Consider the following 57,671-nt stretch of genomic DNA (forward strand, 5'->3'; position numbering starts at 1 on the left):
GTTTCGCCCGGGTCACGCCTTCCTCGTTGGTTCCGCGGGGAGCCCTGGGTAGGCTTGGGGGGTGACATCAGACTCCCCCGCGCTCCTGACGGACCACTACGAACTCACGATGCTGCAGGCCGCGATTCGCGCCGGCGTGCACGAACGACGGTGCGTCTTCGAGACGTTCACCCGTCGCCTGCCCGCCGGCCGACGGTACGGCGTGCTCGCAGGCACCGGACGTTTCCTCGAGGCACTGGAAAATTTCGTCTTCGACGACGCCCAGCTGAGCTTCCTCCAGGAGCAACGGGTGGTGGACGGTCCGACCCTCGAGTACCTGGCCGACTTCCGTTTCTCCGGTTCGATCCGCGGTTACGCGGAGGGCGAGGCCTTCTTCCCCCATTCCCCGGTTCTCCAGGTCGAGGCTCCGTTCGCGGAGGCCTGCGTTCTGGAGACCTTGTTGCTGTCCATCCTGAACTACGACTCCGCCGTCGCCTCGGCTGCATCGCGCATGACCGGAGCCGCCGACGGCAGGCCATGCCTGGAAATGGGGTCACGACGGGCACACGAACGGGCCGCGGTCGCTGCTGCGCGAGCTGCCGTGGTCGCAGGATTCTTGGGAACCTCCAATCTGGAAGCGGGCCGTCGCTACGCCATCGACACGATCGGCACGTCGGCACACGCGTTCACGCTCCTCTTCGACGACGAGGAGTCCGCGTTCCGCGCGCAGCTGGATTCCCTGGGCCGGGGCACGACCCTGCTGGTCGACACGTACGACGTCGAGCAGGCCGTCCGTCGCGCCGTCGATCTCGCCGGTCCCGAGCTGGGCGCCGTTCGCCTCGATTCGGGAGACCTGGCCGCCCAGGCCGTCGCCGTGCGGCAGCTCCTCGACGACCTCGGCAACCGGGACACGAAGATCACCGTGACATCCGATCTGGACGAGTACGCGATCGCCGGACTGGCCGCGGCGCCGGTGGACTCCTATGGAGTGGGCACCCGCCTCGTGACCGGCTCGGGAGCCCCCACATCGTCTATGGTGTACAAGATGGTTGCTCGCGAGGACTCAGACGGCAGTCTGGTTTCCGTGGCCAAGCGGTCCCTGGGCAAGGGCTCGATGGGCGGCCGCAAACACGCTGGTCGACGACTAGACCGCGACGGCACCGCCATCGCGGAATCGGTCGCTCTGTCACCGGACCTGGTGAGCGGCCCCGACTTCCGGCAGCTGATGCATCCGCTCGTGACCGACGGCGACATTCTCCCGGGGTCCACAGGACCCGAAGGATTGCGTTCGGCGGTTGCACGGCACCACGAGTCGACTCGGGAACTCCCGCGGGCGATCCGGCGGCTTTCCGAAGGGGAACCCGCGGTTCCGACCGAATTCCTCGACCACTGAATCAATTCTTCTGACCGACCACTGATCCTGAATCCTTCAGAAAGGTCCAGCATGACCCGAGCGTTGCTCATCGTCGACGTCCAGAACGACTTCTGCGAAGACGGCCCCCTCGCGACTGAGCGGGGCTCCGAGGTCGCTTCCCTGATCTCCGGCTACCTGCAGACCCACCAGGCGGCGTACGAAGTGATCGTCACGGCCCAGGACTGGCACGTGGACCCGGGCGAACATTTCAGTGAGACCCCCGATTTCGAGAATTCGTGGCCCGAGCACTGCGTGGCAGACACCCAGGGTGCCGCCCTGCATCCGGATCTTGAAACGGATTACGTCTCCGCATATTTCCGGAAGGGCGAGCACGAGGCCGCATATTCGGGTTTCGAAGGCCTTCTCGCGCCTGAGGAGTCCGTGATGCCGGGAGAACACGAGCCAGGCGAAACGGCCGAGGGGACCCTCAAGGTTTCGCTCGACGACTGGTTGCAGGAGCAGGAGGTTACCGACGTCGACGTCGTGGGCATTGCGACCGATTACTGCGTGCGCGCGAGCGCCCTCGACGCCGTCGATGCCGGCTACGAGACCTGCGTCCTCCTCGACCTGACTGCCAGCATTCACGAGGACTCCGCGGAGGAGGCAGTCGAAGAAATGGAGGACGCCGGAGTCGAGATCATCGAGTCCTCTAGCGTCGGCCGATGAACCAGTTCTGCAGTTTGTCGATGCGGGCCTGAATTTGTTCGGCGGTCGCCTGGGCCACCGGGGGGCCGCCGCACTCGCGCCGGAGAGCATTGTGTACGGATCCGTGCGGCTCCCCCGTGCGGGCTGCCCACGCCGAGACATTCTTGGCGAGTTTCTGGCGCAGGTCCTTCAGCTGGCGATGATCGGGAACGGATGCCGCCGCAGGCTCAGGGGCTTTCCCCCGTGACTGCTCGTGACGCTGTTTGAGCAGCGTTCCCACCTGATCGGCGTCGAGCAGGCCGGGGATCCCGAGAAAGTCTTGGTCGTCCGAACCGACCTCGTACCCGTGGTAGTCCTCCCCGTCGTAGAGCACCCCGTGGAAAGACGCCTGGGAACCGATGGCCTCGAACTTGCCCGAGGCCAACCGCGAACTGGCGTTCTCCTCCTGATTGGCCTCATCGATGAGGTGGTCGTCGAGCCCCTCGTCGGCCGCGACGATCTCTTCCTCGTCCGGACTGTCTTTCAGGTCCAGGGCGTGGTCCCGCTCGGCCTCCATCTCCTGCGCCAAGTACATGAGGATCGGAACCGAGGGCAGAAATACCGAAGCGGTTTCGCCACGTTTCCGGGCACGGACGAAACGCCCAATGGCCTGGGCGAAGAACAATGGGGTGGACGTCGAGGTCGCGTAGACGCCCACGGCGAGCCGGGGAACATCGACCCCCTCGGAAACCATGCGGACGGCGACCATCCATCGGTCTTCGGAGGCGGAGAACTGGTCGATCCGATCCGAAGCGGTCTTGTCGTCGGAGAGAACCAGCGTCGGTTGAGAGCCCGTGATTTTGGCCAACCGTTCGGCATACGCCCGGGCGTCGTCGTGATTCGAGGCGATGACCAGACCGCCGGCGTCCGGGACCGTGCGCCGAACTTCCGTCAGCCTACGGTCGGCCGCGGCCAGCACCGACGGAATCCATTCGCCCCGAGGATCGAGCGCTGTTCTCCATGCCTGGGCCGTGATGTCCTTGGTGAACCCCTCCCCGAGGTCGGCCGCCATCTCATCGCCGTCGCTCGTGCGCCAGTGCATCTTGCCGGAATACGCCATGAAGATCACCGGTCGGACCACGTGATCCTCCAGAGCGGGACCATAGCCGTAGGAATAATCCGACTGCGAGCGCAGCAAACCTTCCTGGTCGCGTTCGTAGCTCACGAACGGGATTCTGGAGGAGTCGGATCGGAAGGGCGTGCCCGTCAGAGCGAGCCGGCGGTGCGCCGGTTCGAACGCTTCTTGGAGGCCGTCGCCCCAGGTCAGCGAGTCACCGGCGTGGTGTATCTCGTCGAGGATCACCAGCGTTCTTGCGTTCTCGGTCCGCGCCCGGTGCAACAGGGGCTTGTTCGCGACCTGGGCGTACGTCAGGGCGACCCCGAGGTATCCCTGCGCGTGGTGCCCGTCGGAGTTCTTGAAGTTGGGGTCGATCGCGATGCCCACGCGGGCCGCCGCATCGGCCCACTGGGACTTCAGGTGATCGGTCGGTGCCACGACGGTCACGCGAGAAACCGTCCCCCGGTCCAGCAATTGTTTGGCCACGCGCAGTGCGAAGGTCGTCTTTCCCGCCCCGGGCGTTGCCACGGTCATGAAGTCTCGGGGCTCGGCGGCGAAGTACTTCTCCAGCGCTTCGGCCTGCCAGGCACGCAGTTTCGGAGCCGTGCCCCACGCCGCTCGATCTGGATAGGCCGGAGGAAGGTCGGCGGCTGATCCGCCGAAGAGCGATGGCTGGGAGAGGTCGTCGGGCACTGGTGTCTGATCACTCCTGATCGTCACGGGTTCTGGGCAGAATGGACGCACTGTATCCGGTGACGACGTCGCCCGATCGCGACGTCGTCACTCCTCCACCCGCCGGAGCACGTCAAGGGGATGACGCGCCGTCGGGCAATCACGATCGAGAGCGGTTACTCGTCGTTGTCGTTGTTGTCGTCGCCGCCACGCATGGATTCGTAGATTTCCTTGCACTCGGGGCACACCGGGAATCTCTCGGGGTCCCGGCCCGGCGTCCAGACCTTGCCGCAGAGTGCGATCACGGCATCGCCGGAGAGCGCCGACTCCATGATTTTTTCCTTGCGCACATAGTGCGCGAACCGTTCGTGGTCTCCGGGCTCGGCGAATTGGCGTGTCTCTTCGCGTTCGATGGTCGCGGTGCCACCGCCGGGGGTCGTCCCGTAACCGGTATCGTCCAGCGGCTCGGACGTGTCAAGGACTTCGAGGGCTCGGTCAAACATCATGCGACCATTCTACGCCCGTGCCCCGGACGCGCTGAACCGAAATTCTCGTCGCTCGTCCGGGGCACAGAACGGCTCGATGAGCCTCTACCGGAGTCTGGCCAGGTCCTGATAGAGCTCAGGTGCCCTCTTGTCGTACCAGACTCCACCGAGGCGAACACCGACCCAGAGCATGGCGCCCCCGTACAGACAACCGACCACGAGCGCGATCCAGCCGAACACGGGATTCCCCGTGAAAGCCCCCACGCCCAGAAGGACCCAGACCGGGAGGGCCAGACCCACAATGAGCAAGCTCGTGAGGAACTGGATGAGGACGTTGGCCATGCCGGAATTGTTCTTCCGCGATTTCCAGGGGCTCTCCCCCGGGGCGGCGACCGGCAGCGCGTAGCGAACCGAGATGCAGGCGCCCACCCCCAAACCGGCCAGGAGCATACACAATGAGGCGCCGAGGTTGGTGGGAATACCGCCCGGGGTCCCCTGAAGAAGCATCGCCGCGGCGGATACCACGACGACGAGCGGCACGAAGACCACGACCATGCCGAGGGTGCGCCCCCAACGATCCTGGACCCCCGTGACCGGCGCCGTCATGTGCAGTGCAAAAGCGGTGTTGTCATAGGAGACGGAGTAAGAGCTCTGCCAGGCAAGCATCCACCCGACCAGCGGCCCCACCATGATCAGCGATGCTCCGCCGTTCGCGGTCCCCATGAACCAGAACACCACCAGGAAGCCCGGGGCGACCAGCAGGTTCAAGTTCAGACGAGGATCCTTGAGGTAGTAGGTCGCGGTTCGTGCCGCCACGGCGCCCACCGGTGAAGCGGGGAATCTCGAAAACAGTCCGAGCGAGGTACCAGACTTGCTCCTGCCCGGAGACGATGCCCCGCCCGCGCCCACATGGCTGATCTGGTGGGCGATGACCGTCCGCCACAGGAGAAGGCCGCCGACCAGGCACACCGCCGTCACGACCAGCCGCAGCGCCAGGACGAGCCACTGGCCCTGCGCGACGTCGCCGGGAAGCGCCCAAGCGACACCCAGCGGGGTCCACCCCAGCACCGAAGCGACGGCATGGACCCACGAGGGCGAGAACAGACTCTCCGTCAACGACTCGGCGAGGGGTCCGGCGCACAGCAGGGCCAGGAAGAATACGGCTCCAATACCTTCCGCCAAGAAGCGCTTCTGGCGTATGGCCATGCCGAGCGCGCTCATCAAGCGGGAGCAGATCATGAGAATCAGGAATCCGAGGATCCCGGAGAACACGGACACCACTGCCGGTAAGGGGGATGCCCACCCCATCACGGGGAAGAACGAACCGATCAGCGTCATCATCCCGAAGATGCTGATGACGGACCCCGCCAGCTGACCCCCGAGGATCTCTCCCGGTTTGAGAGGAAACGGTGCCAGAATGTCCGGATCCAGGGTCGAGTCCTGGCCGGAAATGACGACGGGGACGATGCACCACAGAGCCGACACCAGCGCCGCGAGGATCACCGCGAGGCCCTGCACGGTCTCGGGATCGCCGCCGCGCTGGGCCATAAAGACCGCGAAGACGGCGAACAGGCCGAACAATGCGTAGACCGCTCCGATGATCGTTCCGGCCAGCGCCCAGCCACTGCGTTTGAGCGACGCCACGAAGTGCGCCCACTTCAGGCTCAGGAGGTTCCCAACCATGAAATCCCTTCCGACTCGACGCGACCGCCCACCAGGTCCACGAACACGTCCTCGAGGCTCGATTCGCCCCGGACCTCGTCGACCGTTCCGGCGGCGAGAATCGATCCCTGGTTCATGATGGCCACGTGGTCGCACATGCGCTGAACCAGGTCCATGACGTGGCTCGAGACGACGACGGTTCCACCGTTCCGCACGAATCCGGCCAAGATGTCCCGAATATTCGAGGCCGACACCGGGTCCACGGATTCGAAGGGCTCGTCCAGAACGAGAACCTTGGGAGCATGGACCATCGCGGAGGCCAACGCGATCTTCTTGCGCATTCCGGCCGAGTAATCGGTCACGGTCGTGTTCGCGGCGTCCGTCAGGTCCATCGCTTTCAGCAGGTCCTCGGACCGTTCTGCGACCGTTTCCTTGTCGAGGCCGTGCAGCAAGCCGGCGTACGTAATGAGTTGCCTGCCGGTTAGTCGATCGAACAGATGCACTCCGTCCGGGAGGACGCCTACCAGGCTCTTGGCCTCGCGAGGCCTCTGCCACACATCGACTCCGCGGATGCTTACGGTCCCGCTGGTGGGCCGTAGCAGACCTGTTGCCATGGACAGGGTCGTCGTTTTGCCCGCCCCGTTGCGGCCGACCAGGCCGTACATCGATCCGGACGGGATCGTCAGATCGATGCCGTGGACGACTTCACGGTCGCCGAAAACCCGCGACAGGCCGTCGATGCGGATCGCGTCTCGTACCGATGGAGCCGAAGCGGCATGGGTCCCCTGCCGATCTGGTGACGTTGCGTGAAAGGGAGGCGGGCCACCGGAGTCGGAGGCCGGTTGTTGCCCCGTGGTGCTGAGGTGATTCGTATCTCTGTCCATGGAAATATCACATCATGTCAGCACCCCGGCGTCATCATCCCACGGGCTGAATCCGCGAGTTTCACAGACCCCATCGACACGGTGCGAGGCGGCAGTCCCGTGCAGAATTGACGACTCATCCTGCACCATCCTGCCGCCTCGCGCAGAGGAATCCGGTGGCTGTGCACCCTCAACTGATCAGAACAGAGCCCGCATCAGGGCTCCCCGCGCCTTGACCACTCGCTCGTCCTCGGCACCGACGACCTCGAACAGTTCCAGCAATCGCTCGCGCACCGTGTCCTTGGTCTGCGCATCGGACCGCTGGATCAGGCGAATCAACCGGTTGAAAGCGTCCTCGACGTGGCCCCCGGAGACGTCGAGGTCTGCGACGGCCAACTGGGCCTCGACGTCGTCCGGACGGGAAGCCGCTGTTTCACGGGCCTGGTCCAGGTCCTGGTCCTGTACGCGCTGCAGGAGACCGACGCGTGCCAGGCCGATCTTGGCTTCCCTATCGGCGGGCTTGTCCCGCAGGGCCTCTTTGTAAGCATCGGCCGCGGCCTCGTAATCGCCTTGCTCCATAGCAGCCTGGGCCTTCTGGTGTTCGGGCGGCAAGGGGGCCGGCTCGGTTGCTCCCCCGGCGGCGACGGGTTCGAAGGTTCCCGTGAGCTGAGACTGCTGGGCCAGTTGCAGGACCTGTCCCAAAAGCTCCTGGATCTGCTCGGCAGGCACCGGGGAGTTGTACATCGGCGCAGGGCGGCCGCCCAACATAGCGACCACCCCAAGGGTTCCCTGGATCTGGAAGGCCTGCGCTATTTCGGGGGCCTGGTCGATGTCCACGGCCGCCAGCAGGATACGGCCGCCGGCCTGATTGACGATGTGCTCGAGCTGAGCGACCGAGTCGACGGCCTGCTGGTCCTTGCCGCTGTACAGAGCGAAAACAACGGGGCCCTGACCGGACAGCTGCGCGGCTTCCTGGAACTCTTCGGTCGTGGTGACCGCGCGACGGTACGTCTTCCCTCCGCCCGGCTGGCTCGGTGCTCCCTCTGGCTGGCCCGAACCGCCCATTCGCGACAGGTCGGGAGCCGAACGCACCGAATCCGGAATGTTCTCTTCCGGCTGCGGCTGCGCGTCGGTCGAGCCGAACGGTCCTGAAGTCATGTCATCAATCCTTTCGCCGTGGGAAATCCCTGCGGGACTCACGATATTGGCACAATCATCTCAAACACGCGGAAGCGGTCCCAACCTCGTACGCCGTCCGGGTAATCTCGATCCTGGAGGACCGTCGTCGGAGAGAGGAGCTGCATGCCAGGCAGCAAACGGCCGGACAAGGCCCAGGGCCGAGGCACAGTGAGCCGGTTGCGTTCTCTGCTGGGAAGGAAGGGCGGCACTCCCTCCTTCCCCGGGGCCAAGCCACGCCCGCGATTCGGTCTGCCCGATGTCGAGGTACCGCAGGATGAAACGAGTGGCCGGAGGGCAAGCAACGATATGCCCCCGGGTGGCCCGTCCGAGACGGAGAATTGCGGGTCCGAGGAGCTCGACGACGCCTCGAGGACCGGGACGGACCAGGCAGAGCCAGGGCAGGCGACGGCTGCCTCCACACCAATGGATGCGACCATGCCGGTCCGCAATCCCGTCCAATTCGGTTTCCTGGTCACCGTAGGCGTCGGTCTGGCGCTGCTGGTCTACTACCTCGCGGCCAACGTCGGTGCCCTCGGCGGATGGATCACGGGCGCGATGTTCATCGCCCTCGGTCTGGACCCGATCGTCCGGTGGTTCGAATCCAGGGGCCTGCCACGCATCGGCGGCGTCGCGATCGTGCTCCTGGGGTTCGCCGGCATCGTGGTGCTCATGGCGACGGTCGTGATTCCGAGCATCGCCCGGCAGGCTCTGGGATTCATCAATGGCTTTCCCCAGACCTTCGACGATTTCCTGTCCTCGAAGTTCATGGGCGAGTTGGACGACCAATTCGGTATCCGGGACAAGGTAGAGAACGAGGCCGGCAACTTCTTCGACACGGCATTCAGCGATTCGAGCCTGATCGGGAACTTTCTCAATAACCTGATCAACGCGGGGTCAGCGGTCGCCCAGGTCATCACGGGGACCCTCATCGTCATGTTCCTGGCCCTGTACTTCGTGACCTCGTTGCCGACGATCAAGGCCTGGGGCATCCGTCTGGCTCCCCGTTCGCGACGTCGCCGCGTCGCCGAACTCACGGAAAAGATCACCCAGTCCGTGGGCAACTACGTGATGGGCCAGGCCGTCGTTGCCCTGCTCAACGCGACATTTGCCCTGATTGTCATGTCCATTGTCGGCGTCAATTTCCCCCTGCTGTGCGCCTTCGTGGTGCTGCTGCTGGCCTTCGTCCCCCTGGTGGGCGGCGTCGTTGCCGGTATCCTCGTCACTTTCATCGCCCTGTTGAACGGGTGGCAGTCGGCAGCCGTCTATGCCATCTGCTATTTCGCATACCTGCAGATCGAGGCCTATTTCATTTCGCCCCGAATCATGAGCAAAGCCGTGGCAGTCCCCGGCTCCGTCGCGGTCATCGCCGTCGCTGGAGGCGGAGCGCTGTGGGGCGTTCTCGGTGCCATTATCGCGATTCCGGTGGCGGCTTCGGCCATGCTTCTGATCCGCGAGGTGTTCATCCCCCGTCAGGACCGCAGGTAGCGGCAGGCCAGGACAGGACACTAGTTCATCTCGGTACCGACCTCGCCTTCCCAAGTGGTCTTAAGACGTACAGGCCGACCGGCGACCCTCGAGACGATCTCGTCGTGGGCGCGACGGACATATTTTTCACCGACCCACAGGTGTTTGGCCCCGTCGATTCCCTTGACCTCGGCCTGCGGGATCGCGGCAAACCGTTCGCGAGCCGCATCGGGCTGCAGGTAGTCGTCCTTCTCGGGAACCAGCACGGTCAGGGGAAGACCGCTCTCGGCCCACGCACCCAGATCCTCCTCGGTCGCACGATGCAAAGGCGGCGAGAGAAGAATCCCGCCACTGACCTGCGACACCACGGGACCCCTCGAACCGTATCGGAGCACGAGCTCGGTTCCGAAGGACCACCCCACGAGCCAGATGTTCGCAAATCCGCGATCGCGGAGGAACCGCATCGCCGCCAGGACGTCACCATGCTCACCCACGCCGTCCTCGAACTGACCGTCGCTGGTGCCCCTCGGCGAGCTCGTTCCGCGCGTGTTGAAACGGAGCACGCCGAGGTGCGCCAGGGCGGGGAGCCGGTAGGAGGCCTTCTTGTACACGTGGGAGTCCATGAAGCCTCCGTGCGTGGGCAGAGGGTGAAGGCACAGCAGGATCGCGGCAGGGTCGGTGTGTTCCGGCAGGGCCAGCTCACCGACCAGGGTCTTGCCGTCGTCGGTCGTGAACTCAATGTTCTCCCGTCGGGCGGGTAGGACCGTCGTCGGCCCGATCTCGGTGGGGCCATCGGTGTGGGCGTCGGCTTGAGCAGGTTGTGAAGTTGCCATGCTCTCGATTCTACGGGCGGGCGGTTCCCCGCACGGTTCCGTGGAGGTCGAGGGTTGCGACGTCACGCCCGCGCGACGACGCGGTTCAGCGGATCTCCCAGCACCGGGCGTGCCAGTGCCGACGGTCCTCGATCGCTCGTTGGTCACCGAAGAGATGATCGTTCTTCCACACGACGTAATGCGCCGTCCCTACGGCGATGCCCCGGCCACAGCCCGGGCAGGTATACGGCTTCCTCGCTCCCGACGCCGGGACGTACCGCACGAACCATTCGCCGAGCTCATCCCTCTCGACGCGGGGTTCCGGGTCCAGAGCCCGTGAGATATCTCCTCCTGGGGAACCGGAGAATCTCTGCCATTTGCTCGGACCCGCCTTACCGTGCCCCGACTGGGTGCGCCGGGGGCTTCGCCGAGATCGTGCCATGTCATCATTGTGGCACAAGCGAAACTGCGCCCGTTCTGCGGTCCCGGTAGAGTGAGCCGGGTGCGTCTAGTAATAGCTGATTGTTCCGTAGATTACGAAGGCCGTCTCAAGGCCCATCTCCCCCTGGCCACGCGCCTTCTCATGGTCAAGGCCGACGGATCCGTGCTGGTCCACTCGGACGGTGGTTCGTACAAGCCACTGAATTGGATGTCTCCACCGGCGACCACCCGGATCGAGACCCGCGAGGACCAGGACTTCGACGACGAAGCCGTCGAGCGATGGATCGTCCAGGCCGCCAAGTCGGATGACCGGCTCGTGGTTCGGATCTTTGCCAAGCACCACGAATCGGATCATCAGCTCGGGGTGGATCCCGGGCTCATCAAGGACGGCGTCGAGGCGGATCTCCAGAGACTGCTTGCGGAACAGATCGAGACGCTGGGCGACGGGTACAGCCTGATCCGGAGGGAATATCCCACGGCCATCGGTCCCGTGGACATCCTCGCCCGCGATGCCACCGGGCACACCGTGGCCATCGAATTGAAGAGGCGCGGGGACATTGACGGTGTCGAGCAGTTGACTCGGTACCTCGAACTGCTCAACCGGGATCCCGTCCTGTCCCCGGTGCGCGGTATGTTCGCGGCCCAGCTCATCAAGCCGCAGGCCCGGACACTCGCGGAGGACCGCGGCATTGCCTGCGTAACCCTCGATTACGACGCGATGCGCGGCGTCGACGATTCCGAGGGCCGCCTGTTCTGAATCGCAGGCGGTGTACGCCAAGGGCCCGGCACTGTGGTCAGTGCCGGGCCCTTGGTCCGTTCCGAACGACTTCTGCGTTGCGGGCTGCTACAGATCGGAGCTGCTGGTTGCAGCGATCACGACACTGTCGTTGGACACCGTGAGGAATCCTTCCTGCAGACGAGCCGTCTTCCGTTCTCCGTCAACGGGGTCGATCACGAGTTCCCCGTCCTCCGCCAGGAGGGCGAGGGTCGGCGCATGGCCCGCCAGAACGCCGATGTCACCGGCGGCGGTGCGGGCGCGCACGTACTTGGCTTCGCCCTTCCACACGACGGCCTCGCGGGAAACCACTTCTACCTTCAGAACGGATGCCATGATCAGTTACCGCCCTGTTCCTTGAGCTCGGCCCACTGACGCTCGACGTCGTCCAGGCCACCGACGTTGTAGAAGGCCTGCTCGGGGACGTGGTCCAGTTCGCCGTCGCAGATCGCGGTGAAGCCCTCGATCGTGTCCTTGATGTTGACGGTCGAGCCCTCGACACCCGTGAACTGCTTGGCGGTGTAGGTGTTCTGGGACAGGAACTGCTCGATGCGGCGTGCACGCGACACGACGACCTTCTGCTCCTCGGACAGCTCGTCAACACCGAGGATCGCGATGATGTCCTGCAGGTCCTTGTTCTCCTGCAGGATCGACTTCACGCGCACAGCGGTGTCGTAGTGATCCTGGCCGATGTACTGGGGATCGAGGATTCGCGACGTCGAGGTCAGCGGATCCACGGCCGGGTACAGACCGCGCGAGGCAATGTCACGGGACAGTTCGGTGGTCGCGTCCAAGTGAGCGAACGTCGTGGCCGGTGCCGGGTCGGTGTAGTCGTCCGCGGGAACGTAGATCGCCTGCATCGAGGTAATCGAGTGGCCACGGGTCGAGGTGATGCGCTCCTGGAGGACGCCCATCTCATCGGCCAGGGTCGGCTGGTAGCCCACTGCCGAGGGCATGCGACCAAGAAGGGTCGAAACCTCGGAGCCCGCCTGGGTGAAGCGGAAGATGTTGTCGATGAACAGCAGCACGTCCTGGTTCTTGACGTCGCGGAAGTACTCGGCCATGGTCAGACCGCTCAGGGCGACGCGCAGACGCGTTCCCGGGGGCTCGTCCATCTGGCCGAAGACCAGGGCGGTGTCCTTGAGAACGCCGGCCTCGTCCATCTCGACCCAGAGGTCGTTGCCTTCACGGGTACGCTCGCCGACGCCGGCGAAGACCGACGTACCGCCGAAGTTGCGGGCAACACGGGTGATCATTTCCTGGATCAGCACGGTCTTGCCCACTCCGGCGCCGCCGAACAGGCCGATCTTGCCGCCCTGGATGTAGGGGGTCAGCAGGTCGATGACCTTGATGCCGGTCTCCAGCATCTGGGTCGATCCTTCGAGCTGCGCGAAGTTCGGCGCTTTGCGGTGAATGGGCCAGAACTCGCTGGCCTCGATCTGGTCGTCGTCGACGTCGAGCGAATTGCCCAGAACGTTGAAGATGTGCCCCTTGACACCATCACCGACGGGGACGGAGATGGCTGCCCCGGTGTCCTGAACCGGGGTGCCACGGACCAGTCCGTCGGTCTGCTGCAGGGAAATCGCGCGGACCAGGTTGTCACCGAGGTGCTGGGCAACCTCGAAGGTGATCTTCTTGGTCTGTCCGCCGATGGCCAGCTCGGTGGTCAGAGCGTTGTAGATGTCGGGGACCTGGCCGGCCGGGAACTCGACGTCGACCACGGGGCCGATCACTCGAGCTACGCGTCCGACGCCGCCCTGGACCGACGCGTTGGTCGATTCGTTCATGGTGGCTGTCATTCTTTCACTTACCTCTTCGCAGAAATCTCTGTGCGCACGTTCTGTACGTGGTGTCTGTGGATGGGATGGTCAGGAGGCGGCCAAGGAATCGGCACCCGCAACGATCTCGCTGAGCTCCTGGGTGACCTCAGCCTGGCGGGCGTTGTTCATCAGTCGTGTGTACTGCTTGACGAGATCGTCGGCGTTGTCGCCCGCGGCCTTCATCGCGCGCTGGCGGGACGCCAATTCGCTCGCGGCCGCCTGGAGCAGGCAGGAGAAAATCCGCGTCTCGATGTACCTGGGCAACAATTGGTCGAGGACTTCCTCCGCGCTCGGCTCGAACTCGAAGGACGCGGCGTTCTCGAACTCGTCCTCGCTGACGTCCTCGCCCGGCACGATCTCCTCGCCCATCTCCTTGGCGTCCACGACGGTCAAGGGCAGCAACCGGAGAATCTTCGGCTCTTGGGAGACCATCGACTGGAACTGCGTGTAGACGATGTGCAGATCGTCCACACCGCCTTCCTCGTACGGTGTCGAGTAACGGTCCAGGAGAACCTCGCCGATCTCCCGCGCCGTCTCGACGTGGGGATTGTCCGTGTCCCCCGTCCACACCTTCTCGTAGGTACGGTTGCGGAAATCGTAGTACTGCTGAGCCTTGCGCCCGACGATGTAGAGCTCGACCTCACGACCATCCTGCCGCAACCGTTCGATGAGGCCTTCGGCCTTCTTGATCGCGTTGACGGAGTAGGACCCGGCCTTGCCCATGTCACTCGTCATGACCAGAACGGCGGACCGGCGTGATTCCGATCCATCGCTGATGAGCGGGTGCGTGATCGACGTCTGGGTGGCCACTGCGCTGACGGCCCTGGTCAGGGCGTTTGCGTAGGGACCGGTCTCGTTCGAGCGCCTGCGGGCACGGTTGATGCGGGAAGTCGCGATCATCTCCATCGCCTTGAAGATCTTCTTCATGGACGACGTCGAAGCAATCTTCCGACGGTAAACCCTGATCTGGGCTCCCATAGAGCTTCCTTTCAGCCCGGACGGTACGCGGTCCCTTCCGGGACCGCGTACCCTCAGGTCTTATCGCTTGACGATCTGTTCCTGATCAACGTCCGCATCGTTCACGGGAGTGGCCTCCTCGTTCCCGGCCTGCACCGAACCCGAGCCGTTGTTCTGGCCCGCCGTGAAGTCGCGCTTGACGCTCTCGACCGCAGTCTGCAGGGCGGAGATAGCGTCGTCCTCGAGCTTTCCGGTATCCCGAATGCTGTTCAGCACATTGGTCTGCCGGCGCAGGTGGTCGATGAAGCGCTCCTCGAAGTCCAGCACCTGGGAAACCTCGAGGTCATCGAGATGTCCCTTGGTTCCGGCCCAGATCGAGACGACCTGCTCTTCGACGGGGTACGGGGTGTACTGGGGCTGACGGAGCAGCTCCATGAGACGTGCACCCCGGACGAGCTGACGACGAGACACCTCGTCCAGGTCGGAGGCGAACATCGCGAACGCCTGCATCGACCGGTACTGGGCAAGGTCCAGCTTGAGCGTGCCGGAGACCTTCTTCATCGCCTTGATCTGTGCGGAGCCGCCCACACGCGAGACCGAGACGCCGACGTCGACCGCCGGGCGCTGGTTCGAGTTGAAGAGGTCCGACTGGAGGAAGATCTGACCGTCGGTAATCGAAATGACGTTGGTCGGAATGAAGGCCGAGACGTCGTTCGCCTTGGTCTCGATGATCGGCAAACCGGTCATCGACCCCGCGCCGAGCTCGTCCGAGAGCTTGGCGCAACGCTCCAGCAAGCGGGAGTGCAGGTAGAAGACGTCACCCGGGTAGGCCTCGCGTCCCGGAGGACGACGCAGGAGGAGAGACACCGCACGGTAGGCCTCAGCCTGCTTGGAGAGGTCATCGAAGACAATGAGCACGTGCTTGCCGCCGTACATCCAGTGCTGACCGATCGCAGAACCGGCGTAGGGAGCCAGATACTTGAAACCAGCAGCGTCGGATGCCGGGGAGGCAACGATCGTGGTGTACTCGAGGGCGCCGTTCTCTTCGAGGGTCTGGCGGACCGAGGCGATCGTCGATGCCTTCTGGCCGACGGCGACGTAGATGCAACGTACCTGCTTGTTGACGTCCCCCGATTCCCAGTTGTCCTTCTGGTTAAGGATGGCATCCACGCCGAGGGCGGTCTTACCGGTCTGGCGGTCACCGATGATCAGCTGACGCTGTCCCCGGCCGATCGGGATCATGGCGTCGATGGCCTTGGTACCGGTCTGCAGGGGCTCATGGACCGACTTGCGCTGCGTAACGCCCGGCGCCTGGAGTTCCAGGGCACGGCGACCTTCCGACTCGACGGGTCCCAGATCATCGATCGGCTGGCCCAACGGGTCGACGACACGGCCCAAGAATGCATCGCCCACGGGAACCGAAAGGACTTCCCCGGTTCGATGAACTTCCTGTCCTTCTTCAATGCCGGCGAAATCGCCAAGTACGATCGCTCCGATGTCCCGCGTGTCGAGGCTCTGGGCCAGGCCCAGCGTTCCGTCCTCGAAGCGAAGAAGCTCGTTCGCCATGACCGAGGGAAGGCCCTCGACACGGGCGATGCCATCAGCTGCGCTTCTGACGCGTCCGACTTCAACTCGCTGTGCGTCGCCGGGTTCGTACGATGCCGCGAACTCGTCGAGCGCGCTGCGGACATCATCGGCATTGATGGTCAAATCGGCCATCTTGTGTCCCTGCTCTCCTTGGTTGGTGGTCCCACGTGCTGTTGGAACCGAGTGTACGTGTATGGGGGTGGATCGCACCGTGAATTCCGGTCGGCCTCACGAGTGATCCAACTGTGTATCAGACTGAATCGCTGCGGGCGGTCGTCACGAGGCAGACAGTGTCTGGTCCAAATTCGCGATGCGGGTGGACATGGTTCCGTCGATGACTTCGTCCCCAACCTGAACCTTGAGACCGCCGACGACGTCCGGGTCCACCGTGACGTCGAGGGTCATGTCCCGCTGGTAGACGCCGGAGATGGCCTTCTCGAGGCGATCGAGCCTCTGGTCGTCGAGGGGAACGCTGGTCGTGACCTTCGCAATGAAACGCTGCGAAAGAGACACCAGGATTCCCGCGAACTTCTCGGCAAGGTCAGCCGGAAGAACCCCTCGCGGGTGCTCCACGACCTGATCGATCAGCAGACGGCCTTCCTCGGTCCTGGCGGGACTGACTCGCGCGGCCAACTGCTTCTTTGCCGATGCGTCCGCACGCTGGTCGGTCAATGCCGTCTGGATCTCCGGAGATGCCTGGACCGCTTTGGAGAAGCCCAGAACGTCATCGACCACGTCGGAGAGTGCGTCCTTGCCGGCACGGTTCTCCGCAGCGAAGGCCGCCGCGAGCACCCCAAGGTGTTCCAGTGCATCGCCGAGATCCCGCTCGGCAGACCAACGAGCCTCCGCCGCGCGTGCCACGGATTCCCGCACGGCCGGGTAGACCTTGTCCTCCAGAACCGAAGAGGCGATCTTGCCGCGCACTTCCTGCTCTCGCGAGGGGTCGGTCAGTCCGCGGCGCAGTGCCCCGTTGTTGTCCACCAGATCGGCGACCGAGAAGAGCTCCTCGCTCATCGAGGCATTGGCCTCGGAGGAGAAACGCTGCTCGAACAGCCGGCTCAGCTTCGTGAGTGATTCAGTCGATACGCCTGCCATTACTTGGTCGCACCTGCACTTCGTTGCTGGGACGACTCAAGGTCGGCCAGGAAGCGGTCCACCACGCGGTTGGAGCGTTCGTCGTCGTTCAACGACTCCCCAACGATCTTGCTGGCGAGTTCGGTGGCCAGGGTGCCCACCTCGGTGCGCAGGGAAACCAACGCGGCCGAACGTTCGGCCTGAATGGTCTTCTGCGCATTCTCGGTGATCCTCGCCGCCTCGGTAGCGGCACGCTCCTTGTGTTCGGCGACGATCTGTTCGCCTTCCACACGAGCGTCCTCGCGGATCTTCTGCGCTTCGAGTCGAGCCGACTCCAGCTGCTGGTTGTACTCCTCACGAGCAGCCGCAGCCTCGGCCTGGGCCTTTTCGGCCTTGGCCAATCCACCCTCGATTGCCTCCTTGCGATCCTGGTAGATCTTCTCGAAGGTCGGGGCGATGAACTTGACGACGATGTACAGAAGGATCAGGAACCCGAGGCCGGTGATGAGAACTTCCCACCAGTCAGGGCGAAGAGGGCTTGCACCCTCTTCCGCTGCCATCAAGAGTGACATAAAGGAGATTCCTGTTCTCTAGTTCTGTCTTGGATTGAGCAACCGGTTGGCGCTACTGGATGAATGCCAGAACCAGACCAAGAATCGCGAGAGCCTCGACCACGGCGAAGCCCAGGAACAGCATGGGCTGCAGGACGCGCTGGGACTCGGGCTGGCGTGCAACGGAGGTCATGTAGGCCGCGAAGATGAGGCCGACGCCGACACCGCCGCCGATGGCTGCGAGACCGTAACCGATGGCGCTGAGCGAACCTGTGATTTCCATTGGCTTTTTCCTTTCGTGATGCCCGATGCCGGGCTCTATGTGCCGCAAGGGCATGTCTATGGCGGTGGGCCCGCTCATGTCAGGGCGGGACCCAGATCCAGGTTTCCCCGGAATTCTAGTGTGCTTCGGCCACGGCTCCCTGGAGGTAGACCGCGAACAGAAGCGTGAAAACGTATGCCTGGATGGCCTGAATGAGCAGCTCCAGGAAGAACAGGAAGATTCCGAAGACGCCGGAGAACAGCGAAGCCACAATCCCGAAACCGCCGACTTCCTGAATCAGGAAGGCAGTGAGGCTCGCGGCCACCATGATGGCCATGTGTCCGGCGAACATCGTGGCGAAGAGACGCAGGGAGTGGGTGATCGGCCGGATGATCAGGTTCGAGAGGAACTCGATCGGAATCAGAATGACGTAGAAAACGGGGGGAACTCCCGAGGGCATGGTCATGGCCTTCAGAAAGCCGCCGAGGCCCTTGTTCTTGATGCCCGCAGCAATCCAGCAGAGGTAGGCGAATCCGGCCATGAAGTAGGCGCTGCCCGCGTGGGAGAACGTGGGCAACTGCAGGAACGGGATGGATCCCCAGAGGTTGTTGACCAGGATGAAGAAGAAGGATGCGAACAGGAGCGGGACGAAGGGCTTGAAGTGGTGAACACCGATGATGTCCTTCGCCAGCGAGTTCCTGACGAAGCCATAGCCCATTTCTCCGGCGAACTGGAGTTTCCCGGGAACCATCGAGCGACGTCGGCCGGCGACCATGAAGAAAACGGCCACCACGGCAACCGCCAACAGCATCAGGAGCATCTGCTTGCCGAAGCCGAAGCTGCCGATGTGGAACAGATCAGGCAGATGCATGTCCTCGATCGTGGGGGCCTGATATTCCGCGACGACGTGCCCGGTTTCCAGCAAGGCGTGTCCTTTCTCAGGAAGGTTAGCGTCCTCGAAGCCAGAGCTTGCTCAAGGCCTCGATCAAGTATTCGGTCAGTTGCTTGAGGGAGGTCTGTCAGCGACTATTCGTCGCGGTCCTGCGGCCGCATATGGAGGTACACCAGGTACAAGCCGGCGGAGGCCCCTATGCCAGCGCCGAGCCACACTATCCAGTGCGTTCCCAGCAAGCGATCCAGCAAAAAGCCTACCAAACTCCAGAAGGCCGTACCGATCACGAGGTAAACGAGAATCATGACCGCGCCGGACAACCCACCTTGCTGGACCAGGTCCCCCGCGTTGCGCAGGTCCTTCCGATCCGGCTGGTCGCCGCGGCGCGCAGCACCGTTCCGTCGGTCCGAGGTCATAGATTCCTACCGTCCTCATCGTGGTCCAAGGCCTCGTCGTGCCGATCGGGCAACGATTCGACCGTTGAGAAATATGGTATCCGGAGTCGGCGGATGACCCATAGTTGGGTGCCCAGGACCGCGACGACGCCGATGATCGCGCCGGACAGAGCCCATCCCCCGGACCACCCTTGTGGGAACGGGACCAGCAACAACAAGGCGCCGCCGATCATGATCTTGAGGACATAGCCAATCAGCAGGTACAGCGCGGGGTCCTGCTCGAGGCGGGCGACCACCACGCTCAGCAGCCACGCGACCGCTGAGGCGAGAACCACAATCCCCGCGCCGAACGCCGCTGCCGGCGCCGCGCGGGGCGCGTCACAAAGTGCCGCGATTGTGACGAAGATTACACCCGCAAGGCAAACGTTACCCAGGGCGGCCTCGCTCAGGGCTCGCCCCGGAGTGTTTGTATGCCTGTCATACCGAAGCCATGGGAGACGCCTCATCGCCGGCGGCCCAGGATTCGGCCGATAATGACAGGGAGCGCGAGGTACAGAACCACGATGCAGACCACGAGCAGTCCCATCCACATCAGCCCGTCGACCTCGAAGGGCAGGGCAAGCACGGTGATGATGGTGACCGCGAGGGTCGCTGCCGTCACGGTCAGGGCAGAACCGATGTGCCCGAAGCCCAAATCGGCCAGCTGTTGGTACACGTGCTGCCGATGGGGCTGGTACCACGCCTCACCCCGATAGATCCTTTTGACCAGGGTGAATCCGGTATCTGCAAGGTAGATGATGAGCGGGGAAAGGATGTACTCGACATAGATATTGGACAGAAACGCACCGACCGCGCAGCACGCGATGGCCCCGCCGAGAAAATACGATCCCGTGTCCCCCAGGAACACGCGCTTGCCCAGCAGATTCCAGGGGAGAAAAGCCAGGAAGGCGCCCGCGATCGCGATACCGCACACCACGAGCCACGTCAGGTTGGTGGCCCACCCCGCATAGGCGTAGGCCGCGCCGACCACGAGGCCGTGGAGCCCCGAGATTCCGTTGAGCCCGTCCATGAAGTTGGCGACGTTGATGTAACCGGCGATCGCGAGCATTCCGACGGGAATCCACCAGGCGGGCGTCCCCAGGACGAAGGTCAGGGCCGAGGTGATGGCAAGCCCGATGAGCAGCTGGAACCCCGCCCTGGATCGCACCGGCAGCCCCTGGTAATCCTCGATCCACCCGAGGGCCGCGGAACAGATCATCCCGACGACCACGGTGACCATGACGGAACGATCGACGTCGACGAGCGCCATGACCGCGCTGACGCCCAGCGAGAGCAGCGCGGCGAGGGCAGTTGCCAGCCCCATGCCTCGGACCGTCGGAACCGTGTGGGAGGACCTGTGGCCTGGAACGTCCACGATCCCGAGCCAGCGCAGGAACGGCAGAATGGCCAGGGGCAGGACGAGCCCGAGCGCCAGGGCCACGAGTCCTGGGACAAGGAACTGGGTCAGTCCGGGCGACGTCGTCTCGATCACGCCGTCTCTCCCCTCTCGCCGTCAGCATCGACGTCCGGCAGGTCGGAAGGATTCGCGGCCGTGTCGCTCTCGGGCGGCGAGATCACGGGTATCTCTTGCGTCGTCGGGATGTTGCCGCGAACCTTCCATTCGTGGCGGTCCAAGCTCTCGGGATCGAGCTGGACGGACTGGGTGTGAGAAATCTGAGGATGCCCGCGGTGTGTGCCGATTTCCCCGGCGCCGACGAGGTCCTCGTGCAGCTTCTCCCCCTGACGCAAGCCTGTGAACACGATCTCGATGTCGTTCCTACCGCTCATCTGGATCAGATGCCGAGCCACGTCGTAGATGCGCACCGGTTGACCCATGTCCAGGATGAGCACCTCACCCGGCGCCCCGATGGCTCCGGCCTGAATCACCAGCTGGCACGCTTCGGGGATGGTCATGAAGTACCGGGTGGCGTCCTTGTCGGTGACGGTGATCGGGCCACCACGGCGTATCTGTTCGGTAAACAGAGGCAGCATCGACCCTCGGGATCCGAAGACGTTGCCGAAGCGCACCGAGGCGTACCGGCCGTCGGTGTGATTGCCCATCCACGCGGTCATCTGTTCGGCCATGCGTTTGGAATGCCCCAGGACCGTGGTGGGGTCGGCCGCCTTGTCGGTGGAGACGTTGACGAACACCTCGACGTCGACCGATGCCGCCGCCTGGAGCACGTTGCGGGAACCCTCGACATTGGTCTGCCAGGCCTCGTTCGGATACTGCTCCAGCAGGGAGACGTGCTTGAGCGCCGCGGCGTGGAAAACCACCTGCGGCCTTCTGAGGGCAAAGATCCCGGAGAGGGCCTCCTGGTCCCTGATATCGGCCAACACCGTGTCCTGACCGTCCAGGAGCCCTCGACCGGTCATGGATATCTGCGTGGCCTGGAGCGCCGATTCGTCGCGATCCAGCATGATCAGTTCCGCGGGCGAGAAGTGCGCGATCTGGCGACACAACTCCGACCCGATGGAGCCACCCGCCCCGGTCACCAGGACCCGCTTGTCCGTGAGGTACTTGGCGATGCCTTCGACATTGATGTCGACGGCGCGCTGACCCACGATGTCCTCGAGCCTGATATCGCGCAGGTCGAGGGTGCTGCCGGCGGTGTTCCCGAAGACATCTCGCAAGGGGGGCGCCGTCAGGATCCGAACGTCCATGCCGTCGAGTTCCTCATTGACCCGCGTCATGAGCGAAGACTTCACGTTGGCCATGGCGATGATGAGCACGTTCGCGTTGGAGCGCCTCATGACCTGACGCAGGTTCGTGATATTGCCCGAAACCGGAACCGAGTTGATGCGCAGGTGCTTCTTCGCGGGGTCGTCGTCGATCAGGGCCACCGGAAGGTACGGGGAATCCTTGTCCTGCACCATCTGGGTAATGAGGGTGTTGGCCAGGAACCCCGCACCGTACACGACCGCATGCGGCGCATGTGCGCTGGGCTTCGACTTGGATTCGACGTACATGCGCTTCAAGTAGCGGACCGCGGCCATGAACAACAGCGCGAACGGGAAGGCGATGAGGGGGATCGACCGGGGCATGTGCAACGAGACGCCGAAAATCAGCAACACGATCTGGACCAGCGAGGTGACGATGACCGTCACCAGCATGAGGGCCTTGGCCTCGTCGAAGCTGCCGAAGCTGTACCGCCCCCGATACAGCGCAAAGAGGCTGCCGACAATGAGTTGGGCAGCCACGGCGACGACGCACACCAGCACCAGTCCCGGCACGTGGACCAGCTTGTAGTCCATCTCGTACCGCAGGAAAAGACTCAGTAGAACCGCCACGACCCACGCCAGGGCGTCCAGACAGATCTGGGTCAGGATCCAGAACCGTGGACGCTCGTAACCGGTGCTCGACCGGTCACCATACTGCTCGGAACCGCTCATTCGAAGTGGCTTCCTTCCTGTAGCGGGTCATGGGCACCGCGGGACATCCGCGACTCCCGGGTCGGCCCTTTCGTGCCTTCGGGGTCGCGCGAGCCCCGGGAACCAATGAGCGCGCGGTATGCGCCGATCCTCACCGATCTCGGAACGAGGCGGTACCCGGCGCGCACCACCACATTACGCGCCCACCGAACGGGGCCGATGAAACCGGCGGCACGCAGATGCCTCTGGAGAATCAGTTCCCTCCGGGCCGCGCCCCAGCCTCCCCGGCGATCCCAGGAGGCGCGACCGGCCCTGTATTTCACGAGCGGCTCGGCGAAGTTCCCTACCGCGTATCCGGCCTCGAGCATCCTCGCCCACAGCCCGTAGTCCTCCGCCCCGGGGATTGGCTCGTAGCCTCCGACGGCACCCACCGCTTCGGAATCGAATACCACCGTGGGATGACACAACGGGTTGCGCAGTGCGGCAATTCGACGAATCTCTTCCGGCCTAGTTTGAACTTCACGTACAGATTGAATCTCGGTGAATAATTCGTCCATCTCGAACATCGCCGAGCCCACGGCATGGAATCGCCCGTCCCTCACGGAAGGAACCACCGTTTCGAAACGTTGGGGCAAGGACTCATCGTCCGCGTCGGCCCGAGCTACCACGCGGCAAGAGCAAAGCTTCAACCCCACGTTGAGGGCATTCGCCAATCCACCGTTGCGACCGAGCCTCTTCACGGAGACGGCGATCCCCTTCTGCTCGATACCCCGGACGGATGCCCGAACAGTCTCCTCGAGATCGGGGCCGACTGGCCCATCGATGACCAGCACCACTTCGGTCGGCGGCAGGGTCTGCTCATGGACGTTCGAGACGATGGCCCGCCGCAGACCCTCCGGAGTATCACCGTGGTAGACCGGCATAAGAAGGGAGAAACCTTCATGTTCATGGTCAGGTTTATTGTTTCCGGTCGGTTCGACGCCGTGCACCGGGTCTGCATCCGAGGAGCCCTGGGGCGCAGTGTGGGTGCCCAGGTCGTAGCTTCCCCCGAGGACCTCCTCGTTGTTCCGGGGTGCGCGCAGGGCATCGCGAACGCCCTGGGAAAGGTACCGCAGTACCACCCTTCTGTCCTCGCTGTTGCGGAAGGTCCGCAGCCACAGCCGGCCGGTGGCTCCCGCGTACAGAATCTTTTCCCAAGGAGCCAGGGACTGGCTGCGAGTGAAGACCCAGAGTTTGTTCCGGACGTCGTTGTAGAACCGGGGCCCGGGATCCGCGTCCGTGGTACCGAACGTCTTTGTGTGATGCACGACCACGGATGCCGGCAGCGACACTGCGTCGCGGAACCTCGCGAGCCTGGTCGAATACTCGAAATCGTCGTTCCAAATGAAGTAGTCCGCCCAGGGCAAACCGATTCTCCGCATGGCCGCCGCGTCCATCAGGAGCGAGACGAAGGATCCCGAGCGAATCGTCGTTCCGCCGACGGCAGCAGCCCGCGCCTTCTGCCCGGGCGTGGCCCCGATGCGTTGGATCATGGAGTTCATGGGGTGCTCGCGGCCATCCGTCCACACCACGTTGCTTGCCACGAACGCGGGCCGCTCCTCGGGGGCTTCCGCGTAGGAGGACCAAGCGGCCACGGATTCCGCCAGGGTCTCGGTCAGGGGTTCGGTGTCGTCGTCCATGACCCACACCAGGTCGGCGTCGTGAACGGCGAGGGCGCGGTCAATGCCCACCGTGAACCCGCCGGCGCCCCCGAGGTTGTCTCTCAGCCTGACAACATCCATCGGCAGGCTGTAGTCCAATTCCTCGAGGAATTCCGGCGTGCCGTCGGCCGAGGCATTGTCGACGAGCACGACCTGGTCCGGAACGACGCGGCCCCCGGCGATGCCCGAGAGAGTGGTTCTCAGCAGATGGAGACGGTTGTAGGTCACCACTACGGCAACCACTCGTGGGCTCGGGGTGTCTCCCGGTCCGGCATCGCTGTTCGGCTGCACTCTTTCCTCTCCCCTCGTGCTCGTCGATCCGACGACACGAGCTGGTCTTCCTTCCTGCGGCCCGCAGGCCCGTCAGGTGAAGTTAGGGCGATTCGGTCAGTAAGGTGGTGTCCAGAAGGTGCGAGGATTGCACCCATGGAACGGCACGTGACAGTTTACCCCGGCACCCGATGCAAACTCGGACTATCGTCGGGCTGTCGCGCGGATGAAAGCGAGGAAGCATGAGTCAGAGCACCTGGAGGGTCCTCGGGGCCACCGGTTTCGCGGGTTCTGCGATCATGACCAGACTCCAGCAGGAGGGCATCGGCGCGGCCCCGGTCTCGGCGCCGCGACTGGCCACATCGTCGGAATCATCCGGCCAGGTCATCGCCGAGGCACGACGCCTCGAATCCGTGGTCGATTACCTGGCCGATTCTTTCGCGGGCGCGGACGTCGTGGTCAACGCCGCGGGTCTCTCGGCTCCGGACCAGAACGACCTGCCGTCTCTGGTGGGCGCGAATGCTTTGCTGCCGACCATCGTCGCCGTGGCGGCCCAGCGCACCGGCGTCCGGCGCGTGATCCATCTGAGTTCCTCGGCCGTTCAGGGTTCCCGGCCGAAGCTGGACGCGACCGACGCGACGTCGCCCTTCTCCGCGTACTCCTTCTCCAAGGCTTTGGGCGAGGACTGCGTGCTCCGACTTCGTGACTTCATCAATGCCACGGCCCAGGCCGGTGCCGCACCGGGCTCCGCGGCGTCGGACTTCCCGCCCGCCCCCAGCAACGCCCCGGCCAGGGTCGAACCGAATCATGCTGCCGAACTGTGCATACTGCGCGCGACGTCGGTCCAGGGCTCCGGCCGCAAGACCACATCGAACCTCGCGCGTGTCGCTTCCTCGCCCCTCGCCATGGTGGCGGGAAGGGGCGACCGCCCGACGCCGGTGACCTCGGTGCATGCACTGGCCGAATTCGTCGTCTCCGTCGGTTCATTCGACGGGGATCTTCCCCCGATCGTTCTTCAGCCGTGGGAAGGCGCCACGACTGCCTCCGTGATCCGGGATGCCGGGCGCCGCGAACCCCGCAGGATTCCCGCATTTGCTCTCCGCTGGGGCGTATCCTTCGGGCACCTGCTGTCTTCCGCCATGAACGAGCGGCTTCAGGGTGCCGTGCGACGCGCGGAGTTGATGTGGTTCGGTCAGCCCCAGGACGATACCTGGGCCGTCGAGAACGGCCTCTTGCCGGAGCGTCGCATCGGTTCGGTGCTCAGAGAGGCGCACACCGCCACGGGGTCGACCCGCTGAGGTTCTGAGGCCCTGGGTCGGGGCTCAGTCCTCGCCGCTTTCCTGGTCGGGGAAGAGAAGGTGACGAGCTTCCTCGACCCCCAGAGGACGGGTCGCCGGGATTCGCGGGCGGCCGGGGCTCCCGGCTCCGTCCGTGACCTTGCGTCTGAGTTGATCGACGGGTTCCGTGCTCGACGGGGTCGCCGACGCCGTCCCGGCGGCGAACAACCCGGCCTCAACCGAGCCCTCCGCGGCGTCCGCCGCCCGGGGACCATCCCCGGCTCCGTTGATCGGTTCCCGCGCCTCGGAGGCGTCCCCGCTCCCCTCGCCGTATGTGTCCGCGGGGCTGTGCTCGGTCTCCGCGGCCGTCGACTTCTCCCGATCCAACTCGTCCTGGGTCACGGCCGTCGGGGCCACGGACCTGATGCGTTCCATCGACAAGGCGCCGAGCCGCACCACGACGGGGCGCTGACCTGTGACGTCGATGATCGTGGACGGGGCAGCATCGGAGCTTCGGGCCTCGGGACCGCGCCCCTCAGGCCGTGGCCCGGCGTCGACGATGGCCTCGACCCGCTCACCAAGTTGTTCAACGGCCTCATCACCGGTCGTCGCCGCAGGCTGTCCGGTTCTGTTCGCGCTCGATACCGCCAGCGGCCCAGTGCGCCTGAGGATCTCCTGAGCAAGATCGTCGTCCGGAACACGCAGTCCCACGGTCCCCTGGGTCTCCCCCAGGTCCCAGTTCAGCGAGGGCTGGGAGAACACGATGAGCGTGAGTGCCCCCGGCCAAAACGCCTCGGCCAGAGCGTGGGCTTCCGCGCTCAGATCGTCCGCGAGCCCGGGCAGAACACTCGAGTCGGCGATGAGCACGGGCGGCGGCATCCGCCGTGACCTGCCCTTGGCGTTGAGAAGCTGTTGCACGCCCCCGCGCGAGAATGCGTCCGCCGCGATCCCGTACACCGTGTCCGTGGGTATCACTGCGGTCCGTCCGTCCAGAACGGCTTTCTCGATGGCGGCGATGGCCTGCTCGCGCTCGTCGTCGGTGGCGACGGTGTATACGGTTGCTGTCACGTTCGATGCGGCTTTCGTTGCTTCGGTTGTTGCGTCCCGTGGTCCACGGAATCCTCAGACACCAGAGTAACCCTTGGTTGCCCGTGGCCGCCCAGTCAGGTCGTGGATGGTCTCGACGTCGTGGAATCCGAGTTGCGAGAACATACGCGCTGCTGCCTCGGCCTGGACTTCGGCGTGCTCCATCACGAACAGGCCGCCGGGGCGAACGAGTTCGGATGCCCGCCGCGCGATGTCCTTCGGTATCGCGAGGCCGTCTTCCGACCCGCCGTAGAGTGCCATGGACGGATCGTGATCGGCGACCTCAGGGTCCTTGGGCACGGCCGTGGTCGGGATGTACGGCGGATTGGACACGACGACGTCGACGCACCCTTCCCACCCCGAGAGCGCCTGGGTCGCGTCATCGACCAGGATCGATACCGGCAGGCCCGTCAGTTCCGTATTTCTGTTCGCCCATTCCGCCGCGCTGCGGGACAGCTCCACGCCGTAGACCTCGCATCCCGGGTTCTCCTGGGACACCGAGAGGGCGAGGGCCCCGGATCCGGTAGCCAGATCCACGGCCACGAGTCGTTCCCGGCCCGCCGCGTCGCCCTCGCGAGCACGTCGACGCAGGTGCGCGTTGACGTGGTCGACCAAAACTTCCGTTTCGGGACGGGGAATGAAGACGCCGGGGCCCACGTGCAGGGTGAGGTTCCGAAAATACGCCCGACCGGTCAGATGCTGGAGGGGAACACGTGAGGCCCGGGCGGCGATGATGTGTTCGAAGCCCTTCGGCGTGTCCAAGGTTCCGGTCGCGGCTCCGGCCATGACCTCGCCCCGGGAGACCTCGCCGCCGCGGTCGGTGGCCACCAGGTGGGCGACCAGCAGTTCCGCGTCGGCTCTGGCGGATTCGATGCCCACGCTCTTCAGCCGCCGAGCCGCCTCACGCAGGGCCTCGGCAAGCGGCAGGTCGTCGAGGTCATGTCCCGAGAGGCCCACACCGGGTTCGGTGTCCGACGAGTGCTCGGACACGGTCTACTCGGTGTCCTGACCCAGGGCGGCGAGGCGGTGTTCCTCGTCCATCTGGATCGCCGACTGGATCACGGCCTCCAGGTCCCCACTCATCACGGTGTCCAGGTTGTATGCCTTGTACCCGGTCCGGTGGTCGGCGATCCGGTTCTCGGGGAAGTTGTAGGTGCGGATCCGCTCGGACCGGTCCATGGTCTTGACCTGGGACTTCCGGTGCTCGGCGGCTTCGGCGTCGATCTGTTCCTGCTGATGCGCCAGGAGCCGGGCGCGCAGGACGCGCATGGCGGCCTCACGGTTCTGCAGCTGCGACTTCTCGTTCTGCATGGCCACCACGATTCCGGTCGGCAAGTGCGTGATGCGCACCGCCGAATCGGTCGTGTTGACGGACTGACCGCCGGGCCCCGATGACCGGTACACGTCGATCTTGAGGTCATTCTGGCTGATGTCGATCTCCTCGGGCTCATCCACCTCGGGGAAAACGAGAACGCCCGCGGCCGAGGTATGAATTCGCCCCTGGGATTCCGTGACCGGGACGCGTTGCACGCGGTGCACACCGCCTTCGTACTTCAGATGCGCCCATACGCCCTCGGCCGGGTCGGTCGAGGACGTCTTCACGGCCATCTGGACATCTTTGTATCCACCCAGGTCCGAATCGGTCGACGACAGGATCTCGGTCTTCCACCCCTTGCGTTCGGCGTAGCGCGCATACATGCGCAACAGGTCCCCCGCGAACAGGGCCGATTCGTCGCCGCCCTCGCCGGCCTTGACCTCGAGGATCACGTTGCGGCCGTCGTCGGGGTCCCGCGGGATGAGCAACCGGTGCAGGCGCTGTTCGGCCTCCTCGAGCGATTCCTCGAGGGTCGGAATCTCATCGGCGAATTCCGGTTCCTCCTCGGCCATCTCGCGCGCGGCCTCGAGGTCCCCCTTGAGGGACTCGACCCTTCGGTATGCCTCGACGATGCCGTTGAGCTCGGAGTACCGACGCCCGAGCTTGCGAGCCCTGCCCTGGTCGGCGTGAACCGCCGGGTCGGCGAGCTGCTCCTGCAACTCCTGGTGCTCATCGAACAAGGATTGGATGGAATCGAGCATGAGGTCCTCGGTGATCGAAAGTCTGGTGCGGCCTCCATTGTCTCACTCGCCCCGGGCCGCACGGACGGGGCGCGAAAAACCGGCGCCCGGTCCCACCAACAGTGGATCCGGGCGCCGGTCGTGGGGTGCTAGTCGTCGGACTTGGAGCCCAACGTGGTCTTCTGCACCTGGAGCAGGAACTGCACGTTCGTCGGGGTGTCGCGCAACTTGCTGGTCAACACTTCTAGGGCCTGTTGCTGATCCAGGCCCGCCAGCACGCGACGCAGACGCCACATGATCTTGATCTCGTCCGGCGAGAGCAGATTCTCTTCGCGGCGGGTGCCGGATTCGTTGACGTCCACGGCCGGGAAGATCCGCTTGTCCGCGAGCTGGCGAGACAGGCGCAACTCCATGTTGCCGGTTCCCTTGAACTCCTCGAAGATGACCTCGTCCATCTTGGACCCGGTCTCGACCAGGGCCGACGCGAGAATGGTCAGCGAGCCGCCCTCTTCGATGTTCCGCGCGGCGCCGAAGAAACGCTTGGGCGGGTAGAGCGCGGCGGAGTCGACACCACCGCTGAGGATACGGCCGGAGGCCGGCGCCGCCAGGTTGTAGGCACGGCCGAGGCGGGTCATCGAGTCGAGGAGAACGACGACGTCGTGCCCCATCTCGACGAGACGCTTGGCTCGCTCGATCGCGAGCTCTGCGACGGTCGTGTGGTCGTCGGCGGGACGATCGAAGGTCGACGCGATGACCTCACCATTGACCGTGCGCTGCATGTCGGTGACTTCCTCGGGACGCTCGTCCACCAGAATCATCATGAGGTGGACCTCAGGATTGTTGGTGGTGATGGCGTTCGCGATGGACTGCAACATCAGCGTCTTGCCCGCCTTGGGCGGGGACACGATGAGACCGCGCTGTCCCTTGCCGATCGGGGCCACGAGGTCGACCACGCGGGGACCGATCTTCTTCTGCTCGGTCTCGAGGCGCAGACGTTCGTTGGGGTACAGCGGCGTGAGCTTGTTGAATTCGACGCGCTCGTTCAGTTCTTCCGGCTTCTTGCCGTTGACGCTGGTCAGCTGGACCAATGCATTGAACTTCTGGCGCGAGTTGTTCTGGTTCTCGCCTTCGCGCGGCGCCCGGATCGCACCGACGACAGCGTCGCCCTTGCGCAGGTGATTCTTCTTGACCTGGGCGAGCGAAACGTAGACGTCGTTCGGACCGGGCAGGTACCCCGAGGTCCGCACGAACGCGTAGTTGTCCAGAACGTCCAGGATACCGGCGACCGGCAGCAGGACGTCGTCCTCGGTCACCTCGGTGTCGTCGACCTCCGGACCGTTGTTGCGTCCGCGCCGACGATCGCGACGGTCGTTGCGGTTCCGGTTGCGACGATTCCGGCCCTTGCGGTTGTCGTCATCCTCCGGACCGTTGTTGCCGCCCTTGTTGCGGTTGTTCCGACGGTCGTTATTGTTCTTACCGCCGTCGTTGTTGTTCTTGTCGTTGTTGTTCTTGCCGCCGTCGTTCTTGTTGCCGTCCTCGGAGTTGTTGTCCTTGGAACGGTTGTTCTTGTTGCGGCGGTTGCGGTCGTTGTTGCCCTTGTCGTCTCCCTTGGACTCATTGCGACGGTCGTTCTGGCCGTCCTGGTCCTGGGAGCCGCCCTGGTTCTGACCGCGCTGGTCGTTGCGCTTGCCGCGGTTCTGGTCCTGATCGCGGTCGTCCTTGGGATTGCCCTTCTGGGAGTCGCCCTGCTGCGCTTCACTCTGCTGCTGGTCGCCAGTCCCGGCGGCCTGGGCGGTGTTCCCGGTCCCTGCGGCGTCGTTCTTCGCGTCCCCGCCAGAGGCACCCCGGCGGGATCGGCCGCGAGAGGAGCGTTCCGACTGGTTCTTGCCGGACGCGGAATCGCTCTCCGTGGACTTCTTCTCGTCAGAGCCCGCCTCGGCCTGGGGCTGGCCCGAAGCCTTCTGGTCCGAACCCTTGTTCTGCGATGACTTCTCCTCGCGGTCGGCGACCGCTGATCCCCGCTGGTGGGCGGAGATCGCGTCGACGAGCGCGGATTTGCGCATCCGGCGGGCTCCGACAATGCCGAGCTGCGAGGCGAGCGCCTGCAATTGGGCCAATTTGAGGGCACTCAGTCCTCCATTGCCCTTGCCCTGCTCCGAGGACTGGGCAGAAGCGGCGCCCTGCGTATTCTGAGATTCTGGGGACTCGCTGTTGCGAGTCTGTTCAGCCGAACCGTTGGTTGGCTGGTCCGCACCCGATAGGTCGGTCGATACGGTCACGAAGGATCCTTCCCCCTCGACGTGGATTCCGCATGTGAAGCGGAATCCGAATATTAATGGTCAGTACGCACCGCCAGAAAATAACGCGATACGTACGAAATCCCCGCACCAGAGAGTGCGGAAATCAATGACGCGGTCTGAGTCCTCGTCGACTCGAAGAAATTCGAGACGAGGTGCAACGATCCTCTCGGTTTGACCATACGAACTCGGCTCGCGGCAGAGTACGTCGTCATTCCGCGACGACCACAGCTCAGGAACAATAGACTGACGCGTCGATCCGCCAGATTGGCGGATTGTCATGTCCCGATCGGAGGAAAACATCGATCCCTGAGATCGAACATCCGGTCGGCGAGCACCGGTTCTTCAACGAAGCGTTCCAGGCTCAATGTGGTCAACTATAACACCGTTGCCGTCCACGGTCAGCCTTTCGACATCCCAATTCACGATTCGATCATCGAGGACGTTGGCCGGCGTGCCACAAAAGTCGTCCATTGCTTCCGCCGCACGTTCCGCTTCGGATGCATTCGCGGCGAGCACCAGGACCGTGGGTCCCGCACCGGAAACGATCGCCGCCAGGCCCCTGCCCCGCAGGTGGGCGACCAGGGCCGCGCTCGGCCCCATGGCGCTGGCACGGTACTGCTGATGAAGAGAATCTTCCGTCCCTGCAAACAGCTCCGAGGGCTCATCCTTCATCGCGTGGACCAGGAGGGCGGCCCTGCCGGAATTGACCGCGGCCTCGCGGTGCGGAACCGATTCCGGGATCAGGCCGCGCGCAATTCGCGTCGGGACTTCATAGTCCGGGACGGCCACGACGGGCACGACGTCCTCGTGGACGGGGACGGAGACCGAGTGGAAACCATCGGCTCCGGAATAGGAGATCACCAAGCCGCCGAAGAGTGAGGGTGCGACGTTGTCGGGGTGCCCCTCCATCTGGGAACAGATCTGGAGCATCGCGTTCTCGGACAGCCGAAGGTTCTGGGGAACCATCGCGTTGGCCGCAACGACGCCCGCGACGATCGCCGACGCGGAAGATCCCATCCCCCGAGAATGGGGGATGGCGTTGACGGCTTCGACCCGAAGCCCTGGCAGGGCGTGCATCCCGATGGCTCGCCAGGCCGTGCGCATGGCCCGAATCACGAGGTGTTCCTCGGTCCGGGGAACCGATCCGCTCCCCTCGCCCCGTACGTCGAGGAGCAGCGGCTCGTCGGTTCTCTCCACGGTCAGCTCGTCGTACCTGCCCAGCGCGAGCCCGAGGCTGTCATACCCGGGCCCGACGTTGCCGGTGGATCCCGGGACACGCACCCGGACCGCCGTTCCGACGGGAATGATATCTGTCCCGTAGGAAGCCGCGGATTCTCCGTCGACCAGGGTTGGTGAGCTGATGTCCATGATCGGTTCCTTACTCCAGGCCGAGCGCGTCGGCCACGGACACGACGTCGAACGGAACCTTCGTGGGTTCGATGTCATCGCCGTCCGCGCCACGCAGTGCCCACTGAGGGTCCTTGAGGCCGTGCCCGGTCACGGTGATGACGATCGTCGCCCCGGTGGGCGCCTGGCCCGCACGGTGCTTCTTGAGCAAACCTGCAACCCCCGCCGCGGAGGCGGGTTCCACGAACACGCCTTCCCGCGAGGAGAGCCACCGATGCGCCTCGAGGATTTCATCGTCCGTCACGGACTCGATGAGCCCGCCGGACTCCTCACGGGCGGTTTCCGCCTTGTCCCACGACGCCGGGTTGCCGATGCGGATCGCGGTCGCGATCGTCTCGGGCTCGCTGACGGGATGTCCCAGCACAATGGGGGCCGCACCCTCGGCCTGGAAACCCCACATCACCGGCGTCTTCGTGGCGACTGGCGCGATGGTCTCTCCCGCGTCGTTGACGTACGGAGCCGCGTACTCCTTGTACCCCTTCCAATAAGCCGTGATATTCCCGGCATTGCCCACGGGCAGCAAGTGATAGTCCGGTGCATCGCCCAGCACGTCCACGACCTCGAATGAACCCGTCTTCTGCCCCTCGATGCGGGCAGGATTCACGGAATTGACCAAGAACACCGGGTAGCTCTCCGCGAGTTTGCGGGCGGCCTCGAGGCAGTTGTCGAAGTTGCCCTCGACCTGGAGCAGCTCGGCTCCGTGCGCGATCGCCTGCGACAGTTTGCCCATCGCGATCTTTCCGTCCGGCACGAGAACGCCGCACTTGAGCCCGGCCTGGGTCGCGTATGCGGCGGCGGATGCTGAGGTATTGCCCGTCGAAGCGCAGACCACGGCTTCGGCCCCTTGCTCCTTGGCGGCGGTAATGGCCATCGTCATGCCGCGGTCCTTGAATGATCCGGTCGGATTCATTCCCTCGAACTTGATGTAGACCTCGTTGCCGGTGTGCTCGGAGAGCTTGGGCGCGCGGATCAGGGGAGTTCCGCCTTCGCCGAGCGTCACGATCTCGGTCTCGTCGGTCACGGGGAGCCGATCGCGGTACTCGTGGACGACCCCTCGCCAGACGTGTGCCATGGATTTCCTTTTCTGTGTTGAACGGGACCGGGTCAGTGCCCGGGCGGACGGGTGGAAAGTGTGTTCAGCCCTCGACCTGGATCACCGAGGTGACGTCATAGACCGTGGACAAGGAGGACAACTCGTCGATCGTGGACCGGAGGCTTTCGTCGCTGGTCTTGTGGGTCACGATGCGGATCGTGGCGTGGTCGCCCTCGACGTCCTCCTCTTCCCGATGTTTGGTCTGGTGCATGGTCTGGATCGAGACGCCGTGTTCGGCGAACACGTTCGCGATGGCTGCCAGCACCCCCAGCTTGTCCCTCACTCGCAGACCCACGGTGTACCGGGAGACGACGTTGGACAGCGACGTCGCCTTCAGCCCGGCATAGGACGAGTCCGGGATACCCGGTCCGCCGAGGACCGACCGGCGTGCCAGTGAGACGAAATCACCCAGCACCGCCGAGGCCGTGGGCGCTCCCCCGGCGCCCGGACCGTAGAACATGAGTTCTCCGGCGTCGCGGGATTCGACGAAGACCGCGTTGTAGGCGTCCCGGACGCTGGCCAACGGATGGGACCGAGGGATGAGCGTCGGATTGACGCGAATGTTGACGCCGTCCCCGTCAAGCTCGCACACGGAGAGCAGTTTGATCACGTAGCCGTCTTCGGCCGCGGCGGCGACGTCGCCGGCCGTGATGTTTCTGATGCCCTGGCAGTGCACGTCGTCGATCGTGAACTCGGAGTGAAAGGCCAGTGAGGCGACGATCGCAGCCTTCGCCGCGGCGTCGAGACCGTCGACGTCGGCCGTGGGGTCCGCCTCCGCGTAGCCGAGATTCTGTGCCTCGCTCAGGGCGTCATCGAACTGGGCGCCCGTGGTATCCATCGCGTCCAGCATGAAGTTGGTGGTTCCGTTCATGATTCCGAGGACTCGGGTGACCCGGTCCCCCGCGAGCGAGTCTCTCAGCGGACGCAGAATCGGAATCGCACCGGCCACCGCGGCCTCGTACGAGAGCTGAGCACCGTTCTCCGCCGCGGCCCGGTGGAGTTCCGCGCCGTGCGCGGCCAGAAGGGCCTTGTTGCCCGAGACCACGTGCTTGCCCTGCTCCAAGGCCCGAAGGATGCGGGTCCGGGCGGGTTCCATGCCTCCGGTGAGTTCGATGACGACGTCGGCACCATCGATGAGGGTGTCCGCATCCGTGGTGTAGAGGTCCGGATCGGCCTGGTAGTCCCGCTCGGTCTCGAGCGAGCGGACGGCGATGCCGACCAGCTCCGGAACGGCGCCGATGCGTCGGGACAGTTCCCCGGTATCCTCCGTGAGGGCCTTCGCAACCTGCGAGCCCACGGTTCCGGCACCCAGGAGTGCCACCTTGATCGTCGATTCGGTCATAGTCTCTCCTATTGCGTAGGGATGCGTCCTCAGAGGGCGGCGTCCCTGGCGAAAAGGTCGTCTTCGGTCTCGCCACGCACGATGGTGCGCGGGGTCTGCCCGGACGACGTCGCGACGACTCCGGGCCGCGGCAGGTAGTTGTAGTTGCTCGACAGGGACCAGCAGTACGCCCCCGTCGCGGCGACCGCCAGGATGTCGCCGCTGCTCAGATCCGCAGGGAGATAGCAGTAGCGGACCAGAATGTCGCCGGATTCGCAGTGTTTGCCCACCACCCGGGACAGCACTTGCTCACCCAGCGGCTCCCGGTTGGCCAGGACCACGCTGTAGTCGGCGTCGTAGAGAACCGGACGCGCGTTGTCCGACATCCCGCCGTCGACCGCGACGTAACGCCTGACCTGAGTGCGACCGGACTCGGCATCGATCGCGACGTCCTTGATCGTGCCGACGGTGTACAGGGTCGTTCCGGCAGGCCCGCTCAGGGCACGTCCCGGCTCGATCGACAGGTGCGGGATCCGAAGCCCCAACGCCGAGCAGGACTTCGCCACGCTGTCCGCAAGGTCCCGGGCGATGTCCCGAGCCGGACGAGGCGCGTCCCCAGGAATGTATCCGATGCCGTATCCACCACCCAGGTCCAGCTCGGGGATGTCCCGCTCGATGCGGCCGGCGACCTCGGCGATGAACGAGAGGAGCCGCTCGGCCGCCAGGGCGAACCCGTCGGCCTCGAAAATCTGGGAGCCGATGTGGCAATGGAAACCGCGCAGGTCGATCCCGCCCAGCGCCTCCGCGACCAGGGCCGCCAGCATCGCCACCGAATCCGAAGAGGAGACGGCGGTTTCCGAGCGGAGCGCGGGATCGACGTCCCCCTCGGCCAGAGCGGCGGTCCCGTCGGCCAGTGAGAGACCGAATTTCTGGTCCTCGTGAGCCGTCGCGATGAAGTCGTGCGTTTCTGCGTGGACACCCGGGGTGATGCGGATCATCACCGGCGCGGTCATGTCCATGTCCCGCGCAATGCGGTCGATCTGGACCAGTTCCGGCACGGAGTCCGCAACGATCCTGCCGACGCCGTTCTCCAGGGCGCGCCGGATCTCCGACTCCGACTTGTTGTTGCCGTGCAGGGCGATGCGCTGGCCCGGCATGCCCGCGGCCAGGCCGAGGCCGAGCTCGCCGCCCGACGCGGTGTCCAAGTTGAGGCCCTCCTCCTGGGCCCACCGGACGACCGCGGCGCACAGGAACGACTTACCCGCGTAGTAGACGGAGACTTCCGCCCCGTGGTCGCCAAAGGCAGCTTCGAAGGCCTGCCGGTATTCCCGAGCGCGGCTTCTGAAGGTGTCCTCGGACCAGATGTATCCGGGGGTTCCGAATTCTTGGACCAGATCGGAGACGGTGTGCCCGTCGATGGTCAGCTCTCCACCGGTCGACCGCGCGAAGGACGGAGTCCAGATCTGAGGGTCGAGGGCGGCCGGGTCGGAGGGCAGCCGCAACCATTCGGGCACGGCGGCAGATGGTGAGTTCGCCATTTACATCCTCTCCGGTGCGGTCACGCCCAGCAGATGAAGACCGTTGGCCAGCACCTGGGTCACGGCGTCGTTCAGCGCAAGCCGCGTACGGTGCGTGTCGGTGATCTCCTCGGTGCCCTTCGGGGTCACCCGGCAGGCGTCGTACCAGCGGTGGTAGGCCCCAGCCAGGCGTTCGAGGTAACGGGCGACTCGGTGGGGTTCGCGGAATTCGGCCGACTCGACGTTCACGCTCGGGAACTGACCGAGCTCCGCCAGGAGATCCTCGTCGGCGGGTGTGTTGAGCAGCGCCGCGTCGAAGGTCTCGTCGGAACGCACGACGCCGGCATCGGCCGCGTTCCGGGCCACGGCGCACGTCCGGGCGTGAGCGTATTGGACGTAGAACACCGGGTTCTCGTTCGAGCGACGGGTCAGCAGGTCCAGGTCGATGTCGATATTCGAGTCGACCGAGAACCGGGTCAGGGAATACCGTGCGGCGTCCGTGCCGACGGCGTCGACCAGGTCCTCCAAGGTCACCACGGTTCCCGCACGCTTGGACATGCGCACGGCCTCGCCGTCCCTGACCAGGTTGACCATTTGGCCGATCATGACCTCGACGGCGTCCGGGTCGTCCCCGATGGCGGCCGCGGCGGCCTTGAGCCGCGCGATGTATCCGTGGTGGTCCGCCCCGAGCATGTAGATCGCCAGATGTGCACCGCGCGCCCGCTTGTCGGCGATGTAGGCGATGTCGCCGGCAATGTACGCGGCGTTGCCGTCGGACTTGATGACCACGCGGTCCTTGTCGTCCCCGTAGTCGGTCGAGCGCAGCCACCACGCGCCGTCCGCGTGGTAGAGCTTGTCGCTGCCCTTGAGCTGCTCCAGGATCTTCTCGACCTGCCCCGATTCGAACAGCGAGTTCTCGTGGAAGTAGACGTCGAAGTCGACTCCGAAATCGTGCAGGGACTTCTTGATGTCCGCAAACATCATCTCGACCCCGTAGGACCGGAAAACCTCTTGCGGGTCGTCCGCTTCCAGCGCTTCGGGCACCTCGCGAAGGACGCGCTGGGCGATGTCCTCGATGTACTGGCCGCCGTAGCCGTCCTCGGGTGCCGGTTCCCGGCGCGCCTTGGCCAGGAGCGAGTTCGAGAAACGGTCGATCTGGGTTCCGTGGTCGTTGAAGTAGTATTCGCGGGTCACTTCGGCCCCGTTCGCCTCCAGAATGCGCGCCAGCGAATCACCGACGGCGGCCCAGCGGGTTCCACCCAGGTGGATCGGCCCCGTGGGGTTGGCCGAGACGAACTCCAGATTGATGTGCGTTCCCTCGAGTTTCGAAGAACGCCCGTACGCGGGCCCCGCAGCGAGAATGTTCTTGGCCAGGACACCGGCCGCGGCGGCGTCGAGAACTATATTCAGGAAGCCCGGGCCGGCAATGTCCACGCCCGAGACACCGTCCACGGAAGCGATCCGCTCCGCCAGGACCTGCGCGACCTCGCGCGGATTCTTGCCGACCTTCTTGCCGAGTTGCAGAGCGATATTGGTGCTCCAGTCGCCGTGCGCCCGATTCTTGGGTCGTTCAACCCTCGTCTCGGGGAGTGTCTGGCCTTCGGACAGCACAAGCTGACCGGCGTCGATGGCCTCGTGCAGGCACGCGGAAATTGCTTCGGAGAGTTCTTCGGGAGTCACCCGGTCAGTCTACAAGGAATGCCGCGGCCGCCGATTTCGTGACGTGCCGGGGTCTGTCGGCTTCACTGCGCGTCGCGTGGATTTGTCCCTGCTCATTTCCTGGTATGCTGTTCTGCGTTGCCCTCGTAGCTCAGTGGATAGAGCGCTTGCCTCCGGAGCAAGAAGTCGTAGGTTCGAATCCTATCGAGGGCACGGTCAAGACCCCGTCCCGCCCGAGCGGGAACGGGGTCGTTTCGTATCGAGTCGGACCGAGCGGAGACGTACCAATGATGAGCGGTTTCTACACTTCCGTGCAGGAAGAGGACCGCTCCTTCGATCTCCACTCCCCCGCTGTTCCGGTCTCCGGGCCCGCTCCCTTGGTCATTCATTTCCACGGAGGCGCGTGGCGATTCGGAGACAAGTCCTCGATGCTCTATTCGGTCAACGGGCAGCACAGGGTGCGCGAGCGCCTGCAGGCGAGCGGATATTTCGTGGCGTCGGTCAACTACCGCCTGTCCCATCGGGCACTGTTTCCCGCCCAGTTGCACGACGCCAAGTCCGCGGTGCGCTACTTTCGCGCCCACGCCGAACGATTCGGCATCGACCCTCACCGCATCGCGGTGTCCGGGGCCTCGGCCGGCGGACATCTCGCCCAGTTGCTCGCGGCGACTCCGGATTCCGGAAACGCTTACCTCGAGGGCCCCGATGCCGGCGTCGCCTCGAGCGACGTCGCCGGGGCCGTGAGCTTCTACGGCGTCAGCGACCTGCGCACCATATTCGACGACAGGATCGCCTGCGGTTTCCCGCACGATCATCCCGACGACGACGGCGCCGAAGCCAGGCTGCTCGGGTCCGGATACCCTGCCCCGGTGTCTACCGCGGCGGAGCAGGCGTGGGCATGGGCGCACCCTGTCGACTACGCGGAGGACACGGCGCTGGCTCCGGGGCACCGTCCGGTGTTCTACGTCCACGGGGCCGACGATTCCTGCGTTCCCTGGATCCAGTCCGGCAGTCCGCACCGCGCCCTGCGTGCACGCGGGGTGCCGACGTCGCTCGAGATCGTTCCGGACGCCGAGCACTCGGATGCACGTATTTTCCAGGACGAGGAGCGATTGCGCAGAATCGTCCGTTGGGTCGAGGAGCGATGCGCCCCAAACCTCGCCTGAAGGCTGCGGGATGCTCCACGAACCACTGCCGGGCGATGACCCGTGTGGGTCGGGCCGATCGCACCGTGCGCTCCGCCCGGTAAACTGGGAGCAATATGTCTGACCAGCCCGTGCATTCCGAGCCCGTTCGCCGCCACATCACGTACCCCGAGTCCCTGCCCGTTTCGGCCCGCAGGGAAGACATCATGGATGCCATCCGGGACAACCAGGTCGTGGTGATCGCCGGCGAGACCGGTTCCGGCAAAACCACGCAGATCCCGAAGATGTGCCTCGATCTGGGCCTGGACGCCGACGGGATGGTCGGTCACACCCAGCCTCGCCGGCTCGCGGCCAGATCCGTGGCTGAACGGATCGCCGAGGAATTGGGCGAGGACCTGGGGCAAACGGTGGGCTACCAGGTCCGCTTCACCGCCGAAGTCGGCGAACAGACCTCGATCAAGCTCATGACCGACGGCATTCTGTTGGCGGAGATCCCCCACGACCCCCTCCTGAAGAAGTACTCCACCATCATCATCGATGAGGCGCACGAGCGGTCCCTGAACATCGACTTCATCCTGGGGTATCTGAAGAGAATCCTGCCGCAACGGCCTGATCTCAAGATCATCATCACGTCCGCGACCATCGATCCGGACCGATTCGCCCGCCATTTCGCCCCGAGCTTCGACCCCGTTGCCGAGCACACCGAGGACGAGCCGATGCCGGAGGACGCAGCCCCGGTCGTCGAAGTTTCCGGTCGCACCTATCCGGTGGAGATTCGCTACCGACCGCTCGAGGGCTCCGCCCAGTCCGACGACGACGCCGACGATCTCGACGCCGAAGACAGGGACCCCCTGGACGCTATCTGCGATGCCGTGCTGGAACTCAAGAATGAGGACCCCGGCGACATTCTGATCTTCTTCTCCGGCGAGCGCGAGATCCGGGACGCCGCCGACGCCCTCGAGGACCTCGCGAAGAAACACCGGTCACTGGCCGGGACGGAGATCCTGCCGCTGTTCGCGCGGTTGTCGATGTCCGAGCAGCACAAGGTTTTCCGGCCCTCCGGCAAGCCCCGGATCGTACTGGCCACCAACGTCGCGGAGACCTCGTTGACGGTTCCGGGGATCAAGTACGTGATTGATCCGGGGACCGCGCGCATCTCTCGTTACTCCGTGCGGACCAAGGTCCAACGCCTTCCCATCGAGAGAATCTCGCAGGCCAGCGCGAATCAGCGCTCGGGCCGTTGCGGTCGCGTGTCGGACGGCATCGCGATCCGGCTCTATTCCGAAGAGGATTTCCTCTCCCGGGCCGAGTTCACCGACCCTGAGATACTGCGCACGAATTTGGCGTCGGTCATCCTGCACACGATGTCGATCGGCGTCGTCCGCTCTCCCGGGGACATGGAGAGGTTCCCCTTCGTCCAGCCTCCGGCCAAGCGCTCGATATCCGACGGCGTCAACGTGCTGAGGGAGCTCGGCGCCCTCAAGGATTCCTCCGATCGGGACGCGGGTCGGGCCGGGAGGACCGGAAAGAGGGGTCGGTCGCGCGGTTCCAGGTCACCGTCTCCCCTGACCGCCGTCGGACGCAAGCTCTCGGCCTTCCCCGTGGATCCGAGGCTCGGACGCATGATCGTTGCCGCTCAGGAACTGGGCGTTGCCAAGGAAGTCATGGTGCTGGCCGCCGCGCTGACGATCCAGGACCCGCGCGAGCGCCCGACCGAACAGCGGGCCCAGGCCGATGAACGCCACGCACGGTTCAAGGACGAGACCTCCGATTTCTCCGGGTATTTGCTGCTGTGGCAGTACCTCCAGGAAAAACAGGCGGAGCTCTCTTCCTCCCAGTTCCGCAAGATGTGTCGGCGGGAGTACATCAACTATGTGCGTGTTCGGGAGTGGCAGGACCTCTACGAACAGTTGCGGAACCTGGGCTCGCGGGCCGGGGTCAAGGTGTCCCGCGGTCGGAGCATTCGAGTGGGCGAAACCGAGGAGGCCGTCCACCGGTCCCTCTTGGCTGGCCTGTTGAGCCACATCGGTTTGAAGGACCAACGCAGGCACGAGTACCAGGGGGCGCGGGGAACACGCTTTTCGATCTTCCCCGGATCGTCCTTGTTCAAGAAGAATCCGGACTGGATCGTTTCCGCCGAACTCGTCGAGACGTCCAAATTGTGGGCCCGTGTCAATGCCTCGGTGGACCCGCGTTGGATCGAGGAAGCCGCCGGATCTCTGCTCAAGCACACGTACTCCGAGCCGTACTGGTCGGCCAAGCGCGGTTCGGTCATGGCCTACGACAAGGCCACGCTCTTCGGCGTTCCGGTAGTGGCCGATCGACCCGTCAACTACTGGCGCATCGACCCCGCCCTTTCCCGCGAGCTGTTCATCCGCAAGGCTCTGGTGGAGGGTGACTGGCGGACCAGGCACCGGTTCTTCCATCGCAATCAGAAACGGCTGGCCGAGATCGATCAGCTCGAGGCCCGGTTGCGCCGGCGTGATCTGCGGGTGGACGACGACGTCATCTTCGACTTCTACGACGCCCGCATTCCCGCGGACGTGGTCTCGGAACGCCACTTCGATCAGTGGTGGAAGAGAACTCGCCCACAGAACGAGCACCTGCTCGATCTGGATCCCGAAAACCTCATCGACGAGGAAGCCCGGGATTACGACGAATCCCAGTTCCCGAGGACCTGGGTCCTGCCGACCTCGGATTCGCAGTTGCGTCTGGACCTCACGTACGAGTTCGCACCGGCGGCCCCCGGAACCAGTCCGGAGGCCGACGGCGTATTCGTGCAGGTTCCGATCGTCTTCCTGAACCAGATCCAGCCCGAGCCGTTCGAGTGGTTGATTCCGGGGCTTCGTCACGAACTCGTGACCGCGCTGATCAAGTCGTTGCCCAAGGCCTCTCGGAAGAATTTTGTGCCGGCGCCCGACGTCGCCAGGCAGGCCGTCCAGGCCCTCGACGCCGACTTCGATCCGTTGCATGACGCGTTGCTGCCTTCCCTCGAGCTGGTTCTCCGACGCCTCAAGGGGTACGTGATACCTCCGGGTTCCTGGAACTGGGATGCAGTCCCCGACCACTTGCGCATGACTTTCCAGGTGCGCGGTTCCGGGAACAAGCTCCTTGGCGAGGGAAAGGACCTGATGGCGCTCCAGGAGGATCTGCGCCCGCAGATCCGGTCCGCGCTGGCCGCATCGCTGGGTGCCTCCCCGGACGCGCTGGCCCGGGTGGCTTCACAGGGCCAGGCCTCCGGCACGGGCGGATCCAGCACCGAGACGGGCGGGCCGGGATCCGGGACGTCGTCGGCGACTTCCGGGGCCTCGCAGAACACCCGACCCGGGTCGGGGCCCGCCTCGGGCTCGGGCGTCGTGGAGGTCTCCGGGTTGCACGACTGGCCGGACACGGATGTTCCGCCCAGGATTACCCGCACCATTGCTGGGCAACGCGTCGAAGGGTATCCCGGTCTCGTGGACGAGGGCCAGAGCGTCGCCGTGCGGGTCATGGCCTCCGAACACGAACGGGATCGGTCCCAGAGGCTGGCCACGATCCGGTTGCTCTCGCTGCGTGTGCCGTCCCCTCAGAAGTACGTGTCCGACCACCTGAAGAATGATGAGAAGATCGTCTTCACCCAGAATCCCCACGGATCGGTCGAATCGCTGATTGCGGACTGTACGGTCGCCGCCTTGGACAAGCTCACGCCCGAGACGGCGCCAAAGACCCGAAAGGAGTTCGAGGCACTGTTCCATGAGGTCCGTGCCGAGCTGATCGATACGGTCTTCGCGGTCACAAGTCTCGTCGCACGAATCCTCAAGACGGCCAATCAGGTGCGCAAGCAGCTCAAGACCTCGGCGTCGTTGGCGGTGATCAACAATGTCAACGACATGAAGGCCCAACTCGAGAGCCTGGTCTATCCCGGATTCGTGGCTGCCACGGGGTACGACCGGCTCGTTCACGTGCCCCGTTACCTCGATGGGATGAGCCGGAGGATCGAGAAGATGGGCGAGCGCCTCTCCAAGGACACGACGTCGATGCTCGAAGTCCAGGCTCTGGAGGACGAGTACGACGCCGCTGCGGAGAAGTACTCGATCGACGGAGTCGTTCCCCCTCCGCTGGCCGATGTCGGATGGATGATCGAGGAGCTCCGGGTCAGCTACTTCGCCCAGGAACTCGGTACGGCCCGACCCGTCTCCGTGCAGAGGATCCGCAAGGCGCAGAAACAGGCGATCGAAAAGATCGCCCACGCCTGAGGCCCCGTCCCGGCCGTTGCCCGGGACCCGTCATCAGGTTCCGGCGCCCCGTTTGAGATACCGCAGGACCGCGGTGACCCGCCGGTGCACGTCATCGGCCTCGGTCAGCCCGAGCTTCGCGAATATTCTCTGGCAGTGTTTCTCGACCCCGCCCTCACCGATGCAGAGGGCCTCGGCGATCCCGGCGTTGGTGTGCCCTTCGGCCATGAGCCCCAGCACCTCGGTCTCACGGGCCGTCAACGAGGCGAGCGACGCGTCGCCATGCCTGTCGCGGAGCAGGAGTTGCTGGACCACGTGCGGATCCAGCACCGTCCCGCCGTCGGCAACACGGCGGCACGAGTCCAGGAAGGCGTCGATGTCCGAGACGCGGTCCTTCAACACGTAGCCGATGGATCCCGTGCCCGAGGCAACCAAGTCTTCGGCGTAGGCGAGAACCACGTATTGGCTCAGCAACAGGATCGGAGCATTGGGGTGTTCACGGCGCACGTCCACGCTGGCGCGCAGTCCCTCATCCGTATGGGAGGGCGGCATGCGGATGTCGCACACCGTCAGGTCCGGCTCCAGCTCGAGCGCGGCCTTTTTCATCGAGGGACCGTCCTCGACATCGGCGACGACCTCGTGGCCGTCGTCCTCGAGAATGAGCCTGAGCCCCTGCCGCAAGAGCGCCGAATCGTCAGCAATTACTATTCGCACGGTATGACTCCCCTGATGAGGGTTCCTTCCCCGGCCGGGGATTCGACAAAGAGCTCGCCGTCGACGCCGCGCAGACGATCCTCCAGCCCGGCCAGCCCGTGGCCCTTCGCAACGGAGGCGCCCCCGACGCCGTCGTCGCGGACTTCGACGACGAGGCGACCGCCCTCCTGACGAACCGTCACGAGGGCTTCCGAAGCACCGGAATGCTTGTTGACGTTCACCAGAGCCTCGGAGACCAGGAAGTAGGCGGGCAGCTCCACGTGGGACGGGGTGGTTTCGTCCGCGTCCCACCGGAGGGCCACGGGAACGCCGGAACGGACCAAGGATTCGCTGACCGCGGCACGAAGGCCCCGGTCCACCAGCAGGGCCGGCGCGATGCCCCGCGACAACTGACGAAGCTCCTGGAGTGTCTCCTGATTCTGTGCGCCGGCCTCCCGGAGAATGCGGTCGGCCTTCTCCGGATCCGTGGACACGAAACGCCGGGCCCTGGAGATGTCCATGCCGAGTCGCACGAGTCGCTGTTGCGGGCCATCGTGGATGTCGCGTTCGAGGCGTCGGAGGGACTCCCCTTCTGCCCGCCGAGCGGCGGCCCGGGACCCCTGCAACGAGGCGACCCGGTGGCGCGCGGATTCCGGCAAGCACAACATGGCCGAGGACAGTTCGGACCGAATTCCGGCCAGCCCGAGGGTCAGCCACGGCAGGGTCGCCAAGAACACGAGAGCCAGGACCACGTAGCCGAACGCCTCGGTGAGGTACGGGTGATCGGACACGAACGGAATTCCCGTGTGCGACCAGGAGAGCAGGTCAGCCAGGGACCCGTAGTTCAGCGGATTGTCCGAACCGGACCGGATCATCAACGTGATCGGACCGGCAATTCCCGCCAAGACCACGCACCACCAGGCGAAGATCACCCAGAAGACGACCGTGGAGACCACGAAGTCCACCAGAATCCACGCAATATTCATCCACGACTGTCCGTGTCCGGCGTCGGCCTTCAACCTGTCGATCAGGCCCTCGCCGTGACGCGGCGGAATGGGCCGTCGCAACGGCCGGCCCCGGAGCCACGCGACCTGGCTCCTCTCGACCCAGCTGACCCCTCGACCGTAATAGATCGCTCCCCACAGCAGGAACACGCCGAGGAAGAAAACGGGCAGCATCCCGACCCCCGCGCTCAGCAGCGTGACGGCCACGACGAAGGAAATAAGGGACAGGGGAAAACTGCCGAGCAGGTACACGCTCGCGCGGCCCCATCGGCGCACCCAGGAAACACCCCGGGCTCTGGGGACCGTCTCCTGGAGGCCATCTCCATTCCCCCACCGTGGGTCGGTCACGGAGTCGGATTCTTCGCTCATGTCATCGGCAAATGCGTTCATGGTTCCATCGTCGTGACAGCGTCGTCTCCGGACCATCCGACCAGCTGGTCAATATGGTGTCGGGCCAGCCCGACGGGCGCTTCCGGCCGACCCCTCGGCGTCGACGCCGGCTCGGACCGTCAGCCGACCTCTGCCTCGGAATGCCCGGCTCGGGTGAGCGCGTCACGAATCGATGCGGCGGCCGCATCCATGGCGTCCTGGTCGGGATCGTTGTCCACCTGATCGAAGCTGAACTCTTCGATCGAGTTGGTCGGCCAGACGTGCAGATGTGCGTGGGGAACCTCGAAGCCCTGAATCATGAGCCCGACGCGAACCGGGTCGTAGACCTCGTTGATCGCCTGACCGATGGTCCGGCACACGGCCATCAGGTGCAGGGCAAGATCTTGAGGAAGGTCGACCCAGTGGTCGATCTCCTCACGAGGCACCACGAGCACGTGGCCCATGGACAACGGTGCGATGGAAAGGAAGCCCACGGCCTTGTCGTCCTTCCAGACAAAGCGGCCGGGCAGATCTCCTTCGATGATTTTGGTGAATACGGTGCTCACGGTGTTTCCTCCAGGTCGACTGACTCGTACGGGTCCAGGCGCGCGTACGATGTGCCGTACTTTCCGCCGAAATTCTTCAGGTGGTTGTTCAGCATCGCCAGGCCGTTCTCCGCCAGGAGACCGTCATGGATGGGATACGCGTGGTCGGCGCCGACGGAGATCACGAAGTCCACCACTTCGTGCAACTTGTTCCACGGTGCGTGAATCGGCACCAGGAGGTCCCGTACGTGGATGCCGTCGGGAACGATGAGACTGTCTCCCGGGTGATACAGAGTTTCGTCGATCATGAAACCGATGTTCTCGACGATCGGCACGAGGGGATGGATCAGAGCGTGCTGACCACCAAAGGTCCGGACCGAGAACGGCGAAAGATCGAAGGCCTCTTCGCCGCGCACCTCGTGCACGCGGTCGGGGGCTGATACGGCGCTCTTGATGACGCGGGCGATCGAACCGGGAGCATGGACCTGGACGCCCGGATGCTGGTCGAGAAATTCGTTGACGATGTCGGCGTCGTAGTGGTCCGGGTGCTCGTGGGTCACGAGGATGTGGTCGACGCCGTCCAGCGCCGTCCTGAGTTCCTCGGCTGTCGAGAAATTACCCGGGTCGAGGACCAGGACGGAACCGTCCTTGTCCAGGCGGATGCACGAATGCGTGAACTTGGTGAGTCGCATGACACCCAGACTATCTCGCCGGCACCATCACGGCGAAGGGGCTTGTCGGAGCCGTTACGCCCTGCGCGATGGACGACCTCGTCGCACCTAGAATGTGCACAATGGGATGCGGCGGTGAACCGCAACCGACCGGGCTGGGACGAGCCCGCTCCAGGAACCGGCAGAAAGAGGGACTAGCATGGCGGCGCAACGACCCGCGCACGAGGGACGCGAGAGGTCCGCCGACGTACGCTCCAGCCAGGAGCACCGCAATACGCGTCAGCGCAGGACCGTGGTGGAGGCCCTCGACACCCTGGAAGACTTCCATTCGGCGCAGGATTTCCACCGCATCGTCGCCGACCGGGGCGGACGGGTCTCCCTGGCGACGGTGTACCGAATTCTCCAGTCCCTCGAGGACACCGGAGACGTGGACGTGGTGCAGGGCGACGACGGCCAGGCCCTTTACCGCAAGTGCTCGGCCGACGACCACCATCACCACTTGTTGTGCAGGCGTTGTGGCGCGGCCGAGGACATCGAGGCCGACGTCGTCGAGCGCTGGGCCGAGCAGGTGGGAGCCGCATCCGGCTATACCCAGATCGCTCACACCATCGAGCTGACGGGCTTGTGCGCTCAGTGTACCCGCGAGGTCGCCGGCTCCTCCTGATTCTCCGGAACGGAAATCCTGCCCGAGCCGGTCATACGGCGCCGCACCACGGCGATTCCCCGGCACACGATGTAGATCAGGAACGAAATAGTGGTCACGTAGGGACTGATCGGCAGGGACCCCGCGAGCGCGAGCATGATCCCGCCCACGGTGGAGATCTCGGCGAACACGATGGACAGCACGACCGCCTTGACCGGTGATGCGGTCAGTTGGATCGCCGCGGCCGCCGGGGTGATCAGGAGTGCCAGGACCAGCAGGGAACCGACGACCTGCACCGAGAGGGCCACCGAGATGCCCAGCAGAAGCATGAAGACCATGGCCAGTCCACGGAGCGGGACACCTTTTGCGGTCGCGACGTCCGGGTCGAGGCTCGCGAACGTCAGCGGCCTCCAGACCGCGAGCAACCCGCCGATGACGACGACCGCTCCGATCACCATCTCGGAAACCTGGGCCGCGTCCACGGACACGATCTGTCCCGTGAGCAACGAGAACTTGTTCGCTGACCGTCCCTGGTACAGGGACAGGAACAGGATCCCCAGACCCAGGCCGAATGGCATCAACACCCCGATGAACGAGCTGTTGTGACTCGCCCTCGCCCCCAGGATTCCGATGATGGCGGCCGCGGCGATCGACCCGACGAGTGAACCGGTGATCACGTCGAAACCGAAGAAGAGGAACAACGCGGCCCCTGCGAAGGACAGCTCCGCGATGCCGTGCACCGCAAAGGACCCGTCGCGCATCATCACGAAGGTTCCGATGAAACCACCGATGAGGGCGAGCACGGCGCCCGCCACGATGGACTGGCTGAGCAGCGAGAACAATGCGCCGTAGTCCTCGAAGACGAAGATGCGCCCCAGGACGTCTCCTGCGGCGAGCATGCTGGGGGCGATGGTATCGATCGGCATCAGGCTTCCCCTCCGACGTCGTGGGCATGGCAGTCGTTTCCTGGCGCTTCGGACGCAGCTCCCGACCCGACGACGACGTAGCGTCCGTCGACTCGCAAGACTTGAACCGGCGCCCCATAGACCCGGCTCAGGGTTTCGGTGGTCATGACGTCCTCGACGCTTCCCACCGTGAACCGTCCATTGGCCAGGTAGAGCACTCGGTCGACGTCGTCGATGATCGGGTTGATCTCGTGGGTCACGAACACGACCGTCGCCCCGGACTCGCGGCGGTACTCCTCGATCAGTTGACTGACCGCGCTCTGGTGTCGCAGGTCGAGGGACAGCAAGGCCTCATCGCAGAGCAGGAGTCTCGGCCTGGAGGCGAGGGCCTGGGCCACCCGCAGTCGTTGTTGTTCGCCACCGGAGAGAAGGCCGATCGGGACCGCGGCGTATTCGGTCGCGCCGACGCGCTCCAGCAATTCGTCGACGCGAGCCTTGCGACGGCGGGACGGGAATCCGGGGCCCCAACGATGGCCGTCCAGCCCCAGTCCCACCAGGTCTCGGGCCCGAAGGGGCGTGTCCGGCCCGAAGGCACGTTGTTGCGGCACGTACCCGATGCGGGGATTTCCCCGCCGGACGCCGTCTCCCAGCACGCGGACGGATCCCCCGGAGAGAGGCAACAGCCCGAGAAGGGTTTTGAGGAATGTCGACTTGCCGGAGCCGTTGGGTCCGAGCACGGCGAAGTACTCCCCCTGGTCAATCTCCAGCGTCAGATCCTTCCACAGCGTCCGGTCCCCGAAGGACAGGGCGGCCGCCTCGAGCTCGACGCTCGGCGTGCGGTGTTCGGACACGGTGAATACTCCTTGACGGATCGGTATGGGACACGGCAGACGGTGACGCCGCCCCGAACCGGGGCGGCGTCACCGTGCGTCGTGAATGATTGTGCTAGTTCTTCTTCTCCAGAGCCTTGGACACGTTGTCGAGGTTCTTGTTCATCCAGTCGACGTAGTTCTCGCCATCGGGCAAGGTCTCGGTGAAGGAGACGGTCGGAACGTCCTGTTCCTCGGCGTAGGTCTTGATGTCCTTGGTCTGAGAGGACTCGGTCTGCGAGTTGAAACCCAGCATCGCGATGTTTCCGGACGCCAGCTGGTCCTTCATGGACTTGATGACGGACGCCGGAGCATCCGTGTCTCCCTCGATGGCTTCGTAGAAGTCGCTCGAGGTGGCGTCCTTCAGCCCGGCGTCCTCCAAAAGGTATCCCGGAACGGGCTCGGTGGCCAGGTACTCGCGCCCCTGTCCGTTGAGCCCCGCTGCCCGGTCCTTGACCTTGTCGATCTCGTCGGCCACGTGGTCTCCGCGCTGGGTGTAGTCATCCTTGTGGTCTTTGTCGAGACTGCCCAGCTCCTCGGCCACCTTGTGGCTGACCTTGGCCATGACCTCGGGGTTGTACCAGACATGCTCGTTGAAGGACCCGTGGTCGTGGTCGTGGTGTTCCTCGGCAGCCGAATCCTCGTCGTGGTCGTGGTGATGGTCCTCCGCGGCCTCGTCCGCACCGGGCAGGCCGGACAGCTTGACCGCGTCGATCTTCGTCGCCTTCGAATCCTTGCTGATGTCGTCCATGAAGGCGTCGTATCCGCCGCCGTTCTCGACGATCAGGTCTGCGTCCTTGACCTTCAGGCGGTCTTGCGAGGTTGCTTCGTAGGAGTGCGGGTCCTGGCTGGTCGAGTCGATGACGGGTTTGACGTCGACGTCGTCACCCGCGACCGACTTGACGATGTCGGAGTAGACGTTCGTGGACGTCACCACGGTGAGCTTGTCGTCGTCCTTCGTCGACTCCGAGTTCGCACTCGAGCAACCGCTCAGTGCGATCCCGCAGGCTGCCGCGACCGCCACCGTCTTCATCCAGCCCGTTCCGCGCATGTATGTCTCCTTGATCTAGAAGTTCGTTAAGCGAACGAATCGCATCTGCAAGAAGTCTACTCAGATGCGAATCGTTCACAATTTAGCGCGGACTTATGTATTCTTCGGTGGTCGCGGCCTCTTGGCCGCCGCGGTCGACTCGTTGTCCCCGACCCCACGGCCCCGACCGCGGCGGGCACGGGAGGCATCCGAGACCCCGACGGGCTGGGACTCATCGCGGTACGGCGTGCCCGTCCGTCGGTGGTCCATGGCCTGCGTCGAGTCCTTGATCTCTCCGATCAGCTCTTCCAGGACGTCTTCCAGGAACAGCACCCCGATGGTGTCTCCCCCGCGCGCGATGACGCGGGCCACGTGCCCGTGGGTGCGCTGCATCGACCCGAGCGCGGCTTCAACGGTCGTGTCCGGCCGCAGGTTGATGAGTGAGCGAACGCGGGTCAGCGGAGTGGGCCGTCGATACCTTTCGTCCGGAATCGAGAGAACGTCCTTGACGTGCAGGTAACCGAGGTAGCTGCCGTCCTCGGACCGGAGCACGAACCGCGAGAAGCCGGTTCGGCCCACGGCCTTCTCCAGATCGTGCGGGGAGCAGTCGGAGGGCAGGGTCACCAGCCGGTCCACCGGCACCATGACGTCTCCGACGCTCTTCTCCGAGAACTCCAGGGCGCCCGAGAGCATCCCGTCCGCGTCAGTGACGAGGCCCTCGGCGGTCGACTCTTCGACGATGGTCTGCAACTCCTCGAGCGTGAAGGTCGAGGAGACCTCGTCCTTGGGATCGACCTTCATGAGCCTGAGCGCGGCGTTCGCGAGCCAGTTCAGGAAAACGATGACCGGTTTGACCGCGTGCGAGATCATCACCAGCGGAGGAGCCAGGATCAACGCGGCCTTGTCGGCCACCGACACCGAGATATTCTTCGGAACCATCTCGCCGAAGATCACGTGCAGGAACGTGACCACCAGGAGCGCCAGAAGGAACCCGATGCCGTCCGCCGCCGACGTCGGAACGCCGAGGTGGGTCAGGGGCAGGGCCACGAGATGGTGGACTGCCGGTTCGGCCACATTCAGGATCAGCAGGGAACAGACCGTGATGCCCAGCTGGCAGCACGCCAGCATGAGAGACACGTGTTCCATCGCTCTCAGTGCGGTCTGCGCACGCTTGTTGCCGTTCTCGGCCAGCGGCTCGATCTGTGACCGCCGGGCGGACATGATGGCGAATTCGCCGCCGACGAAGAACGCGTTGCCGGCGAGCAGGACCACGAGCAGAGCGAGAGAACCCCAGTCGTTCATCGTGAGCCCCCGTTCGTTGCGAGCGAGCGGTCTGAGCCGTCGACGGCCCGCCGCGGCCCGAGGTCTTCCTTGATCGTCTCGTCGGCGTCGTGGGAGGACGGCGTGAACAGGATCCTGTCGACGCGGCGGTGGTCCATGCGCTCGACCTCGAGGATTCCGGTCTCGATCGGCACGGTGTCGCCTACCTCCGGGATCCGTCCGAGCCGGTCCATCATGAATCCGCCCATTGTCTCGAAGGCCGGATCGTCGTCGACGTCCAGCGGGGTCACCTTCTCGGTCACCTCGTCGGGGCGCAGCAGGCCGGGGAAATGCCAGCGGCCGTCGGCGGTCTCGAGCACGCCGGGAACTGCCCTGTCGTGCTCGTCCGCCACCTCGCCGACGATCTCTTCGACGAGGTCCTCGAGCGTCGTGATCCCCGCGGTACCGCCGTACTCGTCCAGGACGACGGCGACTTGCAGGGCCGATTCCCTCAACTGGCGCAACAACGCGTCGAGGTGAATCGTCTCGGGAACGCGCAGGACGTCGTCCATGAGCGCCCCGGCCTGGACCGTGTCCCTCCGCTCATTGGGAACGCCCACCGCGCGCTTGATGTGGACGACTCCCTTGACGTCGTCCTGGTCCTCCTCGTACAGGGGAAAACGCGAGTGCCCCGTCCGACGCGCTTCGTCGATGATCTCGTTGACCGTGGCCGTGGTCGGGAGCATCACGACCTGTCGGCGCGCCGTCATGACGTCCGACGCGGTGTGTTCGGAGAAATTCAGGGTCCGCGCCACGAAGTTGGCGGTTCCTGCGTCCAGAGTGCCCAGATCCGCGGATCGCCGGACCATTGAGGAGAGCTCCTCGGGTGACCGGGCCCCGGAAAGTTCTTCCTTTGCTTCCAGGCCCATGAGGTGCAGGATCTTGTTGGCCGTCCCGTTCATGACCACCACGAAGGGCTTCATGACGGCGGTGAAGGCGAGTTGGTACCTCGCGAGCGCTCGTCCGATCTTGTAGGACTCGGCGATCGAGAGGTTCTTGGGGATCAACTCGCCCAAGGCCATCGAGAGCAGGGTCGCCACGAGCATCGAGACCACCAGGGTCACCGCGGAGGCGATGCCGGTGGGGATTCCCCACCCATCGACCGTCTCGCGCAATAGGCCCTGGATGCCGACGTCGAGCGTGTAGCCGGTCAGCAGTGTCGTGATCGTGATGCCCAGCTGGCAACTCGACAACTGGGTCGACAAGGATTTCAGGCAACGGAGTAGTGGTTCGGCTCGCCGGTCGCCGTCCTGGATATGCCGCACGACAGTCGGCTGGTCCAGCGCCACGAGAGAGAACTCGACCGCGACGAAGAACCCGGTTCCCAGGATCAGCAGGATACCGGCGAGGATGAGTAACCATTCCACGGTGTTAATTCACCATCCCGCGGAAATGGTGGCGCGCTGAAGGCGGCCCGGAGCAAGAGCAACTAAAAGGGTCGTCCATAAGGGTTTCAGTGTAGCGCGGAGAATCCCCCGAAGGTATGGAAAGAGCCTGGGAGTCCGGGCTTTTCGATCCGAGCGAACACGGAGGGACGCTCGGGGTCGCTCCGGTGCGCGCCCGAGACGGGTGCCTCGGGCGCATGCCGAAGGTCAGACCAGCCAGGACTGGGAGCGCGCACGCCCTTCGTCGTACCCGGATGCGGCCTGGACCCCGACGACGGCACGGTCATGGAACTCTTGCAGGTCCGAAGCGCCCGCGTAGGTCATGGAGGATCGCAGACCCGCCGTGATTTTGTCGACGATGTCCTCCGCACTAGGGCTCGCAGAATCGATGTACATCGTCGAGTTGGAGATCCCTTCCTCGAACATGGCCTTCCGGGCACGAGTGAACGGGTCTTCCTGCCGTGTCCGGTGTTTGACGGCCCTGGTCGAGGCCATGCCGAAGCTCTCCTTGTAGAGGCGGCCGTCGTCGTCCCGGTGCAGTTCGCCCGGCGACTCGAAGGTTCCCGCAAGCCATGAGCCCACCATGACCTGGCTCGCACCGGCGGCCAGCGCGAGGGCTACGTCGCGCGGATGCTTGACCCCGCCGTCTGCCCACACGTGTTTGCCCATTTCGCGCGCAGCGCTCGCGCATTCCAGAACCGCGCTGAACTGCGGACGCCCCACGGCCGTCATCATTCGGGTCGTGCACATGGCCCCCGGTCCCACACCGACCTTGACGATGTCCGCCCCAGCCTCGATGAGGTCCCGCGTTCCGTTCGCGGAGACCACGTTTCCGGCCACAATCGGGACCTCGGGCTCGAGAGACTTCACCGCGGCGAGAGCATCGAACATCTTCTTCTGGTGTCCGTGGGCGGTGTCGACCACCAGCACGTCCGCGCCCGCACGGAGGAGGCCCTCGGCTTTGGCCGCGACGTCGCCGTTGATTCCGACGGCCGCTCCCGCGATCAGGGAGCCCTGGGCGTCGAGGGCGGGCCGGTAGGTGGCGGCACGAACGGCACCGGAGGTCGACATGACCCCGGCGTAGAGTCCCTCGCGAACCACGACGGCCAGTTCGATGCCCAGCTCTTCGCACTCGCCGAATACTTGTCGCAGCGCCGCGTTGCGCTCTGCGCTGCCCCATGCGGCGTCGGGAGCCAGATCGGATGCGTCGAGGAGAAGGGGAATCGGGTGCATGACCGACTCGACCGAGGCGGCGGGGTCCTCATTCTGGCTCTCGTCCCGCCGGAGGATACCCACGGGGCGGCCGTCCTCGTCGACGACGACGGCCTCGTCAAAACGCCGGTCGCCCAGACGACGCAACGCATGATCGATCGAAGTATCCGGCGAGACGATCACGGCCGACTCGAGCAGAGGGTCGGCACCCTTGACTTCCTCGATGATGCGTTGCGCCGCGTCGGCGGGAACGTCCTGGGGCAAGATGGCCAAACCGCCGCGTCGGGCCAGAGTTTCCATCATCCGGGCGCCGGAGACGGCGGTCATATTCGCGGCCACGAGGGGGACCGTGGTGTCGGTCCCGTCCTGTGTTCCGAGGTCGGCGTCGAAGCGGGACGAAACCTCGGAGCGTGAGGGAACGAGAAAGACGTCGTTGTACGTCAGGTCGGTCGTGGGAGAATTCAGAAATCGCACTTGCCCCATGCTACCCAGGCCCGACGGATTCCGATACAGAGCCGACCACGCTGTGGACAAGCGTGCCCATACCGTGTCGGCCGACACATGGTCGCGTGATGTCCCGATCTCGGTCGTGACACAGCCCGTATTCGGGTGGATAACGTCGACTGAACCCTAATAGACTCGACCCGAGAGGTTGCGCCATCTCGCACTGTCGCGAGATCTTCGGCGGCTCCCTGGGGCCTGCTCGCCCCGAGAACCACCGCGCTTCGGCGGCATCCGGAATTCGGTAGGATCCACAAGAGGATACGGAAGGCTGAGCAGTTCAGCCCTGCCGGCATAAACAGCTAATGGAAGAGGCGTGAAGCTAGTGCCAGATCAGCCACATCACCAGATCCCTGAGGAATTTGCGGGTAACGAATGGCTCGTGGACGAGCTCTTCGAAAAGTACCAGCAGGACAAGAACTCGGTGGACAAGAAGTGGTGGCCCATCTTCGAATCCATGCAGGAGCAGGACAGCGGATCCTCAGCGGGTACCGACAAGAACACGGAGAAGTCTGCACGACAGGCTCCCGCAGAACCCCAGGCGGACAAGTCTCAGGCCGCCAAGCCCCAGGCCGCGCCGAGCAAGCCCGCGGCCACGACGCAGGCCGCGTCCTCCCAGCCGGAGCGGAAGTCCTCGCAGCCCGCGCAGAGCGCTGAGACCCCCAAGGCCGGTGCCAAGAAGGAAACCGACGCACCCCAGCAGGCGGGTGCGGACGCCAAGGAGTCTCCCACCACCAAGCGCCCGATCCCGGCACAGTTGCCGGAGGGCGGCAAGAACGACGTCGAGACCGAAGAGGACCGCGTCGAGACCCTCCGGGGCCCTGGCAAGGCCGTGGTCACGAACATGGAGGAGTCCCTCTCCGTTCCGACCGCAACCACGGTTCGCGCCGTGCCCGCCAAGGTCTTGATCGACAACCGCATGCTGATCAACGATTACCTCCGCCGGTCCCGAGGCGGCAAGGTCTCCTTCACCCACATCATCGGTTATGCGGTGGTCAAGGCGCTCAAGGCCTTCCCGTCGCAGAACGTCGTGTACGGCCAGAATGACAAGGGCAAGCCCGCGGCCATCCACCCCGCGCACATCAATTTCGGCCTGGCCATCGACATGCCCAAGCCGGACGGCTCCCGCAATCTCGTGGTTCCGAACATCAAGAAGGCCGAGAACCTCAACTTCGCCGAGTTCTGGAACGCCTACGAGGACATGGTCAAGCGGGCCAGGGACAACAAGCTCTCGGTCGAAGACTTCAAGGGAACCACCGCTTCGCTGACCAACCCGGGCGGAATCGGTACCGTCCACTCGGTGCCCCGCCTCTCCGCCGGCCAGGCGTGCATCATCGGCGTCGGCGCCTTGGACTACCCGGCCGAGCGCCGTGGGACCTCCCCCAAGACCCTGGCGCGGGAAGGCGTCTCGAAGATCCTGACCCTGACCTCGACCTACGATCACCGCGTGATCCAGGGTGCGGGATCCGGCGAGTTCCTGAAACTCATTGATCAGTATCTGCTCGGCGAGCACGGCTTCTATGACGAAATCTTCGAGGTCCTGCGCATCCCGTTCGAACCGGTCCGTTGGGCCGTGGACAACCAGGTCAACCCGGAAGAAGAGGTCAACAAGGTTGCCCGGATCCAGCAGCTGATTCACGCCTACCGGGTCCGCGGCCACCTGATCGCCGAGGTCAACCCGTTGGAATACGTGATGCGCAAGCATCCTGATCTCAACATCGCGACCTACGGCCTGACCTTGTGGGACCTCGACCGCGAATGGCCCACGGGTGGCTTCGGGGACGCCCCCAAGCTCTCCCTCCGCAACATCCTCGAGCTCCTGCGCGACGCCTACTGCCGCACACTGGCCGTCGAGTACATGCACATCGAATCGCCGAGCGAACGCCAGTGGTTCCAGCAACAACTCGAGCATGGGTACACCAAGCCCAGCCGCGACGAGCAGTTGCGCATCCTGGGCAAGCTCAATGCGGCGGAAGCCTTCGAGACCTTCCTGCAGACCAAGTACATCGGCCAGAAGCGTTTCTCCCTCGAGGGCGGCGAGTCCCTGATCCCGTTGCTCGACTCGATCATCTCGGGCGCCGCGGACGACGGTCTCGCCGGAGTCGGCATCGGCATGGCCCACCGCGGTCGCCTGAACGTGCTGACCAATATCGCCGGCAAGTCCTACGCCCAGGTCTTCCGCGAGTTCGAGGGCGAGCAGGATCCCCGCCTCGTCGGCGGCTCCGGCGACGTCAAGTACCACCTCGGTACGGAAGGCGTGTTCACCTCCGACGGCGGCAACGAAACACAGGTCTACCTCGCCGCGAACCCGTCCCACCTCGAAGCAGTGAATCCGATCCTCGAAGGCATCGTGCGTGCCAAGCAGGATCTCCTGGACGAGGGCGGCGACTCGGAGAACTCCTACGGCGTGCTGCCGATCCTGGTCCACGGCGACGCCGCATTCGCCGGTCAGGGCATCGTGGCCGAGACCATGCAGATGTCGCAGCTGCGCGGCTACAAGGTCGGCGGCACGGTGCACATCGTGGTCAACAACCAGGTCGGTTTCACCACGACGCCGGGCGAGGGCCGCTCCTCGACGTACTCGACCGACGTCGCCCGCATGATCCAGGCGCCGGTCTTCCATGTGAACGCGGACGACCCCGAGGCCGTGGTCCGTGTGGGCCAGCTGGCCTTCGAATACCGCCAGCGGTTCAACAAGGATGTCGTGATCGATCTCGTGTGCTACCGCCGTCGCGGCCACAACGAGGCGGACGACCCGTCAATGACGCAGCCGATGATGTACCAGCTGATCGAGGCCAAGCGCTCGACCCGCAAGCTGTACACGGAATCCCTGGTCGGTCGCGGTGACATCACCCAGGACGAGGCGGACCGCGCGCTCCAGGACTACCAGGAACGTCTCGAGCGCGTCTTCACCGAAACCCACGAGGCCCAGACCTCATCGGCCCCCCTCGTCACCGGGGACGCCGCCGCGGTGTCGAATATCGAACGCCCTGCGGCCCAGCAGATCGAGGACTCCGTCTACTCCCCCGACACCACCGCGGTCT

48 protein-coding genes and 1 tRNA gene (1 of these 49 cut by a window edge) are annotated in these 57,671 nt (G+C 64.7%); 10 read left to right on the forward strand and 39 right to left on the reverse strand.

What is annotated here, in order from left to right; translation table 11 throughout:
- The first annotated feature begins 109 nt into the window (after nucleotides 1-109).
- Both AB0Y14_RS03030 and AB0Y14_RS03035 read left to right on the forward strand, forming a co-directional pair.
- Nucleotides 110-1,372 (forward strand): nicotinate phosphoribosyltransferase, encoded by a 1,263-nt coding sequence (locus tag AB0Y14_RS03030; protein WP_436588809.1) that lies wholly within the window; start codon nucleotides 110-112, stop codon nucleotides 1,370-1,372.
- Between the two features lie 51 nt (nucleotides 1,373-1,423).
- Complete coding sequence (locus AB0Y14_RS03035) at nucleotides 1,424-2,059, forward strand: isochorismatase family protein (protein ID WP_436587778.1); 636 nt, start codon at nucleotides 1,424-1,426, stop codon at nucleotides 2,057-2,059.
- On the opposite strand, the gene AB0Y14_RS03040 is transcribed toward AB0Y14_RS03035, so the two are convergent.
- From AB0Y14_RS03040 to AB0Y14_RS03060, 5 genes are all read right to left on the reverse strand, one after another.
- Nucleotides 2,043-3,827 (reverse strand): DEAD/DEAH box helicase, encoded by a 1,785-nt coding sequence (locus tag AB0Y14_RS03040; RefSeq protein WP_436587779.1) that lies wholly within the window; start codon nucleotides 3,825-3,827, stop codon nucleotides 2,043-2,045. The two genes, AB0Y14_RS03035 and AB0Y14_RS03040, sit on opposite strands and share 17 nt — an antisense overlap.
- Nucleotides 3,828-3,982: 155 nt before the next feature.
- Nucleotides 3,983-4,309, reverse strand: coding sequence for a DUF3039 domain-containing protein (locus tag AB0Y14_RS03045; RefSeq protein ID WP_436588810.1), 327 nt, complete (start codon nucleotides 4,307-4,309; stop codon nucleotides 3,983-3,985).
- Between the two features lie 87 nt (nucleotides 4,310-4,396).
- The gene (locus AB0Y14_RS03050; RefSeq protein WP_436587780.1) at nucleotides 4,397-5,974 is read right to left on the reverse strand and encodes a hypothetical protein; all 1,578 of its coding nucleotides are present in this window, start codon (nucleotides 5,972-5,974) and stop codon (nucleotides 4,397-4,399) included.
- The gene (locus tag AB0Y14_RS03055) at nucleotides 5,956-6,837 is read right to left on the reverse strand and encodes an ABC transporter ATP-binding protein (RefSeq protein WP_436587781.1); all 882 of its coding nucleotides are present in this window, start codon (nucleotides 6,835-6,837) and stop codon (nucleotides 5,956-5,958) included. The genes AB0Y14_RS03050 and AB0Y14_RS03055 overlap by 19 nt, the downstream gene beginning before the upstream one ends.
- A gap of 177 nt (nucleotides 6,838-7,014) precedes the next feature.
- A complete protein-coding gene (locus AB0Y14_RS03060; protein WP_436587782.1) occupies nucleotides 7,015-7,974 on the reverse strand; it encodes a tetratricopeptide repeat protein in 960 nt (319 codons plus the stop codon).
- Nucleotides 7,975-8,118: 144 nt separating this feature from the next.
- On the opposite strand from AB0Y14_RS03060, the gene AB0Y14_RS03065 reads away from it, so the two are divergent.
- The gene (locus AB0Y14_RS03065; protein WP_436587783.1) at nucleotides 8,119-9,480 is read left to right on the forward strand and encodes an AI-2E family transporter; all 1,362 of its coding nucleotides are present in this window, start codon (nucleotides 8,119-8,121) and stop codon (nucleotides 9,478-9,480) included.
- Nucleotides 9,481-9,500: 20 nt separating this feature from the next.
- Here the strand turns inward: AB0Y14_RS03065 and AB0Y14_RS03070 are convergent, their stop codons facing one another.
- Both AB0Y14_RS03070 and AB0Y14_RS03075 read right to left on the reverse strand, forming a co-directional pair.
- Nucleotides 9,501-10,292, reverse strand: a complete 792-nt coding sequence (locus tag AB0Y14_RS03070) for an alpha/beta hydrolase (protein ID WP_436587784.1) — start codon at nucleotides 10,290-10,292, stop codon at nucleotides 9,501-9,503.
- An 85-nt stretch (nucleotides 10,293-10,377) separates the two neighbouring features.
- On the reverse strand, nucleotides 10,378-10,713 hold the full coding sequence (locus tag AB0Y14_RS03075; protein WP_436587785.1) for an ATP/GTP-binding protein: 336 nt from the start codon (nucleotides 10,711-10,713) through the stop codon (nucleotides 10,378-10,380).
- A gap of 60 nt (nucleotides 10,714-10,773) precedes the next feature.
- Here AB0Y14_RS03075 and nucS point away from each other — a divergent pair, with 60 nt between their 5' ends.
- Entirely contained in the window at nucleotides 10,774-11,469 is a 696-nt protein-coding gene (gene nucS / locus AB0Y14_RS03080) for an endonuclease NucS (protein ID WP_436587786.1), read from the forward strand.
- Between the two features lie 87 nt (nucleotides 11,470-11,556).
- Here nucS and AB0Y14_RS03085 read toward each other — a convergent pair whose 3' ends face one another.
- From AB0Y14_RS03085 to AB0Y14_RS03145, 13 genes are all read right to left on the reverse strand, one after another.
- Nucleotides 11,557-11,823 (reverse strand): F0F1 ATP synthase subunit epsilon, encoded by a 267-nt coding sequence (locus AB0Y14_RS03085; protein ID WP_436587787.1) that lies wholly within the window; start codon nucleotides 11,821-11,823, stop codon nucleotides 11,557-11,559.
- A gap of 2 nt (nucleotides 11,824-11,825) precedes the next feature.
- Nucleotides 11,826-13,286, reverse strand: a complete 1,461-nt coding sequence (gene atpD, locus AB0Y14_RS03090; RefSeq protein ID WP_436587788.1) for a F0F1 ATP synthase subunit beta — start codon at nucleotides 13,284-13,286, stop codon at nucleotides 11,826-11,828.
- A 69-nt stretch (nucleotides 13,287-13,355) separates the two neighbouring features.
- The gene (locus tag AB0Y14_RS03095) at nucleotides 13,356-14,285 is read right to left on the reverse strand and encodes a F0F1 ATP synthase subunit gamma (RefSeq protein ID WP_436587789.1); all 930 of its coding nucleotides are present in this window, start codon (nucleotides 14,283-14,285) and stop codon (nucleotides 13,356-13,358) included.
- A gap of 60 nt (nucleotides 14,286-14,345) precedes the next feature.
- Nucleotides 14,346-15,983, reverse strand: a complete 1,638-nt coding sequence (gene atpA / locus AB0Y14_RS03100) for a F0F1 ATP synthase subunit alpha (RefSeq protein ID WP_436587790.1) — start codon at nucleotides 15,981-15,983, stop codon at nucleotides 14,346-14,348.
- 144 nt (nucleotides 15,984-16,127) lie between these two features.
- Complete coding sequence (locus tag AB0Y14_RS03105; RefSeq protein ID WP_436587791.1) at nucleotides 16,128-16,946, reverse strand: F0F1 ATP synthase subunit delta; 819 nt, start codon at nucleotides 16,944-16,946, stop codon at nucleotides 16,128-16,130.
- Nucleotides 16,946-17,497 (reverse strand): F0F1 ATP synthase subunit B, encoded by a 552-nt coding sequence (locus tag AB0Y14_RS03110; RefSeq protein ID WP_436587792.1) that lies wholly within the window; start codon nucleotides 17,495-17,497, stop codon nucleotides 16,946-16,948. Before AB0Y14_RS03110 ends, AB0Y14_RS03105 begins: the two co-directional genes overlap by 1 nt.
- A gap of 52 nt (nucleotides 17,498-17,549) precedes the next feature.
- The gene (gene atpE, locus AB0Y14_RS03115) at nucleotides 17,550-17,759 is read right to left on the reverse strand and encodes an ATP synthase F0 subunit C (RefSeq protein WP_129314164.1); all 210 of its coding nucleotides are present in this window, start codon (nucleotides 17,757-17,759) and stop codon (nucleotides 17,550-17,552) included.
- A gap of 115 nt (nucleotides 17,760-17,874) precedes the next feature.
- On the reverse strand, nucleotides 17,875-18,609 hold the full coding sequence (gene atpB / locus AB0Y14_RS03120) for a F0F1 ATP synthase subunit A (RefSeq protein WP_436588811.1): 735 nt from the start codon (nucleotides 18,607-18,609) through the stop codon (nucleotides 17,875-17,877).
- Nucleotides 18,610-18,764: 155 nt separating this feature from the next.
- Complete coding sequence (locus AB0Y14_RS03125; RefSeq protein WP_436587793.1) at nucleotides 18,765-19,046, reverse strand: hypothetical protein; 282 nt, start codon at nucleotides 19,044-19,046, stop codon at nucleotides 18,765-18,767.
- Entirely contained in the window at nucleotides 19,043-19,360 is a 318-nt protein-coding gene (locus AB0Y14_RS03130) for a hypothetical protein (RefSeq protein ID WP_436587794.1), read from the reverse strand. Before AB0Y14_RS03130 ends, AB0Y14_RS03125 begins: the two co-directional genes overlap by 4 nt.
- A gap of 167 nt (nucleotides 19,361-19,527) precedes the next feature.
- Nucleotides 19,528-20,556 carry an MraY family glycosyltransferase gene (locus AB0Y14_RS03135; protein ID WP_436587795.1) on the reverse strand — a complete coding sequence of 343 codons (1,029 nt, stop codon included), beginning with the start codon at nucleotides 20,554-20,556 and terminating at the stop codon, nucleotides 19,528-19,530.
- Complete coding sequence (locus tag AB0Y14_RS03140; RefSeq protein ID WP_436587796.1) at nucleotides 20,553-22,457, reverse strand: polysaccharide biosynthesis protein; 1,905 nt, start codon at nucleotides 22,455-22,457, stop codon at nucleotides 20,553-20,555. Before AB0Y14_RS03140 ends, AB0Y14_RS03135 begins: the two co-directional genes overlap by 4 nt.
- On the reverse strand, nucleotides 22,454-24,427 hold the full coding sequence (locus tag AB0Y14_RS03145; RefSeq protein ID WP_436587797.1) for a glycosyltransferase: 1,974 nt from the start codon (nucleotides 24,425-24,427) through the stop codon (nucleotides 22,454-22,456). Before AB0Y14_RS03145 ends, AB0Y14_RS03140 begins: the two co-directional genes overlap by 4 nt.
- Before the next feature lie 221 nt (nucleotides 24,428-24,648).
- On the opposite strand from AB0Y14_RS03145, the gene AB0Y14_RS03150 reads away from it, so the two are divergent.
- Nucleotides 24,649-25,704 carry an NAD-dependent epimerase/dehydratase family protein gene (locus tag AB0Y14_RS03150; RefSeq protein WP_436587798.1) on the forward strand — a complete coding sequence of 352 codons (1,056 nt, stop codon included), beginning with the start codon at nucleotides 24,649-24,651 and terminating at the stop codon, nucleotides 25,702-25,704.
- A 24-nt stretch (nucleotides 25,705-25,728) separates the two neighbouring features.
- Here AB0Y14_RS03150 and AB0Y14_RS03155 read toward each other — a convergent pair whose 3' ends face one another.
- The 9 genes from AB0Y14_RS03155 to argS form a co-directional block, all read right to left on the reverse strand.
- Nucleotides 25,729-26,751 carry an L-threonylcarbamoyladenylate synthase gene (locus AB0Y14_RS03155; protein ID WP_436587799.1) on the reverse strand — a complete coding sequence of 341 codons (1,023 nt, stop codon included), beginning with the start codon at nucleotides 26,749-26,751 and terminating at the stop codon, nucleotides 25,729-25,731.
- A 54-nt stretch (nucleotides 26,752-26,805) separates the two neighbouring features.
- On the reverse strand, nucleotides 26,806-27,759 hold the full coding sequence (gene prmC, locus AB0Y14_RS03160; RefSeq protein ID WP_436587800.1) for a peptide chain release factor N(5)-glutamine methyltransferase: 954 nt from the start codon (nucleotides 27,757-27,759) through the stop codon (nucleotides 26,806-26,808).
- 3 nt (nucleotides 27,760-27,762) lie between these two features.
- Nucleotides 27,763-28,845 (reverse strand): peptide chain release factor 1, encoded by a 1,083-nt coding sequence (prfA, locus tag AB0Y14_RS03165; protein ID WP_436587801.1) that lies wholly within the window; start codon nucleotides 28,843-28,845, stop codon nucleotides 27,763-27,765.
- A gap of 128 nt (nucleotides 28,846-28,973) precedes the next feature.
- A complete protein-coding gene (gene rho, locus AB0Y14_RS03170) occupies nucleotides 28,974-31,103 on the reverse strand; it encodes a transcription termination factor Rho (protein ID WP_436587802.1) in 2,130 nt (709 codons plus the stop codon).
- Between the two features lie 363 nt (nucleotides 31,104-31,466).
- Nucleotides 31,467-32,492 carry a homoserine kinase gene (gene thrB / locus AB0Y14_RS03175; RefSeq protein WP_436587803.1) on the reverse strand — a complete coding sequence of 342 codons (1,026 nt, stop codon included), beginning with the start codon at nucleotides 32,490-32,492 and terminating at the stop codon, nucleotides 31,467-31,469.
- A gap of 10 nt (nucleotides 32,493-32,502) precedes the next feature.
- Nucleotides 32,503-33,603: a threonine synthase gene (thrC, locus tag AB0Y14_RS03180; RefSeq protein WP_436587804.1), complete on the reverse strand. Its 1,101-nt coding sequence runs from the start codon at nucleotides 33,601-33,603 to the stop codon at nucleotides 32,503-32,505.
- 64 nt (nucleotides 33,604-33,667) lie between these two features.
- Nucleotides 33,668-34,966, reverse strand: coding sequence for a homoserine dehydrogenase (locus tag AB0Y14_RS03185; RefSeq protein ID WP_436587805.1), 1,299 nt, complete (start codon nucleotides 34,964-34,966; stop codon nucleotides 33,668-33,670).
- Nucleotides 34,967-34,995: 29 nt separating this feature from the next.
- Complete coding sequence (locus tag AB0Y14_RS03190; protein ID WP_436587806.1) at nucleotides 34,996-36,483, reverse strand: diaminopimelate decarboxylase family protein; 1,488 nt, start codon at nucleotides 36,481-36,483, stop codon at nucleotides 34,996-34,998.
- Nucleotides 36,484-38,142, reverse strand: a complete 1,659-nt coding sequence (argS, locus tag AB0Y14_RS03195; protein ID WP_436587807.1) for an arginine--tRNA ligase — start codon at nucleotides 38,140-38,142, stop codon at nucleotides 36,484-36,486.
- Between the two features lie 119 nt (nucleotides 38,143-38,261).
- Here argS and AB0Y14_RS03200 point away from each other — a divergent pair.
- From AB0Y14_RS03200 to hrpA, 3 genes are all read left to right on the forward strand, one after another.
- Nucleotides 38,262-38,334, forward strand: a tRNA-Arg gene (locus AB0Y14_RS03200).
- 77 nt (nucleotides 38,335-38,411) lie between these two features.
- The gene (locus tag AB0Y14_RS03205; protein ID WP_436587808.1) at nucleotides 38,412-39,287 is read left to right on the forward strand and encodes an alpha/beta hydrolase fold domain-containing protein; all 876 of its coding nucleotides are present in this window, start codon (nucleotides 38,412-38,414) and stop codon (nucleotides 39,285-39,287) included.
- 95 nt (nucleotides 39,288-39,382) lie between these two features.
- Nucleotides 39,383-43,501, forward strand: coding sequence for an ATP-dependent RNA helicase HrpA (gene hrpA, locus AB0Y14_RS03210; protein WP_436587809.1), 4,119 nt, complete (start codon nucleotides 39,383-39,385; stop codon nucleotides 43,499-43,501).
- A gap of 33 nt (nucleotides 43,502-43,534) precedes the next feature.
- On the opposite strand, the gene AB0Y14_RS03215 is transcribed toward hrpA, so the two are convergent.
- From AB0Y14_RS03215 to AB0Y14_RS03230, 4 genes are all read right to left on the reverse strand, one after another.
- The gene (locus AB0Y14_RS03215; RefSeq protein WP_436587810.1) at nucleotides 43,535-44,194 is read right to left on the reverse strand and encodes a response regulator; all 660 of its coding nucleotides are present in this window, start codon (nucleotides 44,192-44,194) and stop codon (nucleotides 43,535-43,537) included.
- A complete protein-coding gene (locus AB0Y14_RS03220; RefSeq protein WP_436587811.1) occupies nucleotides 44,185-45,567 on the reverse strand; it encodes a sensor histidine kinase in 1,383 nt (460 codons plus the stop codon). Before AB0Y14_RS03220 ends, AB0Y14_RS03215 begins: the two co-directional genes overlap by 10 nt.
- 119 nt (nucleotides 45,568-45,686) lie before the next feature.
- Nucleotides 45,687-46,112 carry an HIT family protein gene (locus tag AB0Y14_RS03225; RefSeq protein WP_436587812.1) on the reverse strand — a complete coding sequence of 142 codons (426 nt, stop codon included), beginning with the start codon at nucleotides 46,110-46,112 and terminating at the stop codon, nucleotides 45,687-45,689.
- Complete coding sequence (locus tag AB0Y14_RS03230) at nucleotides 46,109-46,783, reverse strand: MBL fold metallo-hydrolase (protein ID WP_436587813.1); 675 nt, start codon at nucleotides 46,781-46,783, stop codon at nucleotides 46,109-46,111. Before AB0Y14_RS03230 ends, AB0Y14_RS03225 begins: the two co-directional genes overlap by 4 nt.
- A 178-nt stretch (nucleotides 46,784-46,961) precedes the next feature.
- Between AB0Y14_RS03230 and AB0Y14_RS03235 the strand changes: the two genes are divergently transcribed.
- The gene (locus AB0Y14_RS03235) at nucleotides 46,962-47,426 is read left to right on the forward strand and encodes a Fur family transcriptional regulator (protein ID WP_436587814.1); all 465 of its coding nucleotides are present in this window, start codon (nucleotides 46,962-46,964) and stop codon (nucleotides 47,424-47,426) included.
- Here AB0Y14_RS03235 and AB0Y14_RS03240 read toward each other — a convergent pair.
- From AB0Y14_RS03240 to AB0Y14_RS03265, 6 genes are all read right to left on the reverse strand, one after another.
- Nucleotides 47,393-48,331: a metal ABC transporter permease gene (locus AB0Y14_RS03240; RefSeq protein ID WP_436587815.1), complete on the reverse strand. Its 939-nt coding sequence runs from the start codon at nucleotides 48,329-48,331 to the stop codon at nucleotides 47,393-47,395. The two genes, AB0Y14_RS03235 and AB0Y14_RS03240, sit on opposite strands and share 34 nt — an antisense overlap.
- Nucleotides 48,331-49,161, reverse strand: a complete 831-nt coding sequence (locus AB0Y14_RS03245; protein ID WP_436587816.1) for a metal ABC transporter ATP-binding protein — start codon at nucleotides 49,159-49,161, stop codon at nucleotides 48,331-48,333. The genes AB0Y14_RS03240 and AB0Y14_RS03245 overlap by 1 nt, the downstream gene beginning before the upstream one ends.
- A gap of 94 nt (nucleotides 49,162-49,255) precedes the next feature.
- Nucleotides 49,256-50,230: a metal ABC transporter solute-binding protein, Zn/Mn family gene (locus AB0Y14_RS03250; RefSeq protein ID WP_436587817.1), complete on the reverse strand. Its 975-nt coding sequence runs from the start codon at nucleotides 50,228-50,230 to the stop codon at nucleotides 49,256-49,258.
- A 93-nt stretch (nucleotides 50,231-50,323) separates the two neighbouring features.
- Entirely contained in the window at nucleotides 50,324-51,511 is a 1,188-nt protein-coding gene (locus AB0Y14_RS03255; protein WP_436587818.1) for a hemolysin family protein, read from the reverse strand.
- Nucleotides 51,508-52,896, reverse strand: coding sequence for a hemolysin family protein (locus tag AB0Y14_RS03260; protein ID WP_436587819.1), 1,389 nt, complete (start codon nucleotides 52,894-52,896; stop codon nucleotides 51,508-51,510). The genes AB0Y14_RS03255 and AB0Y14_RS03260 overlap by 4 nt, the downstream gene beginning before the upstream one ends.
- A 225-nt stretch (nucleotides 52,897-53,121) precedes the next feature.
- Complete coding sequence (locus tag AB0Y14_RS03265; RefSeq protein WP_436587820.1) at nucleotides 53,122-54,600, reverse strand: GuaB1 family IMP dehydrogenase-related protein; 1,479 nt, start codon at nucleotides 54,598-54,600, stop codon at nucleotides 53,122-53,124.
- A 352-nt stretch (nucleotides 54,601-54,952) separates the two neighbouring features.
- On the opposite strand from AB0Y14_RS03265, the gene AB0Y14_RS03270 reads away from it, so the two are divergent.
- Nucleotides 54,953-57,671, forward strand: partial view of a multifunctional oxoglutarate decarboxylase/oxoglutarate dehydrogenase thiamine pyrophosphate-binding subunit/dihydrolipoyllysine-residue succinyltransferase subunit gene (locus tag AB0Y14_RS03270; protein ID WP_436588812.1) — the 5' portion only. Its footprint extends 1,139 nt past the window's final position; the window shows 2,719 of its 3,858 coding nt (coding positions 1-2,719); its start codon is at nucleotides 54,953-54,955; its stop codon lies off the right edge, out of view.

It is taken from the genome of Rothia sp. HC945 (genome assembly GCF_051370785.1).
Lineage (GTDB): Bacteria > Actinomycetota > Actinomycetes > Actinomycetales > Micrococcaceae > Rothia.

Excerpts from the sequence above, each read along its gene's own strand:
- AB0Y14_RS03070 (WP_436587784.1), bottom strand. The coding sequence starts at position 10,292 with ATGGCAACTTCACAACCTGCTCAAGCCGACGCCCACACCGATGGCCCC.
- AB0Y14_RS03075 (WP_436587785.1), bottom strand. The coding sequence starts at position 10,713 with ATGGCACGATCTCGGCGAAGCCCCCGGCGCACCCAGTCGGGGCACGGT.
- AB0Y14_RS03085 (WP_436587787.1), bottom strand. The coding sequence starts at position 11,823 with ATGGCATCCGTTCTGAAGGTAGAAGTGGTTTCCCGCGAGGCCGTCGTG.
- AB0Y14_RS03220 (WP_436587811.1), bottom strand. The coding sequence starts at position 45,567 with ATGAACGCATTTGCCGATGACATGAGCGAAGAATCCGACTCCGTGACC.
- AB0Y14_RS03140 (WP_436587796.1), bottom strand. The coding sequence starts at position 22,457 with ATGAGCGGTTCCGAGCAGTATGGTGACCGGTCGAGCACCGGTTACGAG.
- AB0Y14_RS03055 (WP_436587781.1), bottom strand. The coding sequence starts at position 6,837 with ATGGACAGAGATACGAATCACCTCAGCACCACGGGGCAACAACCGGCC.
- AB0Y14_RS03050 (WP_436587780.1), bottom strand. The coding sequence starts at position 5,974 with ATGGTTGGGAACCTCCTGAGCCTGAAGTGGGCGCACTTCGTGGCGTCG.
- atpE (WP_129314164.1), bottom strand. The coding sequence starts at position 17,759 with ATGGAAATCACAGGTTCGCTCAGCGCCATCGGTTACGGTCTCGCAGCC.
- prfA (WP_436587801.1), bottom strand. The coding sequence starts at position 28,845 with ATGCTCGATTCCATCCAATCCTTGTTCGATGAGCACCAGGAGTTGCAG.
- thrC (WP_436587804.1), bottom strand. The coding sequence starts at position 33,603 with ATGGCACACGTCTGGCGAGGGGTCGTCCACGAGTACCGCGATCGGCTC.
- hrpA (WP_436587809.1), top strand. The coding sequence starts at position 39,383 with ATGTCTGACCAGCCCGTGCATTCCGAGCCCGTTCGCCGCCACATCACG.
- AB0Y14_RS03125 (WP_436587793.1), bottom strand. The coding sequence starts at position 19,046 with ATGACCTCGGACCGACGGAACGGTGCTGCGCGCCGCGGCGACCAGCCG.
- AB0Y14_RS03255 (WP_436587818.1), bottom strand. The coding sequence starts at position 51,511 with ATGAACGACTGGGGTTCTCTCGCTCTGCTCGTGGTCCTGCTCGCCGGC.
- AB0Y14_RS03095 (WP_436587789.1), bottom strand. The coding sequence starts at position 14,285 with ATGGGAGCCCAGATCAGGGTTTACCGTCGGAAGATTGCTTCGACGTCG.
- AB0Y14_RS03110 (WP_436587792.1), bottom strand. The coding sequence starts at position 17,497 with ATGTCACTCTTGATGGCAGCGGAAGAGGGTGCAAGCCCTCTTCGCCCT.
- AB0Y14_RS03035 (WP_436587778.1), top strand. The coding sequence starts at position 1,424 with ATGACCCGAGCGTTGCTCATCGTCGACGTCCAGAACGACTTCTGCGAA.
- AB0Y14_RS03065 (WP_436587783.1), top strand. The coding sequence starts at position 8,119 with ATGCCAGGCAGCAAACGGCCGGACAAGGCCCAGGGCCGAGGCACAGTG.
- atpB (WP_436588811.1), bottom strand. The coding sequence starts at position 18,609 with ATGCATCTGCCTGATCTGTTCCACATCGGCAGCTTCGGCTTCGGCAAG.
- AB0Y14_RS03150 (WP_436587798.1), top strand. The coding sequence starts at position 24,649 with ATGAGTCAGAGCACCTGGAGGGTCCTCGGGGCCACCGGTTTCGCGGGT.
- AB0Y14_RS03060 (WP_436587782.1), bottom strand. The coding sequence starts at position 7,974 with ATGACTTCAGGACCGTTCGGCTCGACCGACGCGCAGCCGCAGCCGGAA.
- AB0Y14_RS03240 (WP_436587815.1), bottom strand. The coding sequence starts at position 48,331 with ATGCCGATCGATACCATCGCCCCCAGCATGCTCGCCGCAGGAGACGTC.
- atpA (WP_436587790.1), bottom strand. The coding sequence starts at position 15,983 with ATGGCCGATTTGACCATCAATGCCGATGATGTCCGCAGCGCGCTCGAC.
- AB0Y14_RS03185 (WP_436587805.1), bottom strand. The coding sequence starts at position 34,966 with ATGACCGAATCGACGATCAAGGTGGCACTCCTGGGTGCCGGAACCGTG.
- AB0Y14_RS03030 (WP_436588809.1), top strand. The coding sequence starts at position 110 with ATGCTGCAGGCCGCGATTCGCGCCGGCGTGCACGAACGACGGTGCGTC.
- thrB (WP_436587803.1), bottom strand. The coding sequence starts at position 32,492 with ATGGACATCAGCTCACCAACCCTGGTCGACGGAGAATCCGCGGCTTCC.
- AB0Y14_RS03190 (WP_436587806.1), bottom strand. The coding sequence starts at position 36,483 with ATGGCGAACTCACCATCTGCCGCCGTGCCCGAATGGTTGCGGCTGCCC.
- AB0Y14_RS03230 (WP_436587813.1), bottom strand. The coding sequence starts at position 46,783 with ATGCGACTCACCAAGTTCACGCATTCGTGCATCCGCCTGGACAAGGAC.
- AB0Y14_RS03045 (WP_436588810.1), bottom strand. The coding sequence starts at position 4,309 with ATGTTTGACCGAGCCCTCGAAGTCCTTGACACGTCCGAGCCGCTGGAC.
- atpD (WP_436587788.1), bottom strand. The coding sequence starts at position 13,286 with ATGACAGCCACCATGAACGAATCGACCAACGCGTCGGTCCAGGGCGGC.
- AB0Y14_RS03235 (WP_436587814.1), top strand. The coding sequence starts at position 46,962 with ATGGCGGCGCAACGACCCGCGCACGAGGGACGCGAGAGGTCCGCCGAC.
- AB0Y14_RS03250 (WP_436587817.1), bottom strand. The coding sequence starts at position 50,230 with ATGCGCGGAACGGGCTGGATGAAGACGGTGGCGGTCGCGGCAGCCTGC.
- AB0Y14_RS03205 (WP_436587808.1), top strand. The coding sequence starts at position 38,412 with ATGAGCGGTTTCTACACTTCCGTGCAGGAAGAGGACCGCTCCTTCGAT.
- AB0Y14_RS03105 (WP_436587791.1), bottom strand. The coding sequence starts at position 16,946 with ATGGCAGGCGTATCGACTGAATCACTCACGAAGCTGAGCCGGCTGTTC.